Genomic DNA, 51,821 nt, shown 5'->3' with positions numbered 1-51,821 from the left:
TTCTCATGCCCCGTATTTGACACAGAGCCATAAAAATATACAGAATAATGGGCGGTGTGTCTATCCCGTCATCTCTTATACCTCTTGGGTGCGTAGGAACACTAAATCTCTACTTCATTATTCTTCTTTAATATCATTATATCTTATTTGTTGAGAATTGTAAAGAATTTTTGTTTTTCCTAGCACCCTTTTTAATCTTTTATCAGATATTCTAAAAGCGGTAATAATAGAGTATTCTTTTTCAGAAGTAGATAATTTGATTACTACATTTATATTATTTTTTTCATCATTCAAAATAAACAAAGCTGTGTTAAAGTTTTTATTGTCTCCTAAATCGGGGTGTCTTTCTAAAATGTGATCCAACCTTTCTTTCCGTAAAATTACATTTCCTGAAGTAATATTCCCAAATTCATTTTTTAAGCTCTTATAAATTTCATCGTCTATCAAAATTTTAGATATTATATCTTTAGAGGTAAGGATAAATTTTTCCACTGATTTTCTCCATAAATTCATTTCTGTACTTTTTGTAAGTAGTTTGCTTCATATGGAAAAACTTCTTAATTTCCTCTTTGGTAAGGTACGGAACAGAAAAATCAACTTTATTAAGCACTGCCATATCAATATTTAACTCTATTGTCATTTTAATCATCTCCTTTCATATTTTCTATGTTATAATTACCTCAAAGGAGGTGAATTATAATTTATATATCTCCTGCTTTTTATTGTTTAAAGTTTTGTGCTATAATTAGATTACGGAGGTAAAAATTATGTTATTAAATGTCTGGTCACACGTTGCAAATTTTAGTATTCTATTAGCCTATGTAAGTATATACTTGACTTATAGGACTTTTAAAAATACTAAAAATATTCAAATTCAAATTAACAAGAATACTAATAGACTTCTTTTACTAAAAGATAAAGAAGAATTAATATCTTCACTTGAAAACTATATAAAGCTTATTAAAGAACAATCTAATGACTTTCAATTATGGAAAAATGATATATATGCTACTCTTGTAGATATAGAAACATCCCACGGAGAAATATTAAACTGTGCTAATGAAGAATATTCATCATATTTTAAAAAAAGATATATAGACAACCAAGAAACTATTAGATTACTTACCAAACTTAAAAATTCAATTAAAAAGGAGTGTTCAATATGACTCAATTCAACGAATTTGTAGCAAAATTGATAAATAAAACCATACACAACAAAATAACTTGGAATGAATTAACTTATGTCCCTAATGAAATTGTTGAAATGGTGTCAGAAAAATCAAACAAATCTCTTGTATTTAATCTTCAAACTAAAACTAGCAATGAAAATATACTTGGTTTTTTTACTGCGAATAACAACATAAGTATTTATATTTTTAAAGATGCGCCCAACTTATTATTTTTAACAGATGGGAAATATAAAAATATCAAATCAATAGCTATTGACAGTAACCTAATGTTAAAGCTATATAAAACTATAGAAACTTTATATAATAAGGACCAAGCAACTTTAAACAATATGATTAACAGCTTTTTTAACGATTAATTTCTTTGGTTATTATTTTATTTGCAACTCTATAATTTGTTTTTAAATCCTCTTTAATCTTGTTAATAATTATATATTGATATATATTTCCTAATATTGATAAAATTAAAGGAATTAGTATTATTACCATACACATTTCTATTCCCTCCTTTCTTTCCTTGAGCAATAAGGGAGTTTTTGGTTGGTGGCTAGTAATATTCAATATTATATGGAAAAAAGAGGAATGAATGCAAAAGGATTTGCTACAGAACTAGATTTTAAATATACTACTGTATTAGATTGGTTAAATACAAAAACTTATCCTAGAATTGATAAAATAGAGATAATGGCTAATTTTTTCGGAATTGAAAAATCAGACTTAGTTGAAGAAAAAACAAAACCCAATCCAAAAGGAATAAAAATACCAGTATTAGGAATAGTTCCCGCAGGTGTGCCGATAGAAGCGGTAGAAGATATATTAGACTATGAGGAAATACCGCAATCGTGGGCGAATCAAGGCGAATTTTTCTGATTGAGAATAAGCGGAGATAGTATGCTGCCAGACATTACCGATAATGATATTGTGATAGTTCGGCAGCAATCAATGGCGGATAACGGAGATACGGTAATAGCACTTATTAATGGTGATGTCGCCACTTGTAAGAGGTTTCAACGTCAAACCAATGGAATAATGCTAATACCAAATAATAGCAGTTATCCTACTTATTTTTACTCAAATGAAGAAATAGAAAATCTTCCGGTAAAGATAGTAGGTAAAGTTAGTTGAATTAAGAAGAAAATATTAGGGAGGTAGAAATTTAAAACATATTAAAAAGGAAGTAGGAAGAAAGGAGAATTAATGGAATTATACCTTACAGACAAAGAAGCAAAAGAACTGTTATGTTTTTCAAATTCATATTTGAAAAACATAACAGAACAATTAGAGAAGATGAAAAAACACACGGAGATATACTTATTCAATCCACTAATGGAGATAAATTTATTTTATCGTATAAATACTCATTAAGAAACAAAGTATTTAACTTCAGAGAAACAAAATATAACTATACATTATTTAGAGTCAATCTAAACAACAGTTTTCACAAAAATGCAAACGGAGAAAAAATAAAAGGCAATAGAATAAATATATTTTCAGAACAAGAATACCTGGACAAAAACGATGGACAAACCTATTATAAAGCATATAGCTTACCGTTTAATGAAATTAAAAATACAGATGACTTTATAGAAATGTTAGACATCATAATAAAATTTTCAAACACCGATAAAAATGATAATCTCACTATACGAATCCAAGAAAATCTTATATAATAATATATGAAGGAGGTGTTAGTTATGATAAACATCACTGAAATAAAAGAAGAATATATGAATTACATAAGTAAAAATACCCATATGAACTTATTAGCAGGTGATAGTTATGAAGTTAACACCCTATATACTAATGCATATGGAGACGGTATTTCTTTTACTATAAAATATGATGGAAACCACTATATATTAACAGATGATGGTTTTACTCTTTGGGAATTACAACTAAACGGAATTGACTTGACAAAGAAAAACAAACGTTATCAATTATTAAAATCAATCTTAAATTATAATGGATTAGAATTATCAGGAGAAGAAATTATCAAAAAAACCAAAAGGCAAAATTTAGGTCAAGCTATTCATGACATGACTCAAGTATTACTTAATGTTTACGATTTGTCATTATTGCACCCTCAAACAGTTCAATCACATTTTTTAGATGATGTACGAGGCTATTTTGACGGTAATACAGACTATAACGTTTTTCCAGACTTATCCATAACTGGAAAATCAAGAATAGAACATAAATTTAATTTTTTAATGATGTCAAAAGGAAAATACAAATTAGTTCAAGTTCATAATAAAATAACAAAAGATAAGCTACACTTCATTCTAGCAAGTTGGTTAGATACAACAGAAAATCGAATAAAAAGTTACGGACGCAACGAAAGTTTATCAATCATCATTAGCCCAGATGGATACCAAGAATTAAAAGAAGAATATCAAGAAGCCCTTAGTGAATACGATATAAACATTATTAACTTTGAAGATAAGAAAAAATTAAAAACTCAATTAGGAGCATAAGAAAAAAGTTTGTATAATAAATACGGGGCATGGAAAAAATTCCATATCCCGTATTTATTATACAACCTAAAAATCTTGCGGATATTTTGCGTATATTTTTTATCCTAAGTCATGAAATCCTTTTAATATCAACGTTATTTTACTTATTTTTCATATATGGGAACAGCAATACGTCACGGATTGATGCGGAATTTGTAAGCAACATCACAAGTCTGTCAATACCAATTCCTAATCCTCCGGTTGGTGGCATACCATATTCTAATGCTTCTACAAAATCTTCATCCATTTCATAAACTTCCTCATTACCTGCATCTTTTTCATCCATTTGGTCTAAGAAACGTTGTTTTTGATCAATCGGATCATTCAATTCACTAAACGCATTAGCATGTTCACGACGCACGATAAACAGTTCAAATCTATCCGTAAATCTCGGATCATCTACATTAGTTTTTGCTAATGGAGAAACTTCTACAGGATGCCCATAGACAAATGTTGGTTGAACTAAGGTTTCTTCAACAAATGTTTCAAAAAATTCATTAATAATGTGACCGACTTTCATATCTTTTCTTACCGGTACATTATGCTCTTTAGCTAAAGCATGAGCTTTTTCGTCTGTCATTTTTTCCCAGAAATCAATTCCTGTTACTTCTTTAATAATATCAACCATATGTACTCGACGCCATTTTGGTGTCAAATCAATCTCATCTTCACCATAGGTGATTTTGGTTGTTCCATGAATTTGTTCACAAATATAGGCAATCATTGATTCTGTCAAATCCATAATATCATTGAAGTCCGCATATGCTTCATACAACTCTATCATTGTAAATTCCGGATTATGTCGTGTTGATACGCCCTCATTACGAAATGCACGTCCTATTTCATATACTTTTTCCAATCCGCCTACAATAAGTCGTTTTAACGGTAACTCTAAGGCTATACGCATAAATAACTGCATATCCAACGCATTGTGGTGTGTTACAAACGGTTTTGCCGCAGCTCCTCCGGCGATACTGTGCATCATAGGTGTTTCAACTTCTAAATAACCACGTTCGTTTAAATAACTACGCATAATTTGAATAATTTTTGAACGAAGGATAAAAGTTTCTTTACTTTCACTATTCATAATTAAATCAACATAACGTCTTCTATAACGTTCTTCAACATCTTTAAGACCATGAAATTTGTCAGGTAAAGGACGTAATGCTTTTGTCAAAATTTCAAATTTATCAGCTTTTACCGATAATTCACCTACGTTTGTTTTAAACAGTATCCCGCTAACTCCGACAATATCCCCTAAATCTAATGTTTTAAAGTATTCATAACTATCTCCTACTCTATCTTGACGTACATAGATTTGAATTTGTCCTCCTAAATCTTGGACATGGGCAAACCCCGCCTTACCTTTTCCACGTTTTGTCATTACACGACCTGCTATTGTTACAGAGATATTTTTTTCAGAAAGTTCTTCTTTACTGTATTTATCATACTCATTCACAAGTTCACTTGATAAATGTGTTCTTTCAAATTTTGTACCAAATGGATCTATACCATTTTTACGCATTGCATCCATTTTTTCACGACGCACAACCATTTGATCATTTAATTCAAGTGCATCATTTACTTTGATTTCTTCTGTCATGTTGTGTTCCTTTCTAGCTCTTTTTTATCTAATCTTTTCCACATAAACACTATTATAACACATTTTAACCGTTTTTTGTTACCCTTTATTATTATATTTATTGAATTTTTTTATTTTCTGGTTTATAATGGCATTAAAATTATAAAGTAAAGGTAAAAAACATGAAATTTATTAATAAAATCCCTATACCAATAGCCGGTCTGGCTTTAGGGAGCGTAGCGCTGGGAAATCTTTTAGCAACGTATAGTTCCCTATTACAATTATTTTTTAGTCTGATATCACTAATTATCATTATATTATTAACGATTAAATTTTTTATTACTCCTAAAATATTAAAATCGGAATTTACTAATCCCTTAATAGCCACCGTATTCTCTACTTTTCCCATGTCAATAATTTTACTAAGTACATACTTTAAGAAATACTTTGGTTCCCCAATGAGTGTTATTTGGCTATTCGGTATTGTATTGGATATTTTTGTTCTTTGTTTCGTTGTTAGTAATTTTTTGATTAAAAAACAAAATCTTAAATTTATTTTTCCAACATGGTTTATTACATTTGTAGGGCCTGCGGTTGTGACTGTTACAGCTATTTCTTATAATCTTGAAATACTGGGCAAAATATTTTTTTGGTTCTCGTTTATTAACTATATTATTTTAATACCTTTTGTATTATATAGGGTATATGTGTATAAAAAATTAAATGTTTCCGCACTTCCCACCCTAACTATTTTTTCTGCACCGGGTGGACTGCTACTTGCAAGCTATGTGATTGGAATTACTAATAAATCAGAACTGGTTATAAAGATTTTATTAATTCTCTGCTTTATATTTTATATGTTTGTTCTTATCCAATTACCTTTACTACTAAATAGGGAATTCTATCCCAGTTACTCAGCTTTTACTTTCCCGCTAGTTATCTGCGGAATGGCTTTTCAAAAAACCTATAATTACTATTATAATACGGAAAATAATTCTCTCATTCTAAAAATAGGAGTATATTTCAGTGAAGCATTAGCTACTATTATTGTAATATATGTTCTATATAGTTTTATTAAACATATTTTTAAATTTGGAAAATAAGTTAATTAATTTATTTTTAATTAACTTATTTTATTTTTTAATATTATGATGTTAGATTTAAGTTAGATAAATTAACATAAATTTGACTTTAAGTATTGTTTAGTCTTCAAAAATAATATATAATATACTTGCAAGAAAACATTTTCAAATTTTTGTGCTAATGACGGAAACTATTTCACATTAAATTTTTGAATATGTATTTTATTTTTTTATAGAAGGAGATTTATTTATGAATGATTTAAAAAAAGATATCGGTTTCTTCGGGGCTTTCTCGACAGTTGTTGGAGTCGTAATTGGTTCCGGAGTGTTTTTTAAGGCAGCCGTTATTTATAAAACTACCGGCAATGTCAGCCTTGGTTTACTTGCTTGGATTTTAGCCGGTATAATTAGTATTTGTGCCGGACTTACCACAGCAGAATTAGCTGCGGCTATTCCCGAAACCGGCGGAATGATTGTTTGGGTAGAACGTGCTTATGGAAAAACTATGTCTTATCTACTTGGTTGGGCCCAAGCTGTTATCTATTATCCGGCGAGTATAGCAGCAGCATCGGCTATTTTTGCTACACAATTTACCAATTTATTTCATATAGATAAAAAATATTCTATTCTTGTCGGAGCTTGCGGAGCAGCGACTGTTACTTGTTTAAACTTATTAGGCAGTAAGGCTAGCGGTCGTATTCAAACAGTAGCAACTATTTGTAAATTAATACCTATTATAACAATTATAGTTTTCGGTTTATTGCAACCTAATCCGACAACGGTAGAATTTTTACCTACCGGTTCCGGTAACAGTTCACTAGGTGGTGCATCTCTATCGGCTGTAGGTGCAGCCCTGCTTGCGGCAATGTATGGTTATGACGGTTGGATTAATGTTGGTACCGTAGCCGGAGAAATGAAAGATCCAAAACGTGATTTACCAAGAGCAATTTTATACGGTTTACTAGTTATCACCGCAATATATTTACTTATCAATGTTGCTTATTTAATGACTATGCCAATGGAACAAATCGCCGGAAATGGTAATGTTCCTAATGATGTTGCAACAAAATTATTCGGTTCTTATGGCGGTAAGATAATCACTATCGGTATCATGATTAGTGTTTACGGTACTATGAACGGTTTTACTATGACCGCTATTCGTGTCCCTTACGCTATGGCTATGAAAGATCAAATACCGTTTAAAAATATATGGATAAAACTTAACAGCTTTTCTATTCCTTATGTATCTGCTCTTGTTACACTTGTACTAACCATTGCAATGATGTTTACAGGAGAGTTCGACACGTTAACAGACTTCTTGCTGTTTACAATATGGATTTTCTTTATTTTGACATTTTTCGCTGTATTTGTTCTTAGAAAAAAAGAACCTGAATTACCAAGACCTTATAAAGTTCCATTATATCCAATTATACCTATAATTGCTATTGTTGGAGGAGCATATATTGTCATTGCCGCTATTATAACTCAATTCACATTAGCAGTGAGCGGTGTTGCATTAACATTAGCCGGTTTGATTTTTTACACAGAAACACATAAAAAATTTAAAAAATAATAACTAATTGTAAAGAGATTAATTTTAAAATTGAATTTTTTAAACTCAATTAATTTAAAATTAATCTTTTTATTATTAAATATTTTTTAAAAATTATAGCACTTGATGGTTTCCCCTCTAATTCAGTAAATAATTCTGACACTTCCATTACAAAATTACATTTCATATTCTCAGACAAAACACCATTAAATATATCTCAATTACTTTACTACTCTTCTAACTGAATATTCTATATAATTTGACTTCCCATATTTTTGGATATATTATTTAGGTTCAATTTTTTAAAAATTTTTGATACAATATAATTATAAAACTTGAAAGGAGCGGCTATGAATAATTCTTCGAATAAAACTCTAAAAAAAGAAATTAATATAACTGAATTACTATATGATTTTATTTTTTCTTTTGCTTTTTGTAATATTTTTAATATAATTCTTGGTAATTATAACTCTTCATTAGGTTTTAATTTTTTTCTTTCTTTTCTTTTTATATTTATTATTTTTGTAAATACTTGGAATATTGAGATGATTCATATAAATCGTTACGGGAAAAATTCTTTATTTAATATTGTTTTTATGATTATTCAAATTTGTGTTTTAATAATAACATTGAATAATATTGATACTTATCACTGGGACATATTATACAAAAATTTAATATTGTATTTAACTGTATTATCTTTTATACTTACTGTTCAGCATACTATTCAGTATTTTATCGTTACCGATCTTATAGAAAAAAAGATAACTGAGCCTTTTATTTATATTCTTGGCGGTCGTACTTTCGGTTTATTTTTGGGTATTATTTTACCTCAACCATACTCATTATTATTTATTATGATTGGTTTCTTTACAAGTTGGCTACTTCCCAGTTTTATCTCACGTTCACTTCATGCTAAAACCATTATTTTTTCTCATGTTGTTAAACGTTGTTTTATTTTTACAACAGGTTTATTTAGTTCTATTATTATAAATAATTTTATTACTACCGTACCAAAAAATTGGTTTATTATATTTGTTAACATCGCTTTATTATATCTATTTTATCAAATAAATATCGAACGTTTTATAGATTTTTCCCTAACTAACCAATCGGGAAATAGTTACCTGTATCATAATTATTTTATTATACTGGGATTATGTATTATTAATTTTACACTTCCAAAACTAACCGAAAATAAATTGTTTTTATTATTTATAACGGGAGTTTTCTTCTTTTTAATCGGTAATCTTTGGCAAAATCAATACAACAAAAAAGGCTATAAATATTCTAAATATTTTTTTGCAATTATTTTTCTAATTTTTTTACTTGGTTCACTACTGAGCATAATATTAAATTATTCATTGATTGTTATACTTCTGACTATTATTTTTATATTATTATCTTATTTTATTTTCAACATAAAAAGAACTAATCCTAAGTTATAGAATTAGTTCTTTCCCATTATCTTGCTTCTTCATAGTCTAATATTTCTGATACTTTGCTGGCAATATAACGACCTAGTTGCTCATGATTTTTTTCATCTAAATGAATACAATCTATTAGTGATGCTTCCGCTACTCTTGCTGCATTTAAAAAATCTACTTCATATTTATCGCTTATTTCTTTAAATGTCTGTGATAAGAATTTAGATTGTTTTAAGCTATTTTCATCAAATTCTCCAAAAGAACTTTGTCTTTCAACTATTTCATCACGTAAATAAACCGGAGAAACAACTAAGATTTTCGGTATTTTGTATCCCTCCACTAAATGTGGATTTCTTATATATTTTATAAATTCTTCCATACCTCGTGCCAAATGTTTTGCACTAGGATTAAATTGTTTTTTTAAATCATTAGTCCCTAACATTATAATAACTAAATCAACAGGTACATGACTAAGCATTAAAATCGGTAATGTATCCACTCCACATCTTACAGGTACTATAGTATCTTTTGCCGTAATTGTTCTGCCGCATAGTCCTTCTTCTATTATTTCATCTTCTGAACGAATTTCAGATAAAATTTTTGTCCATCGTTTTTCCATTCTTAAATTATCATCTCCGGGTACCAAGCCCCAAGTATTACTATCTCCTATACATAAAATTCGCATTATTACCTCCACCTTTTAAGCATCTTTATTTTAAAACTTACATTTATTCTATCAAATAGACTATTAAAAATCAATATCCTTAACATTATAATTTTTATTTAATAAAAATGCAGCTGTTAATTAATAAAAATTTCATCATAACCTCATATATGCTATAATAGTATTAAATTTTTAATCCTATACTAAAGGAGATAATATGATTAAACTTATTGAACCGACTATCGAACTTAAAGATGAAATACTATCATATAAACAAGAATTTATTTATAATAATGAAACTATTCATGGTGGTTTAAGTCTTGAAGAATATGAGAATATAACTGATTTTATTAAAAGTTTAGAAAATTATAAACATAAAAAAACCTGCCCCCAAAATTTTGTTACAGCTCATACCTTTCTTATTATGAACGACGATCATCTTGTAGGTATTATTAATACCCTCCACGACTTAAATGATTATCTATTTAAACATGGAGGACATATTGGTTATAGCATAAGAAAAAGCGAGCGTCGAAAAGGGTATGCCAAGGAAGCATTAAAACTTGGTTGTGAATTTTTATTTAATGAAATTGGATTAGAAAAAATTCTCGTTACCTGTGACAAGAAAAACATTGCCTCTAAGAAAACTATAGAAGCAAATAACGGAATATTCGAAAATGAACTACAAGAAGACGAGCGTACTACTTTAAGATATTGGATTAGCAAACTTTAATTAATACTTTTTCCTTGACCTTAATTCTTATTTTTTTTATAATTGGTAAATGTATAAAAAAACTTTAGGAGATTAATATGAAATTAAATAATATCGCTAAGTTTTCTTTAATTAGCATTTCTATATTACTTATGTCGCATTTAGCCATTTCTCCGGTTATTCCGAATTTGTATAATTTATATCATACAAAAAATTCTAATATTGGACTAGCTTCCGTTGAAAGTTTAGCGACTATTCCTGCGATGATGATTACTATTTTTGTTTTGATAAGTAATATTGTTATAAAATATCTTGGTAAAAAAAATACGGTTCTTCTCGGACTTATTATTATTTTCTTTGCGGGATTGACACCGATTTTTACCACAAATTTTAAAATAGTTCTTATTAGTAGACTTCTTTTAGGGGCAGGTATCGGATTATTTAATTCTTTATCTATCAGTATGATTAGTGATTTTTTTGACGGCGAAACTAAAGGAACAATGATTGGAATGAGAACGGCATTTTTAAATATCGGTAAGGCCCTCACTACATTTATTTCCGGATATTTACTAATATTTGGTACACAATATATTTTTCTGGTATATTCACTGGCACTACCTATATTTTTCTTATTTTTAATATTTGTTCCTAACACCGATAACGAAATCAACAAAAAAGTAAGTGTGAGATTTCATAAAGAAACTGTTATTTTAACTTTGTTAACATTCTTTGTTGGAATTTGTTATATGGGTGCTACTATAAAAATTCCTACTCTTTTAACAGGAAAATATTTTTATTCGCCGGATGTAACAAGAAATTTACTAACCGTTTTAGCTATTAGCGGAATTTTCTCAGGATTTTTATTTGGTAAACTGGTCAAAAACTTTAAAAATTTAACTTTAACCATTATGCTCGGTTTTATGACTGTTGGTAGCTTTATTTTTGCTGTATCAAATAATACCTTACTATTCTACATTGCTGCGGTTTTAATAGGAATTAGTTTTGTCGGCACAATGTCATTTAATTTCTTTTATATTTCTAAAAAATTAGAAAATAAATTTATTAATTTTTCAACAAGTGTTCTGTTGGTTGGTGGAAATATAGGGGTTATTTTAACACCGCTAGTGCTTACCAAACTACCGGAAAAATTACATTTAGAGCCGTTTATTACACCATTTTACATAACTTCAATAATTATGCTTATATGCTCTATTATAAGTTATTTTAGTTTGAAAAATAGCAATTAAACAGTTTTTAATTAAAATTAACTGTAAGTATAAAAGAACAAAATACCCCAAAAAACTTATCTAAGTTTTTGGGGTATTTTTATGCTCTGTACTTATTATAACAACCTGAATTTTGTATGCTAATTCACCATATTTAATTGTTAAATTTTTATACTTCTCTTATATTAACAAAATCTGTTGGTGGTACATCTTTTTTCCCGAGATCCGGTTGACCTGCTGTTATTAAAATAAAATCACCCTTTTGTGCCAAATCTGCTTTTTCAGAATAGCTTGTTGCATATTTCAGCATTTGCTCTGTAGTTAACGTTTTTTCTTCTATAAAAGGAACTACACCTCTTGTTAAAGCCAACTGCCTTGCTTTTTGTTTATTTGAAACTACCGCTAAAACCGGAACTTTAGGTCTATATCTTGCAATAAATTTTGCTGTTTGCCCGGATTTTGTATAAGTTACAATATTTTTCACTTCAATAGAATCCAACAGATGTTTTATAGAAATTGCGATAGCATGGGCTATTCCCATTGTATGATTTCTATACTCATTATCTTCTTTAAAAATATCTTGTTGTTCTATATAATTAATAATTCTGTCTACTGTTTCTAACGCTTCTTTCGGATAACTTCCTATTGCTGTTTCTTCTATAAGCATTATAGCATCTACTCCGTCAATAATAGCATTAGCCACATCTGATACCTCAGCACGTGTCGGACGTGGATTATAAATCATAGAATGTAACATCTGTGTTGTCAAAATTACAGATTTCATAGAATTATTAGCTTTTTGAACTATTTCTTTTTGAACACTTGGGAGATTTTGGTATGGCATTTCCATTCCAAGTTCATCTCTATTAATCATAATAGAATCAGCAAAACTTATTATTTCATCAATATTTTCATAGGCTTCCTTACAATCTATTTTTACAATCAAACCTATATTTTCTTTATTATGTTCTTTTAAAATTGCTTTTACTTTTCTTATTTCATCTAAGTTACTAACAAAAGGACAAGAAATAAAATCAACGTCTTGTTTACATGCAAATTCTATATTTTTCTCTTCAATTCTAATTAATTTATATTTACTTTGAGCATATATATGATCTAAATCGTATATAATAGCTGTATTAACATCGTTTTTATCTCGTAATTTTTTTACCTCTTCTATTCTTCTAATATTTTCCTCTTCTTCTCCATAGTAATTGTCTATTAATATTGCATCAACATCATTTTTTATTATGTCTTCTAAAATTTTTTCTGTACTATTTCCTAATGTTGCAATTACTTTTACTTTTCTTACCATAACAATTCCACCTTATAACAAAACATTATATAGAAAAATTATAACACATTAGATGATTAATTTCTATTCTTTGTAATAATAACATAGATAAAATTTTATCACTAATATTATTTTTTAATATATTCATCTGCTATTTATGTTATAATTGAATTTATATAACATTTTAAGGAGATTTTATGATTACTACATTAATAAAAAATGAAATAAAAAAATATTTTCCTGAAATCATCAAACTACGTAGACATTTACATAAATATCCGGAAGTATCATTCCAAGAAATAAAAACTTCCCAATTTATTGAACAATATTTAAAAAATATCGGTATTACTGATATTCGTACACATGTAGGATTAAATGGAATTGTTGCTCGCATTAAAGTACCAAATAGCAAAAATACTATAGCTTTTCGTGCTGATTTTGATGCACTTCCGATTAATGACGCTAAAAATACTGAATATAAATCTACTATTCCGAATGTAATGCATGCTTGCGGTCATGATGGCCACACTACCGCACTACTGATTACTTGCAAAATACTCATGAAAAATATTGATAAACTTACCAGTGATGTTGTCGCAATTTTTCAATATGGAGAAGAGCAAGCACCGGGTGGTGCTAAACCGATGATTGATGACGGTTGCCTAGTTGATGTAGATGCGATTTTTGGTGCACACCTATGGACACCGCTTCCACTAGGTACACTTGGATTTAATTATAAAGAACTTTGTGCAGCAGCTGATAGATTTGAAGTTAAAATCACTTCTAAAAAATATGCAAATATTATAGGTGCTGAGTTTGTTAGTCTTACACAGCAAATTGTTTCTCGTTTTTCCAAACCTCGTGAAACCCTTGTTATTACCTTGGGAAAATTTGAAAGTACAAAATCATGTGCAAGTATTACAGGAACTATCCGTCATTTTAATAAAAAACTTCACAAAACTGTGCTAAATAAATTAAACAGATTATGTAAATCATTAGAAAGTGAATATCTGGATACAACAATAAAATTTATTTATTATGGTGGTTATCCCCCATTGATTAATCACAAAAAAGGTACGGAAGAAATTCTTGTTAAAACAAAAGATATTCTACCTGAACTGAATTTACAAAAGGTTGAACCATTAATGATCGGGGAAGATTTTGCCTATTACTTAGAAAATGTCCCCGGTGCGTTTTTCCTGATCGGTGCAGGAAATAATACTTTTGCTCAATATCCACATCATCATCCAAATTTCGATTTTGAAGAACGTGTTATGCAATATACTGCAAGTATTTTCCTAAATCTTGCCTTTAACGCCGACGAAATAATACAAAATTTAAAGGAGAATAGCAATGAATAAATGGAAGCTAACAATAATCGGAAAAGGCGGTCATGGTGCTGAACCTCATAATACAATAGATGCAACTGTTATAGTAAGTGAATTCGTAAGAAAAATATCAAAATATCCCGAAATTGATATTCTCTCAATTTCAAGTGGCAATGCCTTTAATGTTATTTCAGAAAAAGCAGAAGTTATAATACAAACCTCTTCTAAAGATATAATAGAACGGATTATCTCATCGTTGTTGTTATATTATGGCGATAAAACGTCCTACAAATTAATAAAATGGTAAAAGTTTTATTACAAAAACTGACTATTGGGCGAAAATTTTAATATTTTCTGCCTGTAGTCAGTTTTGATTTATTTATTCAACACTTCTCTTACTTTTTCTCTTAACACCGGCACAACATCTTTTTCAAACCATGGATTTTTACTTTGCCAACGAAAATTTAATGGAGATGGATGCACTATTGGGAAATACTGTGGTAAATACTCCTTGTAGTGATGCACAGTTTCCGTTAGATTGCCTCTTTTAACATCACATAAATAATAATCTTGAGCATATTTTCCTACTAAAATAATTAGCCTAATATTTGGTAATAATTCCAATACTTTATTATGCCATTTGGAAGCAAAATTTTTTCGTGGTGGTAAATCTCCACTTTTCCCTTTTCCCGGGTAATAAAAATCCATCGGTACAACGGCTATTAAACCGGAATTATAAAATATTTCGTCATTTATACCCATCCATTCACGCAGTTTCACACCACTTTTATCATTAAAGAATATTTTACTTTCTTGTGCTTTTATCCCCGGTGCTTGACCCACTATCATAATTTTTGCCGTACTAGGAGCTGAAAATAGCGGTTCTATTCCTTTATCCGTATACTTTCTATTTTCATCATCTCTCATAATCTCCTGTTTTAGATGCTCTAATTTATTATCCAAGATTATTCCTCCCTTACTGAAATTTATAATTTCTTATTACAATTTAGATAATTTTTTTCATTATTTATTATCGCTATTATTCTACTTTTTCACCAACTCTACTACCGCTTCTATCGTCGGTGTCCCCGGAAACATATCTATTGGTTGAATACGACGAATTTTGTATTTTCTTGCTAATATCTTTAAATCACGGGCAAGTGTTGAAGGATTACAACTAACATAGATAATTTTTTTCGCTCCAATATTTAAAAGATTTCTGGTCAGATGTCCTAACCCGGCACGTGGAGGGTCAACTATCGCAACATCAAAGTTAATACCTTTTTTTATCCACTTAGGTACTATTTTATTTACATCACCTGCTACATAAGTACAATTTGTCAAATTGTTAAGTTTAACATTATCATTGGCATCTTCTATCGCTTCTTTTACTATATCAACGCCGTATACTTCTTTGCATTTTTTACTTACATACTGCCCTATCGTTCCGACTCCGCAAAAAGCATCCAACACTACATTGTTTTCTTTTAAATCTGCAAACTCTACTACCTTATCGTAAAGTTTCTTTGTTTGTAGGGGATTTAATTGGAAAAATGAATTTGCTGATAATTTATATTGAATATCTCCGATTTTTTCAATTATACAATTATCACCATAAAGTGTAATATTTTTTTCACCCATTACTAAGTGATCTTTATCATTAGTGATGTTTAACACTATGCTTTTAACATTTTTTTCATGCTTAATCTCATTTATGATTTTGTCAAGATTTTTTATTTTCTCAGTATTGGCAACAAAAATAAGTTGAACATCCCCATTACAAAATGATGTTCGTGTGGCTATATATCTTACTCCATAATGATTTTTATTCATTGAGATAACTATTTTATATTTCTCTAAACATTTTGTAGCAAGTTGAGTAATCTTATTTCCATTATTATGTAAGGCTAAATCTTCCTTTATTTCAACCAACTCATTTGTCCCTTCTTTATACAATCCGGCTATAACCTTACCGTTACGTACAGCAACGGGAAACTGATTTTTATTACGATAGTGCTCTGTTAAAGGGCTGGCTAATGTTTTTAAAACTAATTTATCGGTTTTAGGAAGTTTATAATATTTATCAAAAGCATCTATTAATATCGAACGCTTATACTCTAATTGTTTTTTATACTCGACATGAAGTAATTGGTATGCCCCGCTTTCTGCATATTCTTTTTTCACTTCAACACGATATGGGCTAACTTCTTTTATTTTTATTAATCTTCCTATAATATATTTTGGAGTTTCTTCAATTATTTCACAAATAATCACTTCATCAGGTAATGCCCCTTTGACAAAAGTAATTTTCTTTTTATAATAACCTATTCCTTCGCCATTAATTCCAACTTTTTTTATCGTCAATAAAATATTTATCTTCTTATTGTTATTTTTCTTTTTCATTTTATCCTCATATAAAAAGAGCTAAACAAGAAATAACTTGATTTCATTTAGCCCTCTGTACTCTATTTTATAGTTTTTATTTCATTATCTAATTCTTCTACCAAAGCTATTAATCTATCAATTTGTGATAAGTCTACCTTTTCAGGTTCGATATTCTCCAACTCGCTCGCAAAATCTTCAAATTTTGTTTTTAATTCCTCTAAAATACTATTAGACACTATAAATAATCTCCTTTTTTATTCTCTTCTTCAATTATAATATAATTCTATAAAAATTCAACTTATATATTTTATTGTTTTTTAAATATACTATAAATTAATTTATCTCCTAGTTTTGGAAATATCATATTAATTTTTGCACCCAACGCCAATTTAATCGGCGTATTCACTTCACGTTTTTTTCTTTCTATACCTACTATTATTTTTCTACAAAGACTTTTTGGTGTAATAGTTTTATCACCCAATTTTTTTAAATATTTCTTATTTTCATCCGAAGCACCAAAGAAATTTGTTGCAACCGGACCGGGATTTACGGTCATAACATGAACATTATCTTCTTTTAATTCTAATCTTAAAGAATTACAATAACCTATAAGTGCAAATTTTGTTGCTGAATAAATTGATGTATATTGAGTTGCTATTTTCCCTGATAATGATGCTATAGTTACAATAGTTCCTGATTTTTTCTCACGCATTTTTTTAGCAATTTCATTAGTTAGTTGTATCGTTCCTATAACATTTGTATCAAACATTTTAACTACTTCATAATCATTAAATTCACTGAATTCCTTCATAATTCCGAAGCCGGCACCGTTAATCAATATATCAATATTACCTAATTTTTCTATCAGTTTATCTACTTGTTCCTTGTCTCCAATATCAACTGAATATGTATTTGTAGTTACATTATCAAAAGTTTCACATTTTTTAGCTACTTTATCAAGAGCTTCTTTTCTTCTGGATACTAATATTAAATGAACATTTCCTTTTTCTGCAAACTGATAAGCGAGTTCCCTACCTATTCCACTAGAAGCTCCGGTTATCACAATCGTTTTTTTATCTTTCCCCATAGTACTGACCCTCTTTTATAATTAGTAATACCAGTATATCATATTTCAAAAGGTTTTTATACATAATTATTTATTTGTAATAATTATATTATGGTATTCTAAAAATTCTTCGTACTGAAAACTATAACCAACATTACCATCAACTAGTTTTATTCAAAAAACTATACTAAAAAAGACTGTTTACACAGCCTTTTTATAATTCTATAATTTTATTCTTTTTAATCTTAGGGCATTTAATACAACAGATACAGAGCTTAAGCTCATTGCTAAGCCTGCTATCATCGGATTAAGGAGCATACCATAAAATGCGTAAAACACGCCCATTGCCATCGGTATTCCAATAATATTATAAATAAATGCCCAAAATAAATTTTCTTTTATATTTTTTTCGGTTTTTTTACTTAAATTTATTGCTTTAACTACATCCGCCAAATCGTTTTTTAATAAAATTATATCGGATGAGTCTAATGTTATATCTGTTCCTGTTCCTATTGCAACACCTATATCAGCTTGAACTAAGGCCGGAGCATCGTTAATACCGTCCCCGACCATTATTACCATCTTATCTTTATTTTGTAATTTTTTTATAGCAGTAGCTTTCTCATCAGGAAGAACATCACTTATTACTTCTTTTATTACAACTTCACTCGCAATTTTCTCTGCCGTTTGTTTGTTATCACCGGTTAACATAACAACTTCCAAGTTGGAATCTATCATTTTTTTAATTGCAAGTTTGCTACTTTCTTTAATTTCATCACGAATAGCAACAATACCTAATAACCTATTATTCTCTGCTAAATAAACTACTGTTTTAGATTCATTGCTATAATCATTTATTTCATTTTCGAATTTAGAAATATCAATATTATTTTCATTCATAAGTTTTTTATTACCTAAAAGTAGCTTTTTATCGTTATAATTTGCTCTAACTCCCTTCCCTACTATCGTTTCAAAATTTTCCACTTGAATATCCGAAATATTATCAGTATAGTCAATAACAGCTTTTGCTAACGGATGTTCTGATTTTTTCTCCAACGCTTTTAATAATATTAAAAAGTTTTCTCTATCATAATTTTTTACGTTTACATCAGTTACTTCAGGACTTCCTTTTGTTATTGTTCCGGTTTTATCCAAAACAACCGTTGTAGCTTTTGAAATAATTTCTAAAACTTCACCATTTTTTATAAGAATCCCATTCTCCGCACCTCTACCTGCACCGACCATTATTGCCGTAGGTGTTGCTAATCCCAACGCACACGGACAAGCGATTACTAATACAGAAATAACAATAGTTAGCGAAAATTCTATATTCTTATCGCCAATAAAATACCAATATAAACCGGAGACTATTGCTAACGTTATTATCGTCGAAACGAAAATTCCGGCTACTTTATCCGCCAAACGAGATAGTTCTCCTTTATTATTTTGGGTATTTTCCACTAAGTTAATAATTTTTGACAGAGTAGTATCTTTCCCTACATCAGTTACTCTAAAAGTAATATAACCGTTTGTATTAATAGTACCTGCTACAACCTTATCATCTTTCTTTTTTTCTACCGGTATACTTTCACCGGTTAACATAGCCTCATCAATAACAGCATTTCCGGAAACTACAACACCATCAGCTGAAATTTTCTCTCCTGCTTTAACCCCTACTATATCTCCAACTAATAACTCTGTAGTTTTAATAATTATCTCTTGATTATTTTTAATTAATGTTGCCTTTTCAGGAGTTAGTTGAATTAATTTATTTACAGCTTCCATAGTTTTTCCTTTTGATAAACTTTCAAAATATTTACCAAGTGTTATTAATGTTAATACAACCCCTGCCGATTCATAATAAAGATGATGAACAGCATGAATATTTCCATACAGAACCCTAATGCTGTTATATAGGCTATAAATAAATGCTGCACTTGTTCCCAAAGCAACTAAAGAATCCATATTAGGATACCCTGCAAATAATGCTCGATAACCCTTTATAAAAAAATTTCTTCCCATATATAAAATAGGAATAACCAAAATAAGTTGGATAATCGCAAAAGTTTTTGAATTTGTATTCATATCTATTATGTTTGGTAAATTTATCATCTCTGCCATGGCAATATACAATAACGGTAGAGCAAAAACAATAGAAACAATTAATCTGCTTTTTATTTTGCTTAATTCTAATTGTTTTTTATTCTCTTTTTCTGTAAAGGAACTTTCCTCTTGTAATTTTGCTTTATACCCTATCTTTTCAACTTTATTTATTATTTCATTAGTAGTTTTATTATCTTTGTATCTTACCGTTAGTTTCTCACCGGCCAGGTTTACATTAGCCACATCTACCGAATCTATTTTTGAAATAGCCTTTTCTATTCTCATTGCACATGCCGCACAAGTCATACCCTCTATATCGAATGTTTCTATTTTCATATTACCATCTCCTAAATTTCGGTAAGTTCATAACCAATTTCTTCTACCGCTTTTATTATTTCATCAACCTTTTCTCCTTCAACATATTCAACAGTCAATACTTTATTTTCAAAATCAACACTTGCACTTTTCACATTATCTAAAGCACTAACAGTTTCTTCTATAATCCTTACACAGTGTGTACAACCCATTCCACCTATTTTAAATCGTTTCATTTTTCTCTCCTCCTAAATTTGTTATCTATGACAAATACATTGACCATTATTATGACAGGTACATTGGCCTTTAACACAATTACATTCTATTACTTTTTTAGCTGTTTTTTTCTTTTCTTTTAATTTTAAAATGGTATTATCTATATCTTCTACACTTAGTCTATCCTCATCTATTATAATTTTTATTATTAACCCTGTTTTCCTTGCACAAATTTTATTTAAAAATTCCTTTGTAATACTTTCAAGACAATCATTTTCACTATATACCGCATTATAAATAAATTTATTACCCTGTTTTCTTGTATTTAACATGTTTTTCTCAACTAATCTTGAAAGTAATGTCTTGATTGTAGAAACTGACCACCCTTTCTTAGAACTTAGCGTATCAATAACAATCTTGCTTGTAGTATCGATATTACTCCAAACTACTCGCATTACTTCCCACTCTGCTTCAGAAATATTAAACACCATTCGTTAATTCTCCTTTGATTGATTTTCGTCTACAAATGTAACCTTCAAATAATATTATATGCTCTTCGTCTACAAATGTCAACAATTATTTTAAAAAATAAATATGTTTTAATCATAAAAATACCAGCATGAGAAATCTTAAAATAACTATAATGATAAATAATAAAAAAGAAGTAACTGCCCATTACTTCTCTAAAATAAATATTATTCTTTCCGAATTTTTATAATTTTTATTTTCCCTGTCAAAATCACAAAAATAATCTTTAATTTTAAATCCTATATTTTTTATTTCTTTTTTCACTTCACATATATCATACGTTCTTTGCCTTTGATATTCTTCTAATTTCTTATATAGATTATTTTTTTCTTTAATGAAAAATGTAATCTCATTCTCTACTTCTAAATTATTTTCCGTTTTATAGGTAAACCATATATAACTAATTTCATCGTCATCATATGCGAACACTTTATTTTCTAACATAGTGTTAATTTTATTCGGTGTATGAATATCAAAGATAAATTTCCCGCCTTTTTTCAGTGAATTATATACACCTTTTAATCCTGCCTTAAACTGTTGAAAATCTTCCAGATAATTAAACACATCAAATGCACTTATAATAAAATTAAAACTTTTATTTAATTTCTCTACATCTAACAAGTTCATCATAAAATAACTAACACTGGATTCCTTTTGACTTGCTAAAGCAAGCATTTCCTCACTATTATCTATTGCAAAAACGTCGCCATATTTTTTCAATTCTGTAAGTAATGCACCACTTCCGCAACCTAAATCAAGAATTAGAAGATTTTCTTTATCTCCTAATTCTTCTCGTATTATTTCTTTATAAGTATCGTAATCAACGTCCATTAATTTGTCATAAACAACACTTAAATTTTTATACATTCTAAACCTCTTTTAGTGGATATTTTTCAAATAACAGATCCAATTCATAATATTCTCTGTCATCTCTTGTTAAAATATTGACAATTACATCTCCTAAATCCATAAGAACCCACTTAGCCTCTTTTAAACCTTCTGTACTATAAATATCAACACCGCTCTTTAGTACTTTTTCTCTTACTTCATTAGCTATAGCTTCTACTTGTCTTGATGTTGGAGCATGACAAATAACTGTATAATCATACAATACTCCTGCATCCGTTAAATCATAAGCTACGATGTCGTATCCATGCTTATTATCACAAGCATCAACAACCATCTTTAATAAATTTTCCACTTTCATTATGTATCCTCTTTCTTTATTTTTTTATAATGTGGAACATTACTACATATAATACATCATCATCGGGATAACGTTCTGCTAATTTATCTATCAGCTCTTCTAATGTAACACCATAATACTTAGCATAACGCTCGGTCAACGTTTCTCTAGTTACCGGTTTTACCAAATCTACTTCCAAAGTGGCAAATACTGTATCCGGATCTTCATATGTAGTTGCCTCCAATAAATCTCCTTTTTTGAAGTGTGCCTCACTTTTATTTCTTATAGTTATCGTTTTTTCGTCTGCTAAAATTTTATCTTTATTTTTTTCTTTAAAACCTACTCGATAATTTTTTATATTATAATAATTATAACATTCTAACAACGACGGATAAATTCTCTCATCATTATCAATTAAATATACTAATGTATATTTTGCAGCAAGCCTTACCGCCTCATCTAAATCGTACTCGGCTATCTCCGTTACTTCTTTTAGATGCGGGTGTTTTCTTTTTGGTTCTATATAATCAGCAATAAAAATTATTTTCTCAAGTAGAGTCATATGTTTTCTACCGAATGTATGAGTAGCAACTGCAAGTTTTACCTCTTCGTCTTCAATACCAAACTTCTCTCCAATATAGGCACTTCCCACCGGACCATGTAATACAGCTACAGGATAATCAAGCAACTTAACATCTAAATTATGTAAGATAACATATTTTTTCATTTCCACTTCGTCCATCGGTTTGCAAACGTCATGTACTAAAGCTGCAAGAGCTGCTCTTTGTTCACTGGCTCCATAAACTCGTGCCAAATACTTAGCAACTTCTACTACTCTTAATGTATGTTCATATCGTTTTTCCGGTAATATTTCTTTTATTTTATTTTGAATTTCTTGAAAATCCATATAGACTCAACTCCTCTATGTAATTTTTACATTCTTTTGTAATCATGTAATCTACATTTTTGTTATTCTTTATATTATCTCTTATCAAACTGGAACTTATTTCAATAATTGGCGACGGCATTATTTCATAGCTTATAGATTTATAAAAATCATCATTTTTAATAATGTTTCTTAAACTCTCTTCATTTCTTGCAACAAAAATAAAAGTCACCATTTTTGAAAGTTCTATTATATTATACCATTTTTTTAAATCTTTTATCCTATCCGTTCCAATTATAAAATACAGCTTATCGTTTGGATAAAATCCTTTAAAATATTTTACCGTATTAAAGCTATAACTTATTGCAGAATTTTTTATTTCATAATCACTTAATTCAAATTTTCTATTACTCTCTATACTTAAACTTACCATTTTAGCTCTATCTTTATCACTGGCATTTAAAATTCTTTCCTTCAGCGGTGTTATATGGGAAGGAATAAAAATCACTTTTTCTAAATTATAAAAATCTAACGCATAACTCGCTGTGATAAGATGTCCTATATGGATAGGATCAAAACTTCCTCCATAAAGTGCTATTTTCATACTACTTCACCAACTCAATTTTTCTATACTTTTCTTTTGAACTTTGTTTATACAAAACTATTGTATTTCCGATTAATTGTACCAATTCCGAAGCCGTTCTTTCTGCTAACAGAGTGGCCAATTCATTTTTATCTTCTTCACAATTTTGGAGTATACTGACTTTTATTAACTCTCTTCGTTCTAAAGCATCCCTTATACCTTTAACCATATCGCTTGTTACTCCGGATTTTCCTATTTGGAAAATTGGAGTTAGGTGGTGTGCTAAGGCTCTTAATTGTCTTTTTTGTTTTCCTTTTAACATATATTCTCGTTTCTTTCTATATTATCGATTCTCTTACAAATACTTCGATTTCAGCCGGTGTGTAAATATCTATAAGACACCCTTTATCACTATTTACTGTAATCCACCCTAATCCTGAAATTACTATATCCATCTTCTTATTATCTATTTTAAAACTTCTCTTAACCTGCTGTTTAAAAATTGATACATTCTCTTTAAATGGCGGTTTTAACATTGTTCCTAAATGTTTTTCAAATATTGTTTCGGCATTACTCAATTTCGTTCTGTGAACTTCTACTAAATTGGAAGCATATATTGTAAAACTTTGGCGTTCTCCCAAAACAAAATCCATTCTTGCCATTCCGCCAAAAAATAACGTTTGCTCCGCATTTAATTGAAAAACACGTGCTTTTATTTCTTTTTTCGGCATTACTAATTTTAAACTTTTCGAATCCAAATAATGTGCAATATCATAGTCTAAAATAATCCCCGGCGTATCATAGATACTGGTTACCTTATCTAGCGGTATTTCTATCATTCCTAGAGTTGTCCCCGGAAAATGTGAAGTTGTAATTACATTTTTATCCCCACTGGTTAATTCTATTAACTTATTAATAAGTGTTGACTTACCGACATTAGTCGCTCCGACTATATAGATATCTTTGCCTTTTCTTAACTCATCCAGTCTATACGCTAATTCTTCAACTCCATAATTTTTAATAGCACTAATCAAAAGGATGTCTTTCACTTTAATACCTTTTAATTTCATCATTTTAAAGAGCCATTGTTTTATCTTATTTTCCTTAACTGATTTTGGCAGTAAATCTAATTTATTAGCAACAAGCACTATATCTTTATTATTACCAACTATATCTACTACATCCTCAATCCAGCTTCCGGAAAAATCAAAAATATCCACCACCTTAACTATAAGAGCATTTTTTTTCTTAGATAACGTCTTTATCAAGGCGTAAAAATCTTCCGCACCCAGTTCAACATCAGATACTTCATTATAATTTTTCAAACGAAAGCATCTTTTACAAACTAAGTCTTTATCTTTATTTTTCTCAATTACGCTATTAGGTAAATATCCTTGTTTTTTAGGATTTTCTGATTGAACTTCCGCTCCGCATCCTATACAATATAATTTATTATCCAATATATCCACCATTACTTCCCTTTACCTTTTTTTTGGTGAGTTTATATTTTAATACTTTCATCTGTGGAAATACTTTTTTTCTTTTTAGAATAGTTATTATTATCCCCTCAAAAAAGCGATTAATTCTTGTCTTAAACGCATCCGTTTTTGAAATCGGCTTAACAAGTACACTCATTACGCCAAAACTCTTAGCGCCTAATATATCCGTTAGCACCTGATCGCCTAAAATAATAGCTTCTTCCGGTTTTCTGTTCAACTTATGAAGAGCTTTCTTAAAACCGGTTGTGAATGGTTTTTTAGCTCCTGCTACGTACTGTAAATTAAGTTGTTTACAAAATTCTTCAACACGTTCTTCTGTATTATTAGATACTACAATAATATCAAATCCGGCTCTACGCATTCGTTTTAACCAACGATTCAACTCTTTTGTATCTTTTTTACTATCCCACGAAATAAGCGTATTATCTAAATCGGAGATAATTACTTTTTTATTGTGCATATTCATATATTCAACATCAATAAACTCATATTTTTCTATAAAATCATCCGGTAAAAAATATCTTCTTAAAATCACTAATATCACTCAACAGCTTACAATACCGTAGCTATTTTTTCTCCCATCTTAATTACTTTATTTTCTAAATTTTCCTCTAATAGAATATTATCTTTTTCAAATAATAATACGACCGTAGAACCAAATTCAAAATATCCTAACTCATCTCCTTTTTTGACATAAATACTCTCATAAGTCGGAATAATTGAGTTTACATTTTGAGCACCTACAGGTATGAGTGTATAATTAATTTTTCCTGATAGTTTATAAACTTGACGATAATTGTAACTTAATATATTATCCCCTAACTCTAATCCCAGCTTATTGACCGGATATGAATACTTTCCTAAACTATAAGCCTCTTTTACTTGACTGTTAAGCGGGAAATGTATTCTATGATAATTTTTGGGACTTAGATAAATAATTACATACGTACCACCTTTATACTTATCAGCAAATTCCTTATCACCTGCCAGCGTTTTCACACTATACACCTGATTTTTAACAACAAATGTGCTATTTTCAGAAATATGACCTACTTCTGAAATCACGCCATCTGTCGGACTAATGAAACTATCTTCTTCTTTATCGATAGGTCTGGCATTCGGGTGTAACTTTCTTATAAAAAATTCATTCAAATTTCTAAAATCATCCAATTCATCTAAAATTTCATCAGTGTCAATATCATATACCTTTGCAAAAGGTTGTATCATTAATCTACTTAAATTCGATTTTGTCAATTTTTTTAAAGCCTTTGAGCTTAATTCTCCATTTGTCAACTCTACACACAGTTGAAACATTTTCTTTTTTAACATGGCAATCTCCTTACAAATATCACTCTATATTTTACTATAAAATCGCTATTTATTCAATATTTTGACTGTTATCTACCCGGTAACTCATAAAAATTATATTTAAGTGTATTTTCTTTTTTAATGATGATTTATTTTTTATTTTTTATATTTTATTTTTTATTTTTTTAAAAAGTAAACCGTTCTCATCACTTTTAATTTAGCAATTCTACAAATTATATTTTTTAAAATAAATTATTATATATTATTGATTTTTGATATATAAATATTGTATAATAAGAATACAGATTGGTGTATGAGGGAGGGAAACGACATGACACTTAATAATAAAGTTAAAGAAAACATTATATTAACCACTGTCCAAAACGTTTGAACTAAGGGCTACTCTCTGACAAGTGTTCAGGATATAATTAAAAAGGCAAAAGCCCCTAAAGGAAGTGTATATTACTATTTTCCAAAAGGAAAGGATGAAATCTACTTAGAAGCTTTGGATAAAATAAGTTGTAATGTTAAAAAGGAATTTAAGACTATTTCTCCAAAAGAAAAAACTTTGGAAGAATATTTAACTGCAATTTTTGATTTATTTATTTCAAAAGGTAAAGCATGTAAACGAAGTGGTTTTTCTTTAACATTATTAGCATTAGAAACTGCGGAACTTTCACCTGTAATTGCTGAAAAATGTAGTGACATACTTGAAAATTGGAGATTACTTCTTGCCGATGCTCTTTTTGATAAAAATATCGCAGAGGAATTATGTAATCCTATTAGCGAATGGCTTTTCACCAGTATTCAAGGTGCTATTTCAGCACATAGAATTCATAAAGATGAAGCATTTTTATACAATATAAAATCTTCTATTAAATTTATTACGGCTGCCAGTCCTGAGATGCTTAAAGAGATATTCACTAAAGTGGATGAAGAAGAAAATGTTGCATAATAAAAAACTGAAATTTAGATCTATAACATAATAATTCTCTAAATTTCAGTTTTTTTATTTTATAGTATTTATCATTTGAACTGTAAGTGCATTAACTTTTTGACTTAAAAATTTTTTTATTGCCGGATCTATCTCTAATCTGTTCAATGCAATTTCAAAATCCTCAAACCAATACTTCGCTTCATTTATTGATATAGGCAAATTTATATGCTTTTTTTTTAAATTCGGTGTATTAAAAATAGAATGTCCCGGTTCACCAAGAAATAACCTGAAAAATTTTTTTTGTTCCTCCTTTATTCTATCAAAACCATTAGAAAATAAAACATTAATTCTATCATCATTTGGAATAATATCATCATACATATAACTTACTAACAGATCAATATTTCTTTCTCCTATTTGATTGTATAAATTCATGTCTATCTCCAACTTTCTTAATATATCCTTATATATATTAAACATCATAATAACCGTTTTTTCAAACAATATGCAACTATATTATTACAAATATTAACTACTTAAGTAAAATTAAGAACCGGAGTTGAATTAAAAGCTAAAAACTTTAATAGAATTTGTTTATTAGTAGTTGTCCGCAGTATTAATTAATCCGGTAATTCGCTTTAAATACTTTTCCAAAATTTAATGAACTGTGCAGAGGCGACTCTACAAAATCAATTTTTAACAAAATCACGATTTTTGAGTCGCCTCCAACTTTTATTTCTATTTTAATAATTTTTTAAATTCCTCTACTCTGTCCAATCTTTCCCAAGTAAAGTCTTCATCATCACGCCCAAAGTGACCATAAGCGGCAGTTTTTTTAAAAATAGGTCTTCTTAAATCTAATGTCTCAATTATACCGTTTGGTGTTAACTTAAATTCTTTTTTTATAGTTTTAACAATCTCTCCCTCATCTACTTTTGAAGTTCCAAATGTTTCTACGAAAATTGATACCGGATTAGCAACACCAATAGCGTATGCTAATTGCACTTCAATTTTATCACAAACTCCGCTTGCGACAATATTTTTAGCAATATAACGTGCCATATATGCTCCGGAACGATCAACTTTAGTTGCATCTTTCCCACTAAATGCACCTCCACCATGTCGAGAAAAACCACCATATGTGTCGACAATTATTTTTCTTCCTGTTAAGCCGGCATCTCCTACTGGCCCGCCTATTACAAAACGCCCTGTTGGATTAATAAAATATTTCGTATTCTCATCTAACAATTCTCTATCTAAACATGGTTCTACTACATATTTTTTAATATCAGCATGAATTTGTTTTTGAGATATTTCTTTATCATGCTGAGCCGATACTACTATAGTATCAATTCTTTTTACTTTATGATTAATATCATATTCTACTGTAACTTGAACTTTCCCGTCAGGTCCTAAATAAGATAAAGTTCCATCTTTTCTAACATCTGCTAATTGTTTTGACAATTTATGACTTAGATAAATAGGTAATGGCATATAAGAATCTGTTTCATTAGTCGCAAAACCGAACATTAAACCTTGATCTCCTGCTCCTACCTCTTTTACTTCAGATGACTCTTTAGTTTCTAAAGAATTATCAACCCCAAGTGCAATATCAGGAGATTGTTTATCAAGTCCTATAAGAACCGAAATATGATCCCCTGAATAGCCATTTCTCGGATCATTATATCCTATTTCATTTATAGTATTCCTTACTATTTGTTGGAAATCTATATTAGCCGTTGTTGATATTTCCCCAACAAGAACTGCTAAACCGGTATTAACACAAGTTTCACACGCCACTCTTCCGTATGGATCTTGTTTTAAAATCTCATCTAAAATTGCGTCAGATATTTGATCTGCAATTTTATCCGGATGTCCTTCTGTTACTGATTCTGATGTAAATAAATATGTTTTACTCATTTTTTAATCTCCTAAATATTTTATTTCTGATACTAATATAAAACTATCTCATTTATCCTTATAATAAAAATAACCCCTCGCCTTGAAACGAGGGGTTTTCATATCTCATCGTTCAAAGTTAACTTTGCTAAGGAAAGCACCTTAATCAATCGACTAGGTTGCCGGAGTTCATCGGGCCTCATCCCTCACTCACTCTTGATAAGTATTTATATTGCACCGTCAGTATATCAAAATTAATTATGTTTGTCAAATGATATCCATTATCAAAAAATAATTTTAACTAACATCATTTCTTGCTCCGAGAATGTTTATAGCATTTTCTATTCTATCTTTTGTTGGTGGATTAATATCATCTAATTCATATTTTATTCCAAGTTCTTTATATTTAAACTTCGCCATATCATGATAAGGTAATACCTCAACACGTTCTACACCGTGCAATGTATCAATATATTCACGTAATTTTTGTAAATAGTAATCATCATCTGTCCATTTAGGTACAAGAACATGTCTTATCCACATTTTTGCTCCATTATCGCTAAGAAATTCAGCAAATTGAAGTATATTTTTGTTTGTTCTTTTTGTTAATTTTATATGATGTTCATCATCAATATGCTTTATATCTAATAAAAATAAATCAGTAAGAGATATTAGTTCTAAGACTTTTTTGTTCATACTTGGAGCATTTACGTAAAATCCACCACAGGTATCAACACAAGTATTAATACCTAACTCTTTTAATTTTCTAAATAACTCCAATATAAAATCTATTTGTAATAATGATTCTCCTCCACTAACGGTTACTCCGCCTCCATTACTGGCTTCAAAAAAATCACGATATTTAACTATCTCTTTGGTTAATTGGCTCACTGTAACCACTTTTGCATCTGGATTATGCATTCTCCAAGTATCCGGATTATGGCAATATTTACATCTTAACATACAACCTTGGAAAAATACTACATATCTAATCCCCGGCCCATCAACGTTACCGAACGACTCAACAGAATGTATATTAGCCGTTAACTCATTAGTTTCTTCTACTGGTGCTAAATTTGTCAATTTCATAGTTTGCCTCCTCCTTTACTAATATTTTATTCATATAATCATTATATATTATCTTATAATTATATGTAAATCTATTTGTTTATTTGTAACATAAAAAAGTGGGGGCTAAAAGCCCCCTACCTTTCCTGTCTTTTTTACTTTTATTACATGAATTGGTGCATTGTACGACTTAATACGTCACGTTGTTGTTCCGGAGTTAAGCTGATTAAACGTACAGCATATCCTGATACACGAATTGTGAAGTTTGGATAATCTTCTGGTGATTCAATAACTTTAAGTAAAGTTTCTTTGTTAAATACGTTAGTATTTAAGTGGTAACCACCTTTTTTGAAGTATCCGTCCATCATTGCTGTTAAGTTTTTGATTTGGTCTTGTTTTGTTTTACCTAATGAATTTGGAGTGAATGCCGCTGTTAAGCTGATTCCATCACGGCTGTATTCATATGGTAATTTAGCTACTGAACTTAAGCAAGCTAACGCACCACTTTGGTCACGTCCGTTCATTGGGTTAGCACCTGGTGAGAACGGTTCTCCTGCACGACGTCCATCTGGAGTGTTACCGGTTTTTTTACCGTAAACTACGTTAGAAGTAATTGTTAAGATAGATGTTGTAGTTTCATCTGCACGGTAAGTTGGGTGTTTTTTCAATTTAGTCATAAATGTTTTCAATAACTCAACTGCTATGTCATCAGCACGATCATCGTTGTTACCGAATGTTGGGAATTCACCTTCAATTTTGTAATCAACTGCTAATCCTGTTTCATCTTCAATTGGAGTTACTTTAGCATATTTAATAGCTGATAAACTGTCTACTGCTACTGAGAACCCTGCAATACCAGTTGCCATGAAACGTCTAACATTAGTATCGTGTAATGCCATTTCTAAACTTTCATAAGAATATTTATCATGCATGTAGTGAATTACGTTTAATGTGTTGATGTATAATTTACATAACCAATCCATAAATCCACCGAATTTTTCCCATACTTCGTCGTAGTTTAGTACACCACGTAGTGGTTCTGTTTTTGGTCCTACTTGGATTCCAAGTTTTTCATCACGACCACCATTGATTGTGTATAATAATGCTTTTGCTAAGTTAGCACGAGCACCGAAGAATTGCATATCTTTACCTGTAGTCATACCACTTACACAACAAGCGATAGATTTATCACAAGTTCCTAGGAAGTCCGCTAATAATTCATCACTTTCATATTGAATAGCACTGTGGTTGATTGAAGATTCAGCACAGAATTCTTTAAATCCGGTTGGTAATTTACTAGACCAAAGAATAGTCAAGTTTGGTTCTGGAGAGTTACCCATATTATCTAATGTATGGATGAAACGGAAGTCAGTTTTTGTTACTAATGATCTTTCAGCATCCAACATTTCACCTACGATTAAAGTAGCCCAGATTGGATCTCCAGAGAATAATTGGTTGTATTCTGGAGTACGAGCGAATTTAACGCAACGTAATTTAAGAACTAAATGGTCAATTAACTCTTGAGCACCTTCTTCAGTAAGTGTTCCGTCTTGTAGATCTCTTTCAATATAAATATCTAAGAATGTAGCAATGTTACCGATACTCATCGCAGCACCGTTTTGTTGTTTAATAGCTGCTAAATATCCGAAGTATAACCATTGAACTGCTTCTTGAGCATTTGTTGCCGGTTTTGAAATATCAAATCCGTAAATGTTAGCTAATCCTTTTAATTCGCCTAAAGCACGAATTTGATCACTTACTTCTTCACGATCACGGATAACATGTTCAGTCATTACTCCGTCAGCACCGATTTTTGTTAAATCTTCTTTTTTCCATTCGATTAATTGATCAACACCATATAAAGCAACACGACGATAGTCACCGATGATACGTCCACGACCATAAGCATCAGGAAGTCCGGTAATAACACCAGATTTTCTTACTAAACGCATTTCTGGAGTGTACGCATCAAATACACCTTGGTTGTGTGTTTTACGGTAGTCAGTAAAGATTTTAATAACTTCTTTATCTACTTCATAACCATATGCTTTACAGCTGTTAACCGCCATGTTGATACCGCCAAATGTCATTAAAGCACGTTTTAACGGTTTATCAGTTTGTAATCCTACTATTTTTTCTAAGTCTTTTTCTATATATCCAGGTCCATGTGAAAGGATTGTTGAAGGAATACTAGTATCCATGTCTAATGTTCCACCAGCAATACGTTCTTGACGCATCAAATCATTGAATTTTTCTACTAAAGTTTTAGTAGCTTCAGTAGGACCAGCTAAGAATGAAGCATCTCCTCTGTATTCTGTATAGTTAGATTTAATAAAATCCACTAAATCTATTTCTGTTTGCCATTTACCACCAACGAAAGCTTTTTTTTCTGCAATTGTTGTCATATATATTTCACTCCTTAAAATTTTATAATAAATGTGTGATAAATAAATTTATAATTAAACTATTTGTTACACTTTTAGTTTACATCAACTATATGGATAATACAACATTATTTTTTTTGAAATTGTGTATAAACTGTGAACTCCAGTTATACTACACCGCTTCTCTGTTACAATTTTTTACCTGTTATATGATAAAATATTTATATTAAATATTATGAAATTAAATAGAAAACAAATGAAATAGTAAAGAAAACGTAAATAATTAATATTACAATTATTGATTGAAAATTTATCATTTTTTTATAACTGTTATTATACTGTTTCACTTTTTTAATGATAAAATCTCGAAAACAATTCCTTTTTTAGTTAAAAAATATCTAAAAACAAATTCTTCTCTACACTAAATGATAATCGTTATTACTTAGAATGTCTTCTATTAATATATGGTATTAAATCTACATAGCCTGCTTCTTCCATATCTTCTTTTTTAATAAATTTTAATGCTGCACTATTAATGCAATATCTCAATCCTCCCAATTCCTTTGGCCCATCGGTAAATACATGTCCCAAATGTGAGTCACCTACTCTGCTTCTAACTTCTATCCTTTCCATTAGATGAGAATTGTCTTTATAATACTTTGCAACATCTGCACTAAACGGCTTAGAAAAACTCGGCCACCCACAACCGGAATGAAATTTATCTTCTGAAGAAAAAAGAGGTTCTCCTGTTGTAATATCAACATAAATTCCTTCTTCAAATTTATCCCAATATTCCCCTGTATAAGGACTTTCTGTTGAATTTTCCATAGTTACGGCATATTGTTCTTGTGTTAATTCTTTCTTTAAAAGTTCTTTTTCTTTTTTATTATACTTAGTTTTATCTACTAATGGTTCAAACGCTAAGTTCGGATTTATATGACAATAACCGTTCGGATTTTTTTTCAAATAGTCTTGATGGTACTCTTCCGCTTTTATATAATGTTTTAAAACTTCCAATTCTACTGCCAATGCTTGATGATATTCGTCTTCTTTTTCTTTATATATCTTCTCTATTTCTTTTAAATCTTCTTCATCGGTATAGTAAATACCCGTACGATACTGTGTTCCTATATCGTTTCCTTGTTTATTAACACTTAACGGATCTATTATTCTAAAATAATGTAATAAAATTTCTCTTAAACTAATTTTATCAATATCATATTTAATACAAATAGTTTCAGCGTGATTAGTTTGTTTTAACAATTTATATTCTGCTACTTCTGAATTTCCATTAGCGTATCCAACGGTTGTTTCTACCACACCGTCTAATCTTGAAAAATATTCTTCTACTCCCCAAAAACAACCACCTGCTAAATATATTTCTTTTATATTACTCATCTTTTCACCCTCTTATTATTTTTATAATTTTATTATAGATTTTTCATATGCAGTATCCTATTTATTCTGCCAGATATTTTTTCAATTTTCCAATTATATCATGTCCGTCTTTTTTACCCAGTTCATAAATATGTTGAAGTTTATTTATATCTTTTTCCAATCTCTTTATTGTAATAGCTTTACTCGGTCTTATGACAAATATTTCATTATTTTTTTCCAGTTCTATTATCTTTTCTACAGTATTGTTATAGTTTTTATATCTGTTTTCCAATTTATCTACTAATCTTGGATACTTACCGTAAAACAATCTATACAATAAACTGTTACTCTGTTTCTTACGATAATCTACTGATCTTGTTAAAATAACTATTATTTTATCAAAATTTTGTTTTTTGAAAAATTCTACCGGAATACTGTCCGCTATCCCTCCGTCTAAATATTTTTTCCCATTTTCTTCTATTATCTCTGAAACAAATGGCAATGCAGATGTAGCCCTTAATATTTCCATTTGGTTAAAAACATCACTGATTTTAATATATTCCGCTTCTCCTGTTTCTATATTGGTAACTGTTGCAAAAAAATTAATTTCTGAATTTTTAAAAGTTCTATTATCAAATTCATCTAATTGAAACGGAATCTTATAGTAGGTAAAATCTTTATTTATCAAATTTCCGGTTTTTAGCAGACTTAATACACTCATATATCTTTTATCATTAACATATTTTTTATTATATCGCCATGCTCGCCCTTTTTGCTTTGAAACAAAATTGACACCAAACAATGTTCCTGCCGAAACACCAACAACATCAGTTACTTTTACATTACTCTCTAAAAATACGTCCAATACCCCTGCAGTGTAAAGACCTCTCATGCCTCCACCCTCTAAAACTAATCCTATTTTCATAACTACAACCTCCATACCTTTCACAATCTTTTACTTTTATCTTCTACTATGTTACTATTTTATAAAATGAACTTGAAATATAATTAATATTTTCACGAGGTATTTGCTTATGAATATACTTTTAATCGGTGGTAGCGGTTTTGTCGGAAAATCCCTAAGTTGTTAGTTAATAAAACATGGTCATTCTGTTTCTTATCTCTCACGTACTGCAAATAATACCGAACTTCCTTGGATATGTGCTAATATTTTTTCCGGCAACACTCTTAATCTCAAAAACTATAATTTTGATATTGCTATCCATCTTATAGGTACTATAAAAAATAAAAATCAGTATAGCAAAATAAATACATTAAGCGTCAAGAAATCTATTGAACTTTGTAAAAAATCCAATATTAAAAAATTAGTTTTTATATCTGCTCAAGGCGGCTTTAAAAGTTATTTAAACAGTAAACTGGAAGCAGAGAAACTTATTATTAATTCCGGGTTAGATTATCTTATCGTAAAACCCGGTTTAATGTATGGAAAAAACCGATTGTCTTCTTATCTAAATGTCATACCTATTAAAATTTTTTCAACTTTAGGAATTAAATTCTTCAAAAATGTTTATCCTCTTCCTGTCGAAACTATTGCGAGAAAAATTGTTTCCAACTTAGAATTAAATTGTACTTTTTTGACGTTAGATAACTTAAAAAATTGATTACTAATAAAAATTCGGCATACATTTTAAAGTTAAGCTATTAATATATTACATTTGTCATATTTTTATATGACTTCTCCTACTGAAAAATTATATATTTTTTATGATATAATGTAACTACAAAATGACAAGAGGTAATAAAAATGAATAATAAAAAAATTATTTCAGTAAAAAATATAACTAAAACCATTAAATCTAATGATATTCTAAAAGATATTTCATTTGATGTTTATGAGGGTGATTGTCTAGCGTTAATAGGTCCTAACGGAGCGGGTAAAACCACATTAATGAACTGTCTTTTGGGTAACAAATTTATCAATTCTGGTAACATTACGATTAACGGTCTAAAACCTACAAATTTGGAATTAAAAAGATATGTTAATGTGCTAAGACAAGAGAATAAAATTCCCAATAGATTAAAAGTGAAAGAATTAATTAACTTTGTTCAAAGTATTTATCCTGAACATCTTAATATAGAAGAAATAGACAAAATTCTTTGCTTTGATGATAACCAAAAAGAAAGTCTTGCATCAAAATTATCCGGAGGACAAAGAAGATTATTGTCTTTTGTATTAACCTTAATTGGAAAACCTAAAATAATTTTCCTAGACGAACCGACAGCCGGCATGGATACTTCTACACGTGTTCGCTTTTGGGAAATCGTTAATGATTTAAAAAAACAAGGAGCAACGATTATCTACTCTTCCCATTATATTGAAGAAGTCGAACATACAGCAGACAGAATACTGGTTCTTCATAAAGGAGAATTAATACGTGATACCACACCTCACGCCATGCGTGCTGAAGAAGTGGAAAAACTATTTACCCTTCCTGTTAAATATTTTGACTTATTAAAAAATTGTGAAAATATATACAGTTTAGAAGTTAAACTGGATAGTTTTAGTTTCCTTACTAAAGATGCAGATAACATCTGGAAATTGCTGGAAAGAAACGGTTGTACTTTTAAAGATTTGGAAGTACAAAATAGAACTTTGTTAGATAGTATTTTTACTACTACTAAAGAAAATTAAGGAGTTATTATTATGAAAAATTTTTTAACATTATTAAAAATGGAATTTATTCTTACTAAACGAAACATATCAAATTTCACAATGGGTCTCGGATTTCCGGTTATATTCTTTATACTGTTTTCGGGAATGCAACAATTCGATGATCCGAGTGTTCAAACTCGTGTCATTAAAGATATGCTTATTTCTATGACAGCATTTAGCAGTATCAGCTTCGCTTTATTTTCTTTACCGCTATCTATTAGAGAAGATGAAACCAATAGTTACCTAAGTATTATTAATAACTCTCCAATTAAATTAGTTGAATACTATTTTGCTCGTTTTACCCGTCTTTTAGTAACTTTTATTATAGCAGTTATTGTTGTCTTTACGGTGGGGCATTTCTTACGTGATGTTAATATGAGTGCTAAAGAGTGGATAATGGCAGGAATTTTAATGGTTATAGGTAGTACAACTTTCTTAGGAATAGGTCTTATTCTTAGTTTAATTCAATCTACGGAAAAATTAAGTCTTTTGTCTAATATTTTATATTTAGGTTTAGCAATGCTAGGCGGTTTATGGTGGCCTACCTATCTTTTCCCGGAATGGTTGCAAAATATTTCAAAAGTAACTCCAACCTATCATTTATTAAACTTTGTCAATAAATATATAAAAGAAGATATATTTTCTTTTAATTCCCTTGGTATTCTATTAGCCTATGGTATCGGTTTTATTATTCTTACTTTAGTTATTAAAAGAAAAATGGAAATTAAATAATTGTTTAAAGTGTGTGAATAATTATCTAGTTTATTCACACACTTTATCTTTTATGCTAAAATGTAAATAAAGTTTTTTAAATTCACTTTAGCAACATCAAAATATAGTAGAAGGAGTTTTCTATGAAAAACTTAATTAAAAAGTTGGCTAATTTCCCTTTTTATATTTCGTTAATATTTTTCGCCTTTCCTATTACATATGTATTAGATGGAAGTTATCCAAAATATACGTTATTTCTTACATTACCAGCTATAATTTGTTATATCTCCATGATTTATGCAGATAACAAGTACATTAGTTTTATTCTTTGGTTTTATCTATCTTGTTATATTATCTATATGACAATTTGGATTCATCCTATGAATATGCTATTTTCATTTTATCTTAGTAATCTAATAGTCTGGCATTTTAAAGATATTTCATTTCGTTCATATAGAATTACGAGCTTCTTTACTATATTGAACTTTTTAATAATAGCTATTCTTTTTGGAAACTACCGTATTCCTGAAAAATTTATTATGTCTTGTTTTTACGTTTTGTGCTTAGCCACTTTTATTTTCCAACGCAAAGCATATTTTGATAAAAAACTTAAGGAAGAACACAGAAAACACAACGAGCATATTAATATTTTATTAGCAGAAAATGAAAGAAATAGAATAAGTCGTGATTTACATGATAGTATAGGCCATGTTTTTGTTATGCTAAAACTTAAAGCCGAACTTGCAGAAAAACTTTTAATAAAAAATAAATTAGAAGAAGCACAAAATGAGCTTCGTGAAATTATAGAAATCAGTACGAAATCTATGCACGAAACTCGTTCTATTATTAACAATTTAAAATATCGAACAATAAATGAAGAATTAAAAATTATTGAAGATATTACTTCATTGGCAGAGATTAAATGTGAAATAGAAAATAATATTTATACCAAAGAACTTAGCGGTTGGACCACTACCACCACTACTATGATTTTAAAAGAGTTGATAAATAATATTATTAAACATAGCAATGCTGACAACTGCTCATTAATTCTTAATGAAAAAGAAAATGATATAACCATTATTTCAACAGATAATGGAGTCGGTTTTAAAGAAATAACCGGAAATGAACTAAAATCTATTTATGAAAGAATCAAAATAGTAAATGGAACTATTACTATTATATCAAAAAATAATCCAACAAAAATTCAAGTAATTATACCGAAAAAATTATAAAATAATAGGGGGATTTTTTATGAAATTACTTATTGCTGAAGATCAGAGTATGTTAAGAGATGCTATGACAAAATTATTATTAATGGAAGAAGACATAGAAAGTGTTGTTCAAGCCGGAAATGGAAAAGAGGCTCTAAGTCACTTAAAAAATAATAATATTGATGCTGCAATTTTAGATATTGAAATGCCGGAAATGACAGGTTTAGACGTGCTGGAATGGATTAAAAAAAATAATATTCCCACCAAAGTTATTATAGTAACCACCTTCAAACGTAGCGGTTATTTTGAACGTGCTGTTAAAAATAATGTTGATGCCTATGTTCTTAAAGATCGCTCTATAGAAGAACTTATGCAAACTGTACATAATGTTCTAATAGGTAAAAAAGAGTACTCTCCTGAACTTATGGAAAATATTTTTTCAAACCATAATCCATTATCAAGTCAAGAAATTATTTTATTAAAAAATATTAAAGAAGGTTTATCAAATAAGGAAATTGCTACCAATTTATTTTTATCGGAAGGTACTACCAGAAATTATATTTCTAATATCTTGGCAAAACTAAATTGTAAAAATAGAACGGAGGCTGTAAAAAAGGCAACTGAAGAAGGATGGATTTAAAATAATATTACTTTTAAGGGTGATTTGAAAAATATCAAGCGACACCATTGTTGCTTAGCATTTTATTCTTATTTTTCTCTACCCCGCATTTTACACAGAGCCAAAAAAGCTAAACAACTTTGTACTGCTTAGCTTTTTTCTCTATCCTCTCTATTTAACATAAAACCTGATAGGCTGTTTGTCATTTCTATGCAATGAGGCTATCCGAATATTTTGGACAACTTCTAATCTTCCTATCCCTACAAACCGGGATTTGTTACGCTCCAAGATATTTAATATATATTTGGCACGGATTCCATTCATCCCATAAAGTTGGGAAACATTCCAATTCTTTATATCCCATCGCTATATAAAAATTATTGGTGATATCATATTCTTTGTAGTGTCCCATTTGTACTGTTTTTACCTGTGAGTATGTATGCCCCAACTTCCTTGCCATAACTTCGTATGCTTCATTAAGCACTGATCCAATACCCATTCGATGGAATTCCTTTTTTATGCCCATTACAAAAATATCTGCACAATCCTTGCTGGTTGCGTTTAGTACAACAAAACCAACGGGCTCATCATTTATATAGCAAGCGAGAAAAGGCTTGTCCTGTGAATCACGAATATACTCTTCCGTACTTTCCGGCATACCAAACCATTCCGGAAGGTCATATAATACTTCTCTTGATACCTCTTCCTTTTCCGTTTTATCTACAACTTCTCTTATTTTTATATCCATTTGTTCCTCCACAACTTCTAATTTGGTTAATATCTTTTTCCATATAAATTTTTTGCTAAGTTTGTATATTTTTTTATAAAATCTGTTTTTGCTTCGGTATATCCATCTCTATCATGTTCAAACTTTTTCCAAAGTGATAGTTTTAAGATTTCATATTCTTTTCCTATTTCCTTATGCTCATTCAAATAATCTCTAAAATATAATTCATCATTATCTCCGACAATTCTAATATGAAGATGGAATACTTTTTCTGCAAATCCTTGTTCTGTGTACCCTTTATTTAATGTAATGCGGGTTTCAGTCATATTCATACAGAGCCAACCATTATTTATGAAAATATTTTTAACAATATCTAAATCCGCCTTATCGTTTACTTCAACCAATATATCTACAATATTTTTTGCCGCTATTCCTAATATAGCTGTACTACCTATATGAGATATTCTTTTTATACTTTTACTCGGCACTGCTGATAATATCAATTTCCTTTCTTCTTCATACCAATTTATCCACTCTTTATTATGTTCAACTAAAAATATCGGAAACAGTTTCCAAAGTTCTTTTAAGCTCATTTCCTCCAATTTTTTATTCATGCCTAACCTCTACAATTCTAATTTATATCCTCACGATATAATTACCCGAATAAGCAACTATAATATTTATTTCATTATAAAGTTCATTCATTGCACTTTCGTCTTTTAATTTAATTTTTCTCATCTTCTTCCTTTCCATAATCATCATCAAAACTAATCTCATCATTAGGAGTGCAATCAAGTACCTTTCATATTTTCTATTGAATTATATTTTTTTATAATAATTTTTATCTTATTAACTCCATTACACTCTTTATTTTATAAGTTGGAATTATATCTGTAATATTTTCTATATCTTCTGCGTTTATCCAACAGGTATCTATTCCAAAATTATTTCCACCTAATATATCAGACATTAGATTATCGCCTATCATCAATACTTCACTTTTATTTTCACTTCCGATTACTTCAAATACTTTTTCAAAAAATTCTTTATCAGGTTTTTTATACCCTAATTCTTCTGAAATAAATATATAATCAAAATATTCATCTAGTTTATTATTTTTAAATCGGGTGCGTTGAGTTGCCGCTACACCATTAGTAGCGATATAAAGTTTATGAGTTTGTACTAATTTTTTTAAAAGCTCCGGTACCCCTTTAAATAATTGATTCCCTTCTGCTAGGTAAACTCTATACTCCTTATCATAATTCTCATCATTAACTTCTTTATTTAATAAACTAAAAAAATGTTTAAAACGCCCCTTAGTTACATCTTTACTGCTAAGCTGTCCTAATTCAAGTTTTCTCCACAATGACTTATTTATTGTAATATATTTTTCAAATAAATCATCACTATATTCTACATTGTGGTTTGACAATAATTTTTTAAATGCTCTTCTTTCAGCTTTCTTAAAATCTAATAATGTATCATCTAAATCAAATAATAAATACTTATACTGTGTTAAATTCATCACCAGTTCCCCTTTATTATACTATTTTTATTATAACATAAATTTGACAATTTTCCTTTTTAAGAGTAAAACCTAAAAAAGGGGAATAATTTAACAATTAAGTTCAATTAGTATCATTATATGTTATATAAGTAAAAAGCAATCACTCGTATATTGAATGATTGCTTAGTTTTTGTTAAGTTTAAACCCTTATTACCTTTTCTCTTTTTAAGTAAAATGTTACTTTGATCTCAATAATAAATACTTAATTAATCAAAGTATGTCAATGTTTTTCTTCAAAACTTGTAATGAATTTTTTCTACAAACTCACCAAATTTCTGAGAAGAATATTTCTTCTCAAATTTTTACTATACAGTCTCTAAAGTACTTTTTTCTTTAATAATTTTATCAAATCCATATATTTCCAAAGTTGTTTTTCCTTGTTCCAACTTCTTAATGACTTCTACTTCATGATTAAATTTAGCCAAAGCTTTTTCAAATACTTTATCTTCATATTCTTTAGGAATGACGACAACACCGTCGCAATCACCGACTATAATATCTCCCGGTTTAATCTGAATACCTCCACAGCGAACCGGTACATCCAACTGAGCTAGACTTTCTTTTACCGTACCTGATGGGTTAAATCCTCTTGAAAAGACAGGAAACCCAAGTTTTTTTATATCTTCAGCATCTCGACAACTACCATCAATAACAACCCCGGCAAGTCCGTGGAGTTTGCACGCTGTTGCCATAATATCTCCAAAATGTCCTGCGTTGATATATCCATGAAGATCTAAAATCAAAACATCTCCCGGTTTTGCTGCATAAATTGCCTGATGAAGCGCTAAATTATCTCCTGGAAAGCATTTGGCTGTAAAAGCTCTCCCAATCATTTTCATTTTAGAATCCACAGGTTTAATCACTGTATCCATAACCCCCTGATTGGGAACTAAATTATTATTATCTGCAATATTTCCTGTCGGTAACTTTAAAAATTCTTTTCTTACTTTCTCTGTTAAATACATACTTTCCCTACCTTTCTGAAGTTTTTGTAATTAATGTGCAATTTTCATCAAGAATTCCGTCTTTTTTATCTCTCCACAGTCTATATAGAACACTCACAATTAATGGTATCAGCATAACAGGTCCTACTATCATTGTAAATCCGCCATAACCATATTTGATAATATTAATCAGGCCTAGACTTGATCCAAATGTACAAATCAATACAAAAATTATAGCAATTAAAAATTTTCGTACTGAAATACTACTAGCTTTCCATTTCTTTTCAAGCAATGGTTCAAAACGATTGCAAACCGTAAATATAAAGGCAACCGAGCTTGAAACCATAGCACCAATAGCAAATATAGCATATAAAACTTTAGAAAAATTTCCAGAGTTTGAAAGTGTGTCAATTGCCCAAAGTGTTGGAATATCCTCTTTCATAATATCCGGCATCCCTGCAGAAAAGATATAAGTAAAAATCATAGTAGAACCTGCACATAGCACTGCAGTTACAGTAGATTGTAGGATAACATCCTTTCTCGTTTTTAGAACACCTCGTGATGCCGGTACACAGGCATCATAGCCATTCATGAAAAAGACAACAATCGTCAACATTGAAAACCAAGCTTGTGGTGCCGAAAACCCATAAGATGTATAGGAAACTTGTTTCTCTAAATAATTATTAGCAAGTGGAATAGCATTTCCAAGACAAATAATTGCTACTCCTGCACAAATTAATAACACAGCAGTCCCAAATATAGCTCCCATTTTACGAAGAACTCCAGCCCCCAAAAGTGCAAACAGCAATACTAGAATACAAAAACCAATAGTTCCAATAATTCTTGGCACGCCAAATATCTGATTTAATAGAATCGCTGTTGTGGAAATTTGTGCTGATAAGGCGATCAGAACAACTGAAATAACCTGAATTTCTTTAAAAGTTCCGAAAAAGAGTTGCAATCTTTTAGGTCGGTAAATAGTGTTGTAAGCCTCTCTATATGACATCGGTTGATAGATTCGGTTAACTTCAAAGAGAAGAATACTAAAAACAAAGCATAATATCCCTGCTAATGCCGGACCAAGAAAAATACCAATCCAACCTTTATTGTTAAAATAAGAAACCGTCTGTGTTCCTGATGCAAAGCCCGGACCAAAATATGCAGTGTACATGATGGCAGAAAGCGAAAGAATTGCTGCCGTTTTTTTACAAGATGTTGCTACCACAAAAATCCCTCCTTTTATTTATTCTTAGATTGTAGATTATGATAGCCAAGTCTTTCACGTGCTACTTTCAAAGTACTACCATTCTTTACTTCAGCAATAATATTTTGTTCTACTTCTTCAATATGTTTAGCAATTTCCAAAACTTCTTCTGCTCGTTCTTTTGGAATTACTACTACACCTGAATCATCTCCGAGAATAATATCTCCCGGGCGAACTTGAACTCCGGAAATAGCAATCGGAATATTCACCGCATCAACCGTTACACGTTCCTTTCCTGTAACCATATATTTACCCTTTGTATAAACCCCATAATCTAATTCTTTAATACCGGCAACATCACGACAGACACCATCAATCACGGTTCCTTCAATTCCTTTTGTTTTTGCTGTATAAGTCATAATATCTCCCCATACGGTGCAATAAGTTCGTCCGCCATTATCAATGACTACGACCTGCCCAGGTTCTACATCATCAATAAAATCTCCTACATTACCTTTCTCTAATCCACAGGGGATATAATGAACTGTAAATGCTTCTCCACAGATTTTATTTCCACTTACAACCGCTTGAATTCCTAATAAACCACAAGAAATCCCTAATTTATCCATTGCATCTGAAATACTAGCTGTATCCATTTTTTTTATAGCTGCGATTAATTGTTTTTGTTCCATAATGGTAACTCCTTAATTTTAATAATAATTTTCAGGGTTCAGTACTGTATTCTGAGTTTTGTTTTTCTATGATTTTAATATATCATATAATATATTACTTGTAAAACAGATATTTTTGATATAAAATATCAATAAATCCGTTATTTAGAAAATGAAAGTAAATGCAAAAACGAAGGAGAATATAAAAATGTTTTATGAACAAATAGAAACTTTTCTAACAACTGTTACTTACGGAAGTATTTCGGCTGCTGCAAAGTATTTGTATGTATCACAATCAACAGTTTCTTCAAGACTTCAACAACTTGAAAATGAACTAGGAGTACAACTTTTAATACGAAATAAAGGTCATAGGAGAGTGGAACTTACAAATTATGGACATTCATTCATTCCAATTGCAAGTCAATGGGCTTCTCTTTGGAAGGACACCCAACATTTAAAAGATATTGAAAATATACAAACTTTAACAATTGCCAGTGTGGATGCAGTGAACAACTATACTTTCGTATCATTTTTTAAAAAATTTATGTCCACACACCCAAATGTTCGTCTGAATATAAGAACTCACCATTCTTCTGAAATATATTCATTGGTGGAAGACCGCATTGCTGACATAGGTTTTGTCTTTTCAAGAATTAACTATCCTGATGTTGTTAGTAAGCCTATTTATCGAGAACTCATGTATCTCATCTGCAGCAAAAATAGCCCTTATCATAACAATATGAACTGTAGTGAGTTACCTACCGAAAAAGAAGTTTTACTAAACTGGGGATTAGATTATAAAAGTTGGCACGATCTTCATTTCAACCCATCTTGCCACCCTGCCTTAATCATTAATACCGGTTCCATGCTTCAACGATACATTCAAGATGATAGTTGGGGAGTTGCACCAATGTCCGTAATCAACGGCGCCATGCGTTCTAATCCTAATCTGACTTTTTTTACATTAACAACTCCACCACCTCCTCGGATTTGCTATATTATTAGAAACCCCTATCCAAATGTAAATAATTTAAAGCTGATTGAGGAGTTTGAACAAGAATTAACTTCATTTATTTCTGCTGATGAAAATATCTGTTCTTTTGAAAGTTGGATGTTAAACAGTTAGAAATTAGCTACGATTTTTTAAAAAATTATTTATAATTAAAAAATAGATGAGATAAATTTTATCCAATCTATCTCATCTACAATAATATTTTTCATCTGCAAAATATTATCTTGCTCACAGTATTATCTTTTTACTAAATTAATTAATAATTAGTTGTTTTTACAATATTCTTATGCACTATTATATTTTTATAACTGTATGATATGCGGTTCTACTTTATCATCATGATTTGCTAATACTTCAATACAATTTTCATTTATTGTATGAGTTTTAACCCAATCAAGTGATTTTTGTGCTTGTTCTCTATTTTCGACAACACCCGGTGTTAAGTTTTCTTCCCATGAACGTGCCGCATAACCGGCATCTGATGCCAATAATACATAATGTTCATCATTCAAACTTTTAACTTTTGTTGCACATAATCCCTTGCTATGGCCGGGTATCCAAATCATCTCAACTGAACCGTCACCAAATAAATCAAATGATTTACCGAAAGGACCTGCTCCTGTTTTTTCTAATTCAAATGTTTCTATGTTGACACCTTTCCATTCATGAGATAAATATTTTATTTTATTACTATTTGCTGCTTGCCACTCTTCTTCACTTACCATAATTTTTTTGGCATTTTTTACTAATCTCAAACCATCTGCATGATCACAATGTAAATGACTTAATAACACATAATCCAAATCTTCAGATTTATAACCTAACTTTTCCAATTGTTCGGTAACTGCTTGACCGGACGGTAAATCTGCTTTATTTACCGGATATTGAAATAACAAATTTTTTATTTGATGTGTTCTATTATTAATATGCCATCCTGTATCAATTAGAATTAATCCTCTTGGATGTTCTATCAAGTAAACTGAAACCGGAATAGAGATTTGATGTTTTTTTGAGCGAAATAACCCCGTCCACGCTATTTTACTTTCACTTTTTTTATAAAACGGTAGTGCTTCATCAACGATTACTCTTCCAGTATGTAATATATGTATTTTTATATCTTTATTCATTACTATCATCTCTGTAAATTGTTAAATATATTTTACAACTTAAAATAAAATTTATCAATATAGAAAACAATTTTTTTAAAAAATAGCTAAACTTCTTTTCCTATCTATAATTAATTTATAACCCCTGCTTCAATTATAAATCTTTCCTATTTATTTTTAACTTTACTTTTTCTATTAAATATTAGATTCATTATAATTGCGACAATTGTTCCCAATACTATTCCACTATCCGTAAATACTCTTATAAACTCCGGTAGTTTGGCGAAAGCTGTCGGTACTGTCGTAACTCCTAATCCTAATCCTACCGAACAGGCAATAATCATTAAATTTTCTTGTTTTGCAAAATCCGTACTCCCCAACATTTTCACCCCGTAAGCAAGTACCATTCCGAACATACTAATCATCGCACCACCAAGAACCGGCTGGGGCACTATGGTTGCTAATGCTCCAATTTTCGGTATTGAACCGAATACTAATAACAATAACACCATAACATACATTACTTTTTTGCTCTTTACTCCGGAAATTTGAACAAGTCCGACATTTTGAGAGTATGTAGTATACGGAAAGGCGTTGACGGTTGAACCTAACATTACTGCTAATCCTTCTGCTAAATATCCGCTTCTTAAATCTTGCTCTCCAATTTTTTTATCACAAATGTTTCCAAGTGCATAATATACCCCCGTAGATTCTATCATACTTACTATTCCAACAATAACAAAGGTTAAAATGGCACTGCTCTTAAATTCAAAACCTGAAAATTTAAACGGTGTAGGATGTTGAAACCATCCTGCTTGGCTTACTTCTGCAAAACTTACCATTCCCATAAAATTTGCCAACACTGTCCCTATTACAAGACCTAATAAAATAGCTATTGAATGAATAAATCCTGTTGTAAATTTATAAATTACTAAAATAATAATCAATGTTACAAATGCCAATAGAATATTTTTTTGATTCCCAAAATCAGCTGCTCCCTGTCCTCCGGCTATATAATTCATCGCTACCGGAACTAAAGTAATTCCAATAATTGTCACTACGCTACCGGTTACTACAGGCGGAAACAACTTAGCCACTTTAGCAAAAAACGGTGATATAAGAACAACAACCAATCCTGAAATAAAAATTGCTCCATACATTGTAGCAAGTCCGAAATTTTTTCCAATAGAAATCATCGGTGCTACTGCTGTAAAAGTACAGCCGAGAACAACCGGTAACCCAATACCGACAAACTTACCTTTATAAACTTGTAGAAAAGTTGCAACTCCACACATAAATATATCAACAGAAACTAAATATGTTGTCTGTTCAGAAGAAAGTCCTAACCCCGCTGCTACAATAATGGGAACAATAACGGCTCCTGCGTACATAGCAAGTACGTGCTGTAAACTTAAAATAAATGTTTTCAAAATAATATCTCCTTATAGTTTTTGTAACACAAATAATATCCTATGAAAAATTTTTTTTACAAAAATTTAATAATAATATATTAAAATAAAAAATCGCCCCTTTAAATAAAAGTAGGCAATTTTCTTTAGTTTTTCATATATTCAATTTAAAGTTATTAAATAAATATAATATAAAAAAATGCCCATAGTCATCTAATTTAAGGTCAGATGGTAGAAACTTGCAAGCCATATTCTTGCCTTTATATGTGCTATATATATTTAGTTATAATATCAATTTTTCTTATTATTTGCAAGAGATAACAGTCATATTTTTGAAATTTATTTACCCTATAAATCTTTAATTAATTCTTATAGTAGATTGCTATAATAAAACCATTTATAATCAGACTTAAAATTCTAATTATAAATGGTTTATATTTAATATTTCTACATTACTCCGGCTACGTGTGCTAAAATACCTAACGCAAATAATCCGAAGATTATTATGATTGGGCTTACTTTACGTTTTAACAGCCACATACATACGAATGTTAATAATAATGCCGCAAAGCCCGGAATAAGTCGATTTAAGTTATCTTGTAATGTTGTTACTTTCTCCGGTGTTAGAGAATATTCTCCACTTTGTACTTTTGTAATAATATCTTGAAGTACTCCACCTGTAATATGTTCTTTTTCTCCAGGGAAGTGAATAAATGCCTTATCATCTAACGGTACTTTTGATACTACTAACGGAAAGCTGATGTTAGTCCAACGTTGAACTAAAATACCCATTACGAACATACCAAGAATTGATGCACCTTTTGTAACTTTTTGTAAGATACCGCCTGATAGATCACTAGTAATTTCTGAACCTTTTTTATAACCAAATTCCTGTGTATACCATAGGAAACCTATACGTATAGCATTCCATGCGATAAAGAATAATAAAGGTCCCAAAATAGAACCACCTAAAGCTAATGACGCTGCAATAGCTCCTAGAATTGGTCGAACTGTAAACCAGAATACAGGATCTCCAATACCGGCTAACGGTCCCATCATTCCGACCTTAACACCTTGGATAGCTGCATCATCAATTTCCGCACCATTTGCACGATCTTCCTCAAGAGCAAGTGTTACCCCAAGGATAGGTGCTGCAATATATGGGTGTGTGTTAAAAAATTCTAAATGACGTTTTAATGCTTGAGTTGCATCTTCTTTATTCGGATATAATTTTTTAAGCGCCGGAATTAAAGCAAATGCCCAACCACCATTTTGCATACGTTCATAGTTCCATGATCCTTGAAGGAACTGAGAACGCAACATAACGCTACGACGATCTTTTTTACTTAATGTAACTTTTCTCTCCATTATTCGTTCCTCCTACTAATAATCATTTAATATATCACCTAATGGATCACCTGACGAGGCAGATCCACCACCGCCACCTTTTCTATTAGAAAGATTTAGGTAAACAATAGCGATACATAATCCGATAATACCTGTCGCAATAAGTGTCAATTCTTTTAACGGTGCTAATGCAAAACCTAAGAAGAAGAATGGCCATACTTCTTTTGTCGCCATTAGATTAATTACCATAGCAAAACCTACTGCTACTACCATACCACCACCGATAGTCATACCTTTTGAGAACCATTCCGGTAGTGCTTCTAATCCGCTTTTAACCGCTTCTGACGGAATAAACATTAGTAAACCTGCCGGAATTGCTACACGTAATCCTTGCATACATAACGCTACATAATGCCAGAATTGAACTCCCGCAAAATTACCGTTTTCTGCCGCACTGTCAGCACGGTGTACTATTACCACCGCCAATGTACGAACTGCCATTGTTAATACTAATCCTACTGTTGCTAATGTGATAGCTGCTGCAATCGCAATGTTACGTCCATCAGCAGAAAAATTAGCAGCTTTTACAAAAATAATCGCTGATGCCACTGATGCCAATGCTGCATCGGGTGCAACAGCTGCACCGATATTAGCCCATCCCAGAGCTAGTAATTGTAATGCACCACCTAAAATGATACATTCTGTTAAATGTCCTGTAGCCAAACCGATTAGCGAACATGCAACAATCGGTTGATGGAATTGGAATTGATCTAAGATACTTTCCATACCCGCTAAAAAAGCAACTACAAGGACTAAAATCACTGAAAGAATATTAAAATCCATTGTGTCCTCCTAATATAAATACATAATTAAATTATAATTTTAAACCTTCGTTTGATTTTGCTTCAATTAATTTGAATAAATCTGCTGGGCTATCGTTTGATACTTTACGAACATCAAATTTGACACCTAAATCACGAAGTTTTTTATAGACATCTACATCATCTTGATCTAATGATAAGACATTATTAACTTGAACTTTTCCTACAGAATGTGCCATTGAACCGATATTTAATTCAGGAATTTCTACACCTTTTTCAATAACCGTTAGTGCATCTTGCGGTGTTTCAAATAACAATAACGCTTTAGTATCTCCAAAACGCGGATCATTATACACTTTAACAAGTTTATCTAATGGAATTACGTGAGCACGTACTCCGGGAGGAGCTGCTTGCTCAATAAGTTTTTTACGCAATTCATCTTTTGATACTGAATCTGATACAATAATAATTCTGTTAGGATTTGTAGATTTTGTCCAGTTAGTCGCTACCTGTCCGTGTAGTAAACGTGTATCGATACGCGCCAACACAAATTTAATTTTGCCGTCACCTAAAACCGTACCTTCCGGAATAGTGCTTTGTGCAACTGATTGTTGTTTAACCGGCTCTTGTTTCGGTTGAAGTTCATCAGGGCGAACTTTCACACCGTCAATCGCTGTCGGAGCGATAGCTTTGGCTATCTCATGTGCAGTTGTCATTGTAAATCTACTTGCATATGCTTCAATTAACATTGGTAAGTTAAGACCTGCGACGATAGCTCTTTTTTCCGGGGCTTCTTCAAACAGTTTATTTGCTTGATTAAATGGACTTCCACCCCATAAATCTACAAGGAAAAGAATTTCTTCAGAATCTACTTTTTTTATAGCTTCTTGAAGTTTTCTTTGCAAGTCTTCCGGGCCTTCATTTGGCATAAATACAACAGTTTCTACTTTTTCTTGTTCTCCGAAAATCATAGTTCCCGATTGCTTAATACCAGCAGCAAATTCACCGTGACTTGCGATGATAATTCCTACCATCCTAGTACCTCCTTTATTTATAAATTAATTTAATATGACGTGTACACCTTTGTATACAACATAAATTATATCACTTTACATAACGTTTGTAAATGTTTGTATTTTAGCCATTTCAAACATTGAATACGATTTCTAATGTTTATTTTTTTACTAATTAATATTTTTATATTATAAATATCAAATAATCTTAGTTATAATTCATTTTTCATCGTGTTAATAACTAAATTATCTTGTTTATAATTATCAAAATTTAAAATAAGAAATACATTAAGAAAATTTTATTTTCATTTTTTCACTATATACTATTCTTATATTTTATATAAATAATGGAGATAAAATATATTTTTACTTTATATATACCCATAACAATAATAATATAAAATACATAAATAAGAGCGACTAAAAAATCATGATTTCATTAAAAAGGCTCTGTGTCAAATACGGGGCATGAGAA

Annotated in this window: 57 protein-coding genes, 1 pseudogene and 2 riboswitches; of the genes and pseudogenes, 21 read left to right on the top strand and 37 right to left on the bottom strand. The window is 30.1% G+C overall.

The window, feature by feature from the left end; all coding sequences use genetic code 11:
* Positions 1-117: 117 nt before the first annotated feature.
* Positions 118-492: a hypothetical protein gene (locus HMPREF1983_RS07330; RefSeq protein ID WP_021753689.1), complete on the bottom strand. Its 375-nt coding sequence runs from the start codon at positions 490-492 to the stop codon at positions 118-120.
* Positions 467-640, bottom strand: a complete 174-nt coding sequence (locus HMPREF1983_RS07835) for a hypothetical protein (RefSeq protein ID WP_162790165.1) — start codon at positions 638-640, stop codon at positions 467-469. Before HMPREF1983_RS07835 ends, HMPREF1983_RS07330 begins: the two co-directional genes overlap by 26 nt.
* A gap of 127 nt (positions 641-767) precedes the next feature.
* Here HMPREF1983_RS07835 and HMPREF1983_RS07325 point away from each other — a divergent pair, with 127 nt between their 5' ends.
* The 6 genes from HMPREF1983_RS07325 (at position 768) to HMPREF1983_RS07305 (ending at position 3,661) form a co-directional block, all read left to right on the top strand.
* The gene (locus tag HMPREF1983_RS07325) at positions 768-1,166 is read left to right on the top strand and encodes a hypothetical protein (RefSeq protein ID WP_021753687.1); all 399 of its coding nucleotides are present in this window, start codon (positions 768-770) and stop codon (positions 1,164-1,166) included.
* Entirely contained in the window at positions 1,163-1,546 is a 384-nt protein-coding gene (locus HMPREF1983_RS07320; RefSeq protein WP_021753686.1) for a hypothetical protein, read from the top strand. The genes HMPREF1983_RS07325 and HMPREF1983_RS07320 overlap by 4 nt, the downstream gene beginning before the upstream one ends.
* A gap of 184 nt (positions 1,547-1,730) precedes the next feature.
* Positions 1,731-2,057 carry a LexA family protein gene (locus HMPREF1983_RS07765; protein WP_021753684.1) on the top strand — a complete coding sequence of 109 codons (327 nt, stop codon included), beginning with the start codon at positions 1,731-1,733 and terminating at the stop codon, positions 2,055-2,057.
* The gene (locus tag HMPREF1983_RS07760) at positions 2,058-2,312 is read left to right on the top strand and encodes a LexA family protein (RefSeq protein WP_021753683.1); all 255 of its coding nucleotides are present in this window, start codon (positions 2,058-2,060) and stop codon (positions 2,310-2,312) included.
* A 113-nt stretch (positions 2,313-2,425) separates the two neighbouring features.
* Positions 2,426-2,857 (top strand): DUF6978 family protein, encoded by a 432-nt coding sequence (locus tag HMPREF1983_RS07985; RefSeq protein WP_021753682.1) that lies wholly within the window; start codon positions 2,426-2,428, stop codon positions 2,855-2,857.
* A 24-nt stretch (positions 2,858-2,881) separates the two neighbouring features.
* Complete coding sequence (locus HMPREF1983_RS07305) at positions 2,882-3,661, top strand: DUF1828 domain-containing protein (protein WP_245576435.1); 780 nt, start codon at positions 2,882-2,884, stop codon at positions 3,659-3,661.
* A 139-nt stretch (positions 3,662-3,800) separates the two neighbouring features.
* Here HMPREF1983_RS07305 and lysS read toward each other — a convergent pair whose 3' ends face one another.
* Positions 3,801-5,303, bottom strand: coding sequence for a lysine--tRNA ligase (gene lysS / locus HMPREF1983_RS07300; protein WP_021753680.1), 1,503 nt, complete (start codon positions 5,301-5,303; stop codon positions 3,801-3,803).
* Positions 5,304-5,464: 161 nt separating this feature from the next.
* Between lysS and HMPREF1983_RS07295 the strand changes: the two genes are divergently transcribed.
* From HMPREF1983_RS07295 to HMPREF1983_RS07285, 3 genes are all read left to right on the top strand, one after another.
* Entirely contained in the window at positions 5,465-6,385 is a 921-nt protein-coding gene (locus HMPREF1983_RS07295; protein WP_040461321.1) for a TDT family transporter, read from the top strand.
* Between the two features lie 229 nt (positions 6,386-6,614).
* Positions 6,615-7,937, top strand: coding sequence for an APC family permease (locus HMPREF1983_RS07290; RefSeq protein ID WP_021753677.1), 1,323 nt, complete (start codon positions 6,615-6,617; stop codon positions 7,935-7,937).
* A 329-nt stretch (positions 7,938-8,266) separates the two neighbouring features.
* Positions 8,267-9,364 carry a low temperature requirement protein A gene (locus tag HMPREF1983_RS07285; RefSeq protein ID WP_052526616.1) on the top strand — a complete coding sequence of 366 codons (1,098 nt, stop codon included), beginning with the start codon at positions 8,267-8,269 and terminating at the stop codon, positions 9,362-9,364.
* Positions 9,365-9,380: 16 nt separating this feature from the next.
* Here HMPREF1983_RS07285 and HMPREF1983_RS07280 read toward each other — a convergent pair whose 3' ends face one another.
* Complete coding sequence (locus HMPREF1983_RS07280) at positions 9,381-10,028, bottom strand: GDSL-type esterase/lipase family protein (RefSeq protein ID WP_040461320.1); 648 nt, start codon at positions 10,026-10,028, stop codon at positions 9,381-9,383.
* Between the two features lie 196 nt (positions 10,029-10,224).
* Between HMPREF1983_RS07280 and HMPREF1983_RS07275 the strand changes: the two genes are divergently transcribed.
* Both HMPREF1983_RS07275 and HMPREF1983_RS07270 read left to right on the top strand, forming a co-directional pair.
* Complete coding sequence (locus HMPREF1983_RS07275) at positions 10,225-10,740, top strand: GNAT family N-acetyltransferase (RefSeq protein ID WP_021753674.1); 516 nt, start codon at positions 10,225-10,227, stop codon at positions 10,738-10,740.
* Positions 10,741-10,817: 77 nt separating this feature from the next.
* The gene (locus tag HMPREF1983_RS07270) at positions 10,818-11,966 is read left to right on the top strand and encodes an MFS transporter (protein WP_021753673.1); all 1,149 of its coding nucleotides are present in this window, start codon (positions 10,818-10,820) and stop codon (positions 11,964-11,966) included.
* A gap of 148 nt (positions 11,967-12,114) precedes the next feature.
* On the opposite strand, the gene HMPREF1983_RS07265 is transcribed toward HMPREF1983_RS07270, so the two are convergent.
* On the bottom strand, positions 12,115-13,260 hold the full coding sequence (locus HMPREF1983_RS07265; protein ID WP_021753672.1) for a pyruvate kinase: 1,146 nt from the start codon (positions 13,258-13,260) through the stop codon (positions 12,115-12,117).
* A 176-nt stretch (positions 13,261-13,436) separates the two neighbouring features.
* Between HMPREF1983_RS07265 and HMPREF1983_RS07260 the strand changes: the two genes are divergently transcribed.
* Positions 13,437-14,600: a M20 metallopeptidase family protein gene (locus HMPREF1983_RS07260; RefSeq protein ID WP_021753671.1), complete on the top strand. Its 1,164-nt coding sequence runs from the start codon at positions 13,437-13,439 to the stop codon at positions 14,598-14,600.
* Entirely contained in the window at positions 14,593-14,874 is a 282-nt protein-coding gene (locus HMPREF1983_RS07255) for a peptidase dimerization domain-containing protein (protein WP_021753670.1), read from the top strand. The genes HMPREF1983_RS07260 and HMPREF1983_RS07255 overlap by 8 nt, the downstream gene beginning before the upstream one ends.
* Positions 14,875-14,942: 68 nt before the next feature.
* Here the strand turns inward: HMPREF1983_RS07255 and HMPREF1983_RS07250 are convergent, their stop codons facing one another.
* The 15 genes from HMPREF1983_RS07250 to HMPREF1983_RS07180 form a co-directional block, all read right to left on the bottom strand.
* Positions 14,943-15,530 (bottom strand): uracil-DNA glycosylase family protein, encoded by a 588-nt coding sequence (locus tag HMPREF1983_RS07250; protein WP_021753669.1) that lies wholly within the window; start codon positions 15,528-15,530, stop codon positions 14,943-14,945.
* Positions 15,531-15,611: 81 nt separating this feature from the next.
* Entirely contained in the window at positions 15,612-16,970 is a 1,359-nt protein-coding gene (gene rlmD, locus HMPREF1983_RS07245) for a 23S rRNA (uracil(1939)-C(5))-methyltransferase RlmD (protein WP_021753668.1), read from the bottom strand.
* 62 nt (positions 16,971-17,032) lie between these two features.
* A complete protein-coding gene (locus HMPREF1983_RS07855) occupies positions 17,033-17,188 on the bottom strand; it encodes an SE1561 family protein (RefSeq protein ID WP_021753667.1) in 156 nt (51 codons plus the stop codon).
* Between the two features lie 71 nt (positions 17,189-17,259).
* The gene (locus tag HMPREF1983_RS07235) at positions 17,260-18,039 is read right to left on the bottom strand and encodes an SDR family NAD(P)-dependent oxidoreductase (RefSeq protein WP_021753666.1); all 780 of its coding nucleotides are present in this window, start codon (positions 18,037-18,039) and stop codon (positions 17,260-17,262) included.
* Positions 18,040-18,240: 201 nt separating this feature from the next.
* Complete coding sequence (locus tag HMPREF1983_RS07230) at positions 18,241-20,457, bottom strand: heavy metal translocating P-type ATPase (protein ID WP_021753665.1); 2,217 nt, start codon at positions 20,455-20,457, stop codon at positions 18,241-18,243.
* An 11-nt stretch (positions 20,458-20,468) separates the two neighbouring features.
* Positions 20,469-20,672 (bottom strand): heavy-metal-associated domain-containing protein, encoded by a 204-nt coding sequence (locus HMPREF1983_RS07980; protein WP_021753664.1) that lies wholly within the window; start codon positions 20,670-20,672, stop codon positions 20,469-20,471.
* A 21-nt stretch (positions 20,673-20,693) separates the two neighbouring features.
* Positions 20,694-21,143 carry a CopY/TcrY family copper transport repressor gene (locus HMPREF1983_RS07220; RefSeq protein WP_021753663.1) on the bottom strand — a complete coding sequence of 150 codons (450 nt, stop codon included), beginning with the start codon at positions 21,141-21,143 and terminating at the stop codon, positions 20,694-20,696.
* A 184-nt stretch (positions 21,144-21,327) separates the two neighbouring features.
* Positions 21,328-22,047 (bottom strand): class I SAM-dependent DNA methyltransferase, encoded by a 720-nt coding sequence (locus tag HMPREF1983_RS07215; protein WP_021753662.1) that lies wholly within the window; start codon positions 22,045-22,047, stop codon positions 21,328-21,330.
* 1 nt (position 22,048) lies between these two features.
* Positions 22,049-22,387 (bottom strand): ribosome silencing factor, encoded by a 339-nt coding sequence (rsfS, locus tag HMPREF1983_RS07210; RefSeq protein ID WP_021753661.1) that lies wholly within the window; start codon positions 22,385-22,387, stop codon positions 22,049-22,051.
* 16 nt (positions 22,388-22,403) lie between these two features.
* Positions 22,404-23,273, bottom strand: coding sequence for a bis(5'-nucleosyl)-tetraphosphatase (symmetrical) YqeK (yqeK, locus tag HMPREF1983_RS07205; RefSeq protein WP_021753660.1), 870 nt, complete (start codon positions 23,271-23,273; stop codon positions 22,404-22,406).
* Positions 23,248-23,856: a nicotinate (nicotinamide) nucleotide adenylyltransferase gene (gene nadD / locus HMPREF1983_RS07200; RefSeq protein ID WP_021753659.1), complete on the bottom strand. Its 609-nt coding sequence runs from the start codon at positions 23,854-23,856 to the stop codon at positions 23,248-23,250. Before nadD ends, yqeK begins: the two co-directional genes overlap by 26 nt.
* 1 nt (position 23,857) lies before the next feature.
* The gene (gene yhbY, locus HMPREF1983_RS07195) at positions 23,858-24,157 is read right to left on the bottom strand and encodes a ribosome assembly RNA-binding protein YhbY (protein ID WP_021753658.1); all 300 of its coding nucleotides are present in this window, start codon (positions 24,155-24,157) and stop codon (positions 23,858-23,860) included.
* Positions 24,158-24,173: 16 nt separating this feature from the next.
* Positions 24,174-25,295, bottom strand: coding sequence for a ribosome biogenesis GTPase YqeH (gene yqeH, locus HMPREF1983_RS07190; protein WP_040461332.1), 1,122 nt, complete (start codon positions 25,293-25,295; stop codon positions 24,174-24,176).
* Positions 25,288-25,869, bottom strand: coding sequence for a YqeG family HAD IIIA-type phosphatase (locus tag HMPREF1983_RS07185; RefSeq protein ID WP_021753656.1), 582 nt, complete (start codon positions 25,867-25,869; stop codon positions 25,288-25,290). The genes yqeH and HMPREF1983_RS07185 overlap by 8 nt, the downstream gene beginning before the upstream one ends.
* 17 nt (positions 25,870-25,886) lie before the next feature.
* Entirely contained in the window at positions 25,887-26,663 is a 777-nt protein-coding gene (locus tag HMPREF1983_RS07180) for a phosphatidylserine decarboxylase (protein WP_021753655.1), read from the bottom strand.
* 385 nt (positions 26,664-27,048) lie between these two features.
* On the opposite strand from HMPREF1983_RS07180, the pseudogene HMPREF1983_RS08065 reads away from it, so the two are divergent.
* Both HMPREF1983_RS08065 and HMPREF1983_RS07175 read left to right on the top strand, forming a co-directional pair.
* Positions 27,049-27,135 (top strand): annotated as a pseudogene (locus HMPREF1983_RS08065) (TetR family transcriptional regulator); the annotation flags it as partial.
* A gap of 12 nt (positions 27,136-27,147) precedes the next feature.
* Positions 27,148-27,597: an LmrA/YxaF family transcription factor gene (locus HMPREF1983_RS07175; protein ID WP_021753654.1), complete on the top strand. Its 450-nt coding sequence runs from the start codon at positions 27,148-27,150 to the stop codon at positions 27,595-27,597.
* A 54-nt stretch (positions 27,598-27,651) separates the two neighbouring features.
* On the opposite strand, the gene HMPREF1983_RS07170 is transcribed toward HMPREF1983_RS07175, so the two are convergent.
* The 6 genes from HMPREF1983_RS07170 to HMPREF1983_RS07145 all read right to left on the bottom strand — a co-directional run bounded on the left by HMPREF1983_RS07170 (position 27,652) and on the right by HMPREF1983_RS07145 (position 35,232).
* A complete protein-coding gene (locus tag HMPREF1983_RS07170; RefSeq protein ID WP_040461315.1) occupies positions 27,652-28,014 on the bottom strand; it encodes a globin domain-containing protein in 363 nt (120 codons plus the stop codon).
* A gap of 303 nt (positions 28,015-28,317) precedes the next feature.
* Positions 28,318-29,499: a methionine adenosyltransferase gene (gene metK / locus HMPREF1983_RS07165; protein ID WP_021753652.1), complete on the bottom strand. Its 1,182-nt coding sequence runs from the start codon at positions 29,497-29,499 to the stop codon at positions 28,318-28,320.
* Between the two features lie 102 nt (positions 29,500-29,601).
* Positions 29,602-29,704, bottom strand: a riboswitch (SAM riboswitch).
* Between the two features lie 71 nt (positions 29,705-29,775).
* Positions 29,776-30,567: a pyruvate formate-lyase-activating protein gene (pflA, locus tag HMPREF1983_RS07160; protein ID WP_021753651.1), complete on the bottom strand. Its 792-nt coding sequence runs from the start codon at positions 30,565-30,567 to the stop codon at positions 29,776-29,778.
* Positions 30,568-30,710: 143 nt separating this feature from the next.
* Entirely contained in the window at positions 30,711-32,951 is a 2,241-nt protein-coding gene (gene pflB / locus HMPREF1983_RS07155) for a formate C-acetyltransferase (RefSeq protein WP_021753650.1), read from the bottom strand.
* Positions 32,952-33,368: 417 nt separating this feature from the next.
* Entirely contained in the window at positions 33,369-34,328 is a 960-nt protein-coding gene (msrB, locus tag HMPREF1983_RS07975; RefSeq protein WP_021753649.1) for a peptide-methionine (R)-S-oxide reductase MsrB, read from the bottom strand.
* A gap of 61 nt (positions 34,329-34,389) precedes the next feature.
* Positions 34,390-35,232 (bottom strand): patatin-like phospholipase family protein, encoded by an 843-nt coding sequence (locus tag HMPREF1983_RS07145; protein WP_040461313.1) that lies wholly within the window; start codon positions 35,230-35,232, stop codon positions 34,390-34,392.
* Between the two features lie 169 nt (positions 35,233-35,401).
* Here HMPREF1983_RS07145 and HMPREF1983_RS07970 point away from each other — a divergent pair, with 169 nt between their 5' ends.
* The 5 genes from HMPREF1983_RS07970 (at position 35,402) to HMPREF1983_RS07125 (ending at position 39,546) form a co-directional block, all read left to right on the top strand.
* A complete protein-coding gene (locus tag HMPREF1983_RS07970) occupies positions 35,402-35,929 on the top strand; it encodes an NAD(P)H-binding protein (protein ID WP_342663636.1) in 528 nt (175 codons plus the stop codon).
* A gap of 143 nt (positions 35,930-36,072) precedes the next feature.
* Positions 36,073-36,960, top strand: a complete 888-nt coding sequence (locus HMPREF1983_RS07140) for an ABC transporter ATP-binding protein (RefSeq protein ID WP_021753646.1) — start codon at positions 36,073-36,075, stop codon at positions 36,958-36,960.
* Positions 36,961-36,972: 12 nt separating this feature from the next.
* Positions 36,973-37,713 (top strand): ABC transporter permease, encoded by a 741-nt coding sequence (locus tag HMPREF1983_RS07135; protein ID WP_021753645.1) that lies wholly within the window; start codon positions 36,973-36,975, stop codon positions 37,711-37,713.
* A 122-nt stretch (positions 37,714-37,835) separates the two neighbouring features.
* Positions 37,836-38,927 (top strand): sensor histidine kinase, encoded by a 1,092-nt coding sequence (locus HMPREF1983_RS07130; protein ID WP_021753644.1) that lies wholly within the window; start codon positions 37,836-37,838, stop codon positions 38,925-38,927.
* Between the two features lie 19 nt (positions 38,928-38,946).
* Positions 38,947-39,546 (top strand): response regulator transcription factor, encoded by a 600-nt coding sequence (locus tag HMPREF1983_RS07125; RefSeq protein WP_021753643.1) that lies wholly within the window; start codon positions 38,947-38,949, stop codon positions 39,544-39,546.
* Between the two features lie 256 nt (positions 39,547-39,802).
* Here HMPREF1983_RS07125 and HMPREF1983_RS07120 read toward each other — a convergent pair whose 3' ends face one another.
* The 6 genes from HMPREF1983_RS07120 to HMPREF1983_RS07095 all read right to left on the bottom strand — a co-directional run bounded on the left by HMPREF1983_RS07120 (position 39,803) and on the right by HMPREF1983_RS07095 (position 44,659).
* Positions 39,803-40,273, bottom strand: a complete 471-nt coding sequence (locus HMPREF1983_RS07120) for a GNAT family N-acetyltransferase (RefSeq protein WP_040461312.1) — start codon at positions 40,271-40,273, stop codon at positions 39,803-39,805.
* Between the two features lie 26 nt (positions 40,274-40,299).
* Positions 40,300-40,866: a GrpB family protein gene (locus tag HMPREF1983_RS07115; RefSeq protein ID WP_021753641.1), complete on the bottom strand. Its 567-nt coding sequence runs from the start codon at positions 40,864-40,866 to the stop codon at positions 40,300-40,302.
* A gap of 227 nt (positions 40,867-41,093) precedes the next feature.
* Entirely contained in the window at positions 41,094-41,777 is a 684-nt protein-coding gene (locus tag HMPREF1983_RS07110; protein ID WP_021753639.1) for a YjjG family noncanonical pyrimidine nucleotidase, read from the bottom strand.
* A gap of 347 nt (positions 41,778-42,124) precedes the next feature.
* Positions 42,125-42,784 carry an RraA family protein gene (locus tag HMPREF1983_RS07105; protein WP_021753638.1) on the bottom strand — a complete coding sequence of 220 codons (660 nt, stop codon included), beginning with the start codon at positions 42,782-42,784 and terminating at the stop codon, positions 42,125-42,127.
* Between the two features lie 7 nt (positions 42,785-42,791).
* Positions 42,792-43,988: a hypothetical protein gene (locus tag HMPREF1983_RS07100; RefSeq protein ID WP_040461309.1), complete on the bottom strand. Its 1,197-nt coding sequence runs from the start codon at positions 43,986-43,988 to the stop codon at positions 42,792-42,794.
* A 14-nt stretch (positions 43,989-44,002) separates the two neighbouring features.
* On the bottom strand, positions 44,003-44,659 hold the full coding sequence (locus HMPREF1983_RS07095; RefSeq protein WP_021753636.1) for an RraA family protein: 657 nt from the start codon (positions 44,657-44,659) through the stop codon (positions 44,003-44,005).
* A 187-nt stretch (positions 44,660-44,846) separates the two neighbouring features.
* Between HMPREF1983_RS07095 and HMPREF1983_RS07090 the strand changes: the two genes are divergently transcribed.
* Positions 44,847-45,764 carry a LysR family transcriptional regulator gene (locus HMPREF1983_RS07090; protein ID WP_040461308.1) on the top strand — a complete coding sequence of 306 codons (918 nt, stop codon included), beginning with the start codon at positions 44,847-44,849 and terminating at the stop codon, positions 45,762-45,764.
* 188 nt (positions 45,765-45,952) lie between these two features.
* On the opposite strand, the gene HMPREF1983_RS07085 is transcribed toward HMPREF1983_RS07090, so the two are convergent.
* From HMPREF1983_RS07085 to HMPREF1983_RS07065, 5 genes are all read right to left on the bottom strand, one after another.
* Positions 45,953-46,777 (bottom strand): N-acyl homoserine lactonase family protein, encoded by an 825-nt coding sequence (locus HMPREF1983_RS07085; protein WP_040461305.1) that lies wholly within the window; start codon positions 46,775-46,777, stop codon positions 45,953-45,955.
* 146 nt (positions 46,778-46,923) lie between these two features.
* Positions 46,924-48,186, bottom strand: a complete 1,263-nt coding sequence (locus HMPREF1983_RS07080; RefSeq protein ID WP_040461302.1) for a nucleobase:cation symporter-2 family protein — start codon at positions 48,184-48,186, stop codon at positions 46,924-46,926.
* A 165-nt stretch (positions 48,187-48,351) separates the two neighbouring features.
* A riboswitch (purine riboswitch) is annotated at positions 48,352-48,453 on the bottom strand.
* A 159-nt stretch (positions 48,454-48,612) separates the two neighbouring features.
* Entirely contained in the window at positions 48,613-49,533 is a 921-nt protein-coding gene (locus HMPREF1983_RS07075; RefSeq protein ID WP_021753632.1) for a PTS system mannose/fructose/sorbose family transporter subunit IID, read from the bottom strand.
* 15 nt (positions 49,534-49,548) lie between these two features.
* Positions 49,549-50,355, bottom strand: coding sequence for a PTS mannose/fructose/sorbose transporter subunit IIC (locus tag HMPREF1983_RS07070; protein WP_021753631.1), 807 nt, complete (start codon positions 50,353-50,355; stop codon positions 49,549-49,551).
* 31 nt (positions 50,356-50,386) lie between these two features.
* Positions 50,387-51,367 carry a mannose/fructose/sorbose PTS transporter subunit IIA gene (locus HMPREF1983_RS07065; protein ID WP_021753630.1) on the bottom strand — a complete coding sequence of 327 codons (981 nt, stop codon included), beginning with the start codon at positions 51,365-51,367 and terminating at the stop codon, positions 50,387-50,389.
* Between the last annotated feature and the right edge of the window lie 454 nt (positions 51,368-51,821).

The sequence above is a fragment of the Gemella bergeri ATCC 700627 genome (assembly GCF_000469465.1).
GTDB classification, from domain to species: domain Bacteria; phylum Bacillota; class Bacilli; order Staphylococcales; family Gemellaceae; genus Gemella; species Gemella bergeri.
Note: the sequence above shows the minus strand (reverse complement) of the source record. Positions and strands in the feature narration are given on the sequence as shown.

Excerpts from the sequence above, each read along its gene's own strand:
- HMPREF1983_RS07255 (WP_021753670.1), top strand. The coding sequence starts at position 14,593 with ATGAATAAATGGAAGCTAACAATAATCGGAAAAGGCGGTCATGGTGCT.
- HMPREF1983_RS07275 (WP_021753674.1), top strand. The coding sequence starts at position 10,225 with ATGATTAAACTTATTGAACCGACTATCGAACTTAAAGATGAAATACTA.
- HMPREF1983_RS07325 (WP_021753687.1), top strand. The coding sequence starts at position 768 with ATGTTATTAAATGTCTGGTCACACGTTGCAAATTTTAGTATTCTATTA.
- HMPREF1983_RS07090 (WP_040461308.1), top strand. The coding sequence starts at position 44,847 with ATGTTTTATGAACAAATAGAAACTTTTCTAACAACTGTTACTTACGGA.
- HMPREF1983_RS07980 (WP_021753664.1), bottom strand. The coding sequence starts at position 20,672 with ATGAAACGATTTAAAATAGGTGGAATGGGTTGTACACACTGTGTAAGG.
- HMPREF1983_RS07075 (WP_021753632.1), bottom strand. The coding sequence starts at position 49,533 with ATGGAGAGAAAAGTTACATTAAGTAAAAAAGATCGTCGTAGCGTTATG.
- HMPREF1983_RS07180 (WP_021753655.1), bottom strand. The coding sequence starts at position 26,663 with ATGTTAAAAAAGAAAATGTTTCAACTGTGTGTAGAGTTGACAAATGGA.
- HMPREF1983_RS07145 (WP_040461313.1), bottom strand. The coding sequence starts at position 35,232 with ATGAAAATAGGATTAGTTTTAGAGGGTGGAGGCATGAGAGGTCTTTAC.
- rlmD (WP_021753668.1), bottom strand. The coding sequence starts at position 16,970 with ATGAAAAAGAAAAATAACAATAAGAAGATAAATATTTTATTGACGATA.
- rsfS (WP_021753661.1), bottom strand. The coding sequence starts at position 22,387 with ATGAAAGTGGAAAATTTATTAAAGATGGTTGTTGATGCTTGTGATAAT.
- HMPREF1983_RS07265 (WP_021753672.1), bottom strand. The coding sequence starts at position 13,260 with ATGGTAAGAAAAGTAAAAGTAATTGCAACATTAGGAAATAGTACAGAA.
- metK (WP_021753652.1), bottom strand. The coding sequence starts at position 29,499 with ATGAGTAAAACATATTTATTTACATCAGAATCAGTAACAGAAGGACAT.
- HMPREF1983_RS07095 (WP_021753636.1), bottom strand. The coding sequence starts at position 44,659 with ATGGAACAAAAACAATTAATCGCAGCTATAAAAAAAATGGATACAGCT.
- lysS (WP_021753680.1), bottom strand. The coding sequence starts at position 5,303 with ATGACAGAAGAAATCAAAGTAAATGATGCACTTGAATTAAATGATCAA.
- HMPREF1983_RS07305 (WP_245576435.1), top strand. The coding sequence starts at position 2,882 with ATGATAAACATCACTGAAATAAAAGAAGAATATATGAATTACATAAGT.
- HMPREF1983_RS07135 (WP_021753645.1), top strand. The coding sequence starts at position 36,973 with ATGAAAAATTTTTTAACATTATTAAAAATGGAATTTATTCTTACTAAA.
- HMPREF1983_RS07260 (WP_021753671.1), top strand. The coding sequence starts at position 13,437 with ATGATTACTACATTAATAAAAAATGAAATAAAAAAATATTTTCCTGAA.
- HMPREF1983_RS07215 (WP_021753662.1), bottom strand. The coding sequence starts at position 22,047 with ATGTATAAAAATTTAAGTGTTGTTTATGACAAATTAATGGACGTTGAT.
- HMPREF1983_RS07115 (WP_021753641.1), bottom strand. The coding sequence starts at position 40,866 with ATGAATAAAAAATTGGAGGAAATGAGCTTAAAAGAACTTTGGAAACTG.
- HMPREF1983_RS07290 (WP_021753677.1), top strand. The coding sequence starts at position 6,615 with ATGAATGATTTAAAAAAAGATATCGGTTTCTTCGGGGCTTTCTCGACA.
- HMPREF1983_RS07085 (WP_040461305.1), bottom strand. The coding sequence starts at position 46,777 with ATGAATAAAGATATAAAAATACATATATTACATACTGGAAGAGTAATC.
- HMPREF1983_RS07070 (WP_021753631.1), bottom strand. The coding sequence starts at position 50,355 with ATGGATTTTAATATTCTTTCAGTGATTTTAGTCCTTGTAGTTGCTTTT.
- HMPREF1983_RS07295 (WP_040461321.1), top strand. The coding sequence starts at position 5,465 with ATGAAATTTATTAATAAAATCCCTATACCAATAGCCGGTCTGGCTTTA.
- nadD (WP_021753659.1), bottom strand. The coding sequence starts at position 23,856 with ATGAAAATAGCACTTTATGGAGGAAGTTTTGATCCTATCCATATAGGA.
- HMPREF1983_RS07125 (WP_021753643.1), top strand. The coding sequence starts at position 38,947 with ATGAAATTACTTATTGCTGAAGATCAGAGTATGTTAAGAGATGCTATG.
- HMPREF1983_RS07105 (WP_021753638.1), bottom strand. The coding sequence starts at position 42,784 with ATGTATTTAACAGAGAAAGTAAGAAAAGAATTTTTAAAGTTACCGACA.
- HMPREF1983_RS07220 (WP_021753663.1), bottom strand. The coding sequence starts at position 21,143 with ATGGTGTTTAATATTTCTGAAGCAGAGTGGGAAGTAATGCGAGTAGTT.
- HMPREF1983_RS07140 (WP_021753646.1), top strand. The coding sequence starts at position 36,073 with ATGAATAATAAAAAAATTATTTCAGTAAAAAATATAACTAAAACCATT.
- HMPREF1983_RS07270 (WP_021753673.1), top strand. The coding sequence starts at position 10,818 with ATGAAATTAAATAATATCGCTAAGTTTTCTTTAATTAGCATTTCTATA.
- HMPREF1983_RS07235 (WP_021753666.1), bottom strand. The coding sequence starts at position 18,039 with ATGGGGAAAGATAAAAAAACGATTGTGATAACCGGAGCTTCTAGTGGA.
- HMPREF1983_RS07835 (WP_162790165.1), bottom strand. The coding sequence starts at position 640 with ATGACAATAGAGTTAAATATTGATATGGCAGTGCTTAATAAAGTTGAT.
- HMPREF1983_RS07280 (WP_040461320.1), bottom strand. The coding sequence starts at position 10,028 with ATGCGAATTTTATGTATAGGAGATAGTAATACTTGGGGCTTGGTACCC.
- pflB (WP_021753650.1), bottom strand. The coding sequence starts at position 32,951 with ATGACAACAATTGCAGAAAAAAAAGCTTTCGTTGGTGGTAAATGGCAA.
- HMPREF1983_RS07110 (WP_021753639.1), bottom strand. The coding sequence starts at position 41,777 with ATGAATTTAACACAGTATAAGTATTTATTATTTGATTTAGATGATACA.
- HMPREF1983_RS07120 (WP_040461312.1), bottom strand. The coding sequence starts at position 40,273 with ATGGATATAAAAATAAGAGAAGTTGTAGATAAAACGGAAAAGGAAGAG.
- HMPREF1983_RS07285 (WP_052526616.1), top strand. The coding sequence starts at position 8,267 with ATGAATAATTCTTCGAATAAAACTCTAAAAAAAGAAATTAATATAACT.
- HMPREF1983_RS07065 (WP_021753630.1), bottom strand. The coding sequence starts at position 51,367 with ATGGTAGGAATTATCATCGCAAGTCACGGTGAATTTGCTGCTGGTATT.
- HMPREF1983_RS07170 (WP_040461315.1), bottom strand. The coding sequence starts at position 28,014 with ATGAATTTATACAATCAAATAGGAGAAAGAAATATTGATCTGTTAGTA.
- HMPREF1983_RS07320 (WP_021753686.1), top strand. The coding sequence starts at position 1,163 with ATGACTCAATTCAACGAATTTGTAGCAAAATTGATAAATAAAACCATA.
- HMPREF1983_RS07985 (WP_021753682.1), top strand. The coding sequence starts at position 2,426 with ATGTTTTTCAAATTCATATTTGAAAAACATAACAGAACAATTAGAGAA.
- HMPREF1983_RS07130 (WP_021753644.1), top strand. The coding sequence starts at position 37,836 with ATGAAAAACTTAATTAAAAAGTTGGCTAATTTCCCTTTTTATATTTCG.
- HMPREF1983_RS07230 (WP_021753665.1), bottom strand. The coding sequence starts at position 20,457 with ATGAAAATAGAAACATTCGATATAGAGGGTATGACTTGTGCGGCATGT.
- pflA (WP_021753651.1), bottom strand. The coding sequence starts at position 30,567 with ATGAAATTGACAAATTTAGCACCAGTAGAAGAAACTAATGAGTTAACG.
- yqeK (WP_021753660.1), bottom strand. The coding sequence starts at position 23,273 with ATGGATTTTCAAGAAATTCAAAATAAAATAAAAGAAATATTACCGGAA.
- yhbY (WP_021753658.1), bottom strand. The coding sequence starts at position 24,157 with ATGTTAAAAGGAAAACAAAAAAGACAATTAAGAGCCTTAGCACACCAC.
- msrB (WP_021753649.1), bottom strand. The coding sequence starts at position 34,328 with ATGAGTAATATAAAAGAAATATATTTAGCAGGTGGTTGTTTTTGGGGA.